At 41.3% G+C, this 57671-nt stretch carries 52 protein-coding genes, 1 tRNA gene, 2 pseudogenes and 1 other annotated feature; of the genes and pseudogenes, 6 read left to right on the top strand and 49 right to left on the bottom strand.

Going from position 1 to position 57671, the window contains the following annotated elements:
* Positions 1 to 137: 137 nt before the first annotated feature.
* The 3 genes from HMPREF2697_RS07815 to HMPREF2697_RS07805 form a co-directional block, all read right to left on the bottom strand.
* Positions 138 to 1121: an oxygen-dependent tRNA uridine(34) hydroxylase TrhO gene (locus tag HMPREF2697_RS07815; RefSeq protein WP_002889116.1), complete on the bottom strand. Its 984-nt coding sequence runs from the start codon at positions 1119 to 1121 to the stop codon at positions 138 to 140.
* Between the two features lie 189 nt (positions 1122 to 1310).
* On the bottom strand, positions 1311 to 2033 hold the full coding sequence (locus HMPREF2697_RS07810; protein ID WP_070850260.1) for an ABC transporter permease: 723 nt from the start codon (positions 2031 to 2033) through the stop codon (positions 1311 to 1313).
* A 1-nt stretch (position 2034) separates the two neighbouring features.
* Entirely contained in the window at positions 2035 to 2946 is a 912-nt protein-coding gene (locus HMPREF2697_RS07805) for an ABC transporter ATP-binding protein (protein ID WP_070850258.1), read from the bottom strand.
* A 154-nt stretch (positions 2947 to 3100) separates the two neighbouring features.
* On the opposite strand from HMPREF2697_RS07805, the gene HMPREF2697_RS07800 reads away from it, so the two are divergent.
* Together HMPREF2697_RS07800 and HMPREF2697_RS07795 are read left to right on the top strand one after the other, a co-directional pair.
* Complete coding sequence (locus HMPREF2697_RS07800; RefSeq protein ID WP_070850256.1) at positions 3101 to 3811, top strand: LytR/AlgR family response regulator transcription factor; 711 nt, start codon at positions 3101 to 3103, stop codon at positions 3809 to 3811.
* Complete coding sequence (locus tag HMPREF2697_RS07795) at positions 3811 to 5106, top strand: sensor histidine kinase (RefSeq protein WP_070850254.1); 1296 nt, start codon at positions 3811 to 3813, stop codon at positions 5104 to 5106. The genes HMPREF2697_RS07800 and HMPREF2697_RS07795 overlap by 1 nt, the downstream gene beginning before the upstream one ends.
* Positions 5107 to 5253: 147 nt before the next feature.
* Here the strand turns inward: HMPREF2697_RS07795 and HMPREF2697_RS07790 are convergent, their stop codons facing one another.
* Positions 5254 to 5955: a glucosamine-6-phosphate deaminase gene (locus tag HMPREF2697_RS07790; RefSeq protein WP_070847538.1), complete on the bottom strand. Its 702-nt coding sequence runs from the start codon at positions 5953 to 5955 to the stop codon at positions 5254 to 5256.
* A 150-nt stretch (positions 5956 to 6105) separates the two neighbouring features.
* Here HMPREF2697_RS07790 and queA point away from each other — a divergent pair, with 150 nt between their 5' ends.
* On the top strand, positions 6106 to 7149 hold the full coding sequence (gene queA / locus HMPREF2697_RS07785; protein ID WP_070847540.1) for a tRNA preQ1(34) S-adenosylmethionine ribosyltransferase-isomerase QueA: 1044 nt from the start codon (positions 6106 to 6108) through the stop codon (positions 7147 to 7149).
* Positions 7150 to 7245: 96 nt separating this feature from the next.
* On the opposite strand, the gene HMPREF2697_RS07780 is transcribed toward queA, so the two are convergent.
* From HMPREF2697_RS07780 to HMPREF2697_RS07670, 25 genes and pseudogenes are all read right to left on the bottom strand, one after another.
* A complete protein-coding gene (locus tag HMPREF2697_RS07780) occupies positions 7246 to 9033 on the bottom strand; it encodes an ABC transporter ATP-binding protein (RefSeq protein WP_070850252.1) in 1788 nt (595 codons plus the stop codon).
* Between the two features lie 12 nt (positions 9034 to 9045).
* Positions 9046 to 10782, bottom strand: a complete 1737-nt coding sequence (locus HMPREF2697_RS07775; protein WP_070850249.1) for an ABC transporter ATP-binding protein — start codon at positions 10780 to 10782, stop codon at positions 9046 to 9048.
* 197 nt (positions 10783 to 10979) lie between these two features.
* Positions 10980 to 11135, bottom strand: a pseudogene (locus HMPREF2697_RS10705) (LysR family transcriptional regulator); the annotation flags it as partial.
* Between the two features lie 9 nt (positions 11136 to 11144).
* Positions 11145 to 12698, bottom strand: coding sequence for a BCCT family transporter (locus HMPREF2697_RS07770; RefSeq protein ID WP_013990980.1), 1554 nt, complete (start codon positions 12696 to 12698; stop codon positions 11145 to 11147).
* Positions 12699 to 12925: 227 nt separating this feature from the next.
* Positions 12926 to 13519: a type IV toxin-antitoxin system AbiEi family antitoxin domain-containing protein gene (locus HMPREF2697_RS07765; protein WP_070850247.1), complete on the bottom strand. Its 594-nt coding sequence runs from the start codon at positions 13517 to 13519 to the stop codon at positions 12926 to 12928.
* 57 nt (positions 13520 to 13576) lie between these two features.
* A pseudogene (locus HMPREF2697_RS10700) lies at positions 13577 to 14653 on the bottom strand (CHAP domain-containing protein).
* Positions 14654 to 14709: 56 nt separating this feature from the next.
* A complete protein-coding gene (locus tag HMPREF2697_RS10695; RefSeq protein ID WP_002269975.1) occupies positions 14710 to 14832 on the bottom strand; it encodes a hypothetical protein in 123 nt (40 codons plus the stop codon).
* 198 nt (positions 14833 to 15030) lie between these two features.
* Entirely contained in the window at positions 15031 to 15399 is a 369-nt protein-coding gene (rplL, locus tag HMPREF2697_RS07750; RefSeq protein ID WP_070850243.1) for a 50S ribosomal protein L7/L12, read from the bottom strand.
* Between the two features lie 74 nt (positions 15400 to 15473).
* Positions 15474 to 15977 (bottom strand): 50S ribosomal protein L10, encoded by a 504-nt coding sequence (gene rplJ, locus HMPREF2697_RS07745; RefSeq protein WP_004183007.1) that lies wholly within the window; start codon positions 15975 to 15977, stop codon positions 15474 to 15476.
* Between the two features lie 31 nt (positions 15978 to 16008).
* Positions 16009 to 16144, bottom strand: a sequence feature (ribosomal protein L10 leader region).
* Between the two features lie 109 nt (positions 16145 to 16253).
* Complete coding sequence (locus HMPREF2697_RS07740) at positions 16254 to 17462, bottom strand: ABC transporter permease (protein ID WP_049545140.1); 1209 nt, start codon at positions 17460 to 17462, stop codon at positions 16254 to 16256.
* A gap of 9 nt (positions 17463 to 17471) precedes the next feature.
* On the bottom strand, positions 17472 to 18158 hold the full coding sequence (locus tag HMPREF2697_RS07735; protein WP_207185601.1) for an ABC transporter ATP-binding protein: 687 nt from the start codon (positions 18156 to 18158) through the stop codon (positions 17472 to 17474).
* Between the two features lie 10 nt (positions 18159 to 18168).
* Positions 18169 to 19422, bottom strand: a complete 1254-nt coding sequence (locus HMPREF2697_RS07730; RefSeq protein WP_070850238.1) for an efflux RND transporter periplasmic adaptor subunit — start codon at positions 19420 to 19422, stop codon at positions 18169 to 18171.
* A 62-nt stretch (positions 19423 to 19484) separates the two neighbouring features.
* Positions 19485 to 20240, bottom strand: coding sequence for a class I SAM-dependent methyltransferase (locus HMPREF2697_RS07725; protein ID WP_070850236.1), 756 nt, complete (start codon positions 20238 to 20240; stop codon positions 19485 to 19487).
* Positions 20241 to 20605: 365 nt separating this feature from the next.
* Positions 20606 to 23785 (bottom strand): carbamoyl-phosphate synthase large subunit, encoded by a 3180-nt coding sequence (gene carB / locus HMPREF2697_RS07720; RefSeq protein WP_070850234.1) that lies wholly within the window; start codon positions 23783 to 23785, stop codon positions 20606 to 20608.
* A 230-nt stretch (positions 23786 to 24015) separates the two neighbouring features.
* Entirely contained in the window at positions 24016 to 25104 is a 1089-nt protein-coding gene (locus tag HMPREF2697_RS07715; RefSeq protein WP_002885900.1) for a carbamoyl phosphate synthase small subunit, read from the bottom strand.
* Between the two features lie 163 nt (positions 25105 to 25267).
* Positions 25268 to 26194 carry an aspartate carbamoyltransferase catalytic subunit gene (locus HMPREF2697_RS07710; protein ID WP_002890256.1) on the bottom strand — a complete coding sequence of 309 codons (927 nt, stop codon included), beginning with the start codon at positions 26192 to 26194 and terminating at the stop codon, positions 25268 to 25270.
* Positions 26195 to 26218: 24 nt separating this feature from the next.
* Positions 26219 to 27496: a uracil-xanthine permease family protein gene (locus HMPREF2697_RS07705; RefSeq protein WP_045769018.1), complete on the bottom strand. Its 1278-nt coding sequence runs from the start codon at positions 27494 to 27496 to the stop codon at positions 26219 to 26221.
* Positions 27497 to 27685: 189 nt separating this feature from the next.
* Positions 27686 to 28207, bottom strand: a complete 522-nt coding sequence (pyrR, locus tag HMPREF2697_RS07700) for a bifunctional pyr operon transcriptional regulator/uracil phosphoribosyltransferase PyrR (RefSeq protein WP_002886175.1) — start codon at positions 28205 to 28207, stop codon at positions 27686 to 27688.
* A 220-nt stretch (positions 28208 to 28427) separates the two neighbouring features.
* Positions 28428 to 29318 carry an RluA family pseudouridine synthase gene (locus tag HMPREF2697_RS07695; RefSeq protein ID WP_049529403.1) on the bottom strand — a complete coding sequence of 297 codons (891 nt, stop codon included), beginning with the start codon at positions 29316 to 29318 and terminating at the stop codon, positions 28428 to 28430.
* Complete coding sequence (gene lspA, locus HMPREF2697_RS07690; protein ID WP_014634033.1) at positions 29302 to 29763, bottom strand: signal peptidase II; 462 nt, start codon at positions 29761 to 29763, stop codon at positions 29302 to 29304. Before lspA ends, HMPREF2697_RS07695 begins: the two co-directional genes overlap by 17 nt.
* An 8-nt stretch (positions 29764 to 29771) precedes the next feature.
* The gene (locus tag HMPREF2697_RS07685; RefSeq protein WP_004183016.1) at positions 29772 to 30677 is read right to left on the bottom strand and encodes a LysR family transcriptional regulator; all 906 of its coding nucleotides are present in this window, start codon (positions 30675 to 30677) and stop codon (positions 29772 to 29774) included.
* 115 nt (positions 30678 to 30792) lie between these two features.
* On the bottom strand, positions 30793 to 32028 hold the full coding sequence (locus HMPREF2697_RS07680; protein ID WP_070850232.1) for a CD20-like domain-containing protein: 1236 nt from the start codon (positions 32026 to 32028) through the stop codon (positions 30793 to 30795).
* A gap of 247 nt (positions 32029 to 32275) precedes the next feature.
* A complete protein-coding gene (locus HMPREF2697_RS07675; RefSeq protein WP_070850230.1) occupies positions 32276 to 32743 on the bottom strand; it encodes a helix-turn-helix transcriptional regulator in 468 nt (155 codons plus the stop codon).
* Positions 32744 to 33194: 451 nt separating this feature from the next.
* Complete coding sequence (locus HMPREF2697_RS10535) at positions 33195 to 33359, bottom strand: hypothetical protein (RefSeq protein WP_004183021.1); 165 nt, start codon at positions 33357 to 33359, stop codon at positions 33195 to 33197.
* Between the two features lie 55 nt (positions 33360 to 33414).
* Positions 33415 to 34746, bottom strand: a complete 1332-nt coding sequence (locus HMPREF2697_RS07670) for a hypothetical protein (RefSeq protein ID WP_070850228.1) — start codon at positions 34744 to 34746, stop codon at positions 33415 to 33417.
* Positions 34747 to 35027: 281 nt separating this feature from the next.
* Between HMPREF2697_RS07670 and HMPREF2697_RS07665 the strand changes: the two genes are divergently transcribed.
* Positions 35028 to 35786, top strand: coding sequence for a peptidylprolyl isomerase (locus HMPREF2697_RS07665; RefSeq protein ID WP_070438766.1), 759 nt, complete (start codon positions 35028 to 35030; stop codon positions 35784 to 35786).
* Between the two features lie 36 nt (positions 35787 to 35822).
* Here HMPREF2697_RS07665 and HMPREF2697_RS07660 read toward each other — a convergent pair whose 3' ends face one another.
* Positions 35823 to 37724 (bottom strand): beta-glucoside-specific PTS transporter subunit IIABC, encoded by a 1902-nt coding sequence (locus HMPREF2697_RS07660; RefSeq protein ID WP_070850226.1) that lies wholly within the window; start codon positions 37722 to 37724, stop codon positions 35823 to 35825.
* Positions 37725 to 38006: 282 nt separating this feature from the next.
* Between HMPREF2697_RS07660 and HMPREF2697_RS07655 the strand changes: the two genes are divergently transcribed.
* Positions 38007 to 38642 carry a nucleotidyltransferase gene (locus tag HMPREF2697_RS07655; protein ID WP_070850224.1) on the top strand — a complete coding sequence of 212 codons (636 nt, stop codon included), beginning with the start codon at positions 38007 to 38009 and terminating at the stop codon, positions 38640 to 38642.
* A gap of 71 nt (positions 38643 to 38713) precedes the next feature.
* On the opposite strand, the gene HMPREF2697_RS07650 is transcribed toward HMPREF2697_RS07655, so the two are convergent.
* From HMPREF2697_RS07650 to HMPREF2697_RS07610, 9 genes are all read right to left on the bottom strand, one after another.
* Positions 38714 to 40105, bottom strand: a complete 1392-nt coding sequence (locus tag HMPREF2697_RS07650; RefSeq protein WP_045771935.1) for an amino acid permease — start codon at positions 40103 to 40105, stop codon at positions 38714 to 38716.
* A gap of 168 nt (positions 40106 to 40273) precedes the next feature.
* Positions 40274 to 40531 carry a DUF896 family protein gene (locus HMPREF2697_RS07645; protein WP_045769030.1) on the bottom strand — a complete coding sequence of 86 codons (258 nt, stop codon included), beginning with the start codon at positions 40529 to 40531 and terminating at the stop codon, positions 40274 to 40276.
* Between the two features lie 12 nt (positions 40532 to 40543).
* Positions 40544 to 42583: a glycine--tRNA ligase subunit beta gene (gene glyS / locus HMPREF2697_RS07640; RefSeq protein WP_070850221.1), complete on the bottom strand. Its 2040-nt coding sequence runs from the start codon at positions 42581 to 42583 to the stop codon at positions 40544 to 40546.
* A 208-nt stretch (positions 42584 to 42791) separates the two neighbouring features.
* A complete protein-coding gene (gene glyQ, locus HMPREF2697_RS07635) occupies positions 42792 to 43709 on the bottom strand; it encodes a glycine--tRNA ligase subunit alpha (protein ID WP_002886077.1) in 918 nt (305 codons plus the stop codon).
* Positions 43710 to 43744: 35 nt separating this feature from the next.
* Positions 43745 to 44116: a GFA family protein gene (locus HMPREF2697_RS07630; protein WP_002890241.1), complete on the bottom strand. Its 372-nt coding sequence runs from the start codon at positions 44114 to 44116 to the stop codon at positions 43745 to 43747.
* 272 nt (positions 44117 to 44388) lie between these two features.
* The gene (locus HMPREF2697_RS07625) at positions 44389 to 45633 is read right to left on the bottom strand and encodes a YkvI family membrane protein (RefSeq protein ID WP_070850218.1); all 1245 of its coding nucleotides are present in this window, start codon (positions 45631 to 45633) and stop codon (positions 44389 to 44391) included.
* Positions 45634 to 45738: 105 nt separating this feature from the next.
* Positions 45739 to 46887 carry an N-acetylglucosamine-6-phosphate deacetylase gene (gene nagA / locus HMPREF2697_RS07620; RefSeq protein WP_070850271.1) on the bottom strand — a complete coding sequence of 383 codons (1149 nt, stop codon included), beginning with the start codon at positions 46885 to 46887 and terminating at the stop codon, positions 45739 to 45741.
* Between the two features lie 84 nt (positions 46888 to 46971).
* Positions 46972 to 48603: a Na/Pi cotransporter family protein gene (locus HMPREF2697_RS07615; protein ID WP_070850216.1), complete on the bottom strand. Its 1632-nt coding sequence runs from the start codon at positions 48601 to 48603 to the stop codon at positions 46972 to 46974.
* Between the two features lie 137 nt (positions 48604 to 48740).
* Entirely contained in the window at positions 48741 to 49790 is a 1050-nt protein-coding gene (locus tag HMPREF2697_RS07610; RefSeq protein ID WP_070850214.1) for an SH3 domain-containing protein, read from the bottom strand.
* Positions 49791 to 50014: 224 nt separating this feature from the next.
* Between HMPREF2697_RS07610 and HMPREF2697_RS07605 the strand changes: the two genes are divergently transcribed.
* Entirely contained in the window at positions 50015 to 50524 is a 510-nt protein-coding gene (locus HMPREF2697_RS07605; RefSeq protein WP_070850269.1) for a YgjV family protein, read from the top strand.
* Between the two features lie 17 nt (positions 50525 to 50541).
* On the opposite strand, the gene HMPREF2697_RS07600 is transcribed toward HMPREF2697_RS07605, so the two are convergent.
* From HMPREF2697_RS07600 to HMPREF2697_RS07555, 10 genes are all read right to left on the bottom strand, one after another.
* The gene (locus HMPREF2697_RS07600; RefSeq protein ID WP_070850213.1) at positions 50542 to 51363 is read right to left on the bottom strand and encodes a Cof-type HAD-IIB family hydrolase; all 822 of its coding nucleotides are present in this window, start codon (positions 51361 to 51363) and stop codon (positions 50542 to 50544) included.
* Positions 51364 to 51380: 17 nt separating this feature from the next.
* Positions 51381 to 52037 (bottom strand): glucosaminidase domain-containing protein, encoded by a 657-nt coding sequence (locus tag HMPREF2697_RS07595; RefSeq protein WP_070850211.1) that lies wholly within the window; start codon positions 52035 to 52037, stop codon positions 51381 to 51383.
* 90 nt (positions 52038 to 52127) lie between these two features.
* On the bottom strand, positions 52128 to 52469 hold the full coding sequence (locus tag HMPREF2697_RS07590) for a P-II family nitrogen regulator (RefSeq protein ID WP_002886165.1): 342 nt from the start codon (positions 52467 to 52469) through the stop codon (positions 52128 to 52130).
* A gap of 10 nt (positions 52470 to 52479) precedes the next feature.
* Positions 52480 to 53715 (bottom strand): ammonium transporter, encoded by a 1236-nt coding sequence (locus HMPREF2697_RS07585; protein WP_013991001.1) that lies wholly within the window; start codon positions 53713 to 53715, stop codon positions 52480 to 52482.
* Between the two features lie 136 nt (positions 53716 to 53851).
* Positions 53852 to 54718 carry a 16S rRNA (cytidine(1402)-2'-O)-methyltransferase gene (gene rsmI / locus HMPREF2697_RS07580; RefSeq protein WP_070850209.1) on the bottom strand — a complete coding sequence of 289 codons (867 nt, stop codon included), beginning with the start codon at positions 54716 to 54718 and terminating at the stop codon, positions 53852 to 53854.
* A 2-nt stretch (positions 54719 to 54720) separates the two neighbouring features.
* Complete coding sequence (gene yabA / locus HMPREF2697_RS07575; protein WP_002887582.1) at positions 54721 to 55041, bottom strand: DNA replication initiation control protein YabA; 321 nt, start codon at positions 55039 to 55041, stop codon at positions 54721 to 54723.
* Entirely contained in the window at positions 55028 to 55834 is an 807-nt protein-coding gene (ricT, locus tag HMPREF2697_RS07570; protein WP_045769038.1) for a regulatory iron-sulfur-containing complex subunit RicT, read from the bottom strand. Before ricT ends, yabA begins: the two co-directional genes overlap by 14 nt.
* Positions 55831 to 56706, bottom strand: a complete 876-nt coding sequence (locus HMPREF2697_RS07565) for a DNA polymerase III subunit delta' (RefSeq protein ID WP_070850207.1) — start codon at positions 56704 to 56706, stop codon at positions 55831 to 55833. Before HMPREF2697_RS07565 ends, ricT begins: the two co-directional genes overlap by 4 nt.
* 8 nt (positions 56707 to 56714) lie before the next feature.
* Positions 56715 to 57344, bottom strand: a complete 630-nt coding sequence (tmk, locus tag HMPREF2697_RS07560; RefSeq protein WP_070850205.1) for a dTMP kinase — start codon at positions 57342 to 57344, stop codon at positions 56715 to 56717.
* A gap of 123 nt (positions 57345 to 57467) precedes the next feature.
* A tRNA-Thr gene (locus HMPREF2697_RS07555) sits at positions 57468 to 57540 on the bottom strand.
* Positions 57541 to 57671 lie beyond the last annotated feature (131 nt).

Below are 57671 nucleotides of genomic sequence, written 5' to 3'. Positions count from 1 at the left end.
TTGATTAGGTTCACCATCTGTTTTCATCTTAATTATACACTATATATTTCCATTTGCAATATATATATGTCATTATTTTAGAAATAAATTGCAAAATAAAAAACTGAGATTTCTCTCAGCTTCTTCACTATTTAAACTTAAGCAGGTGTTACATCTAAGCTTTCACCAATTGCCGCAAGACGTTCGACAACTTCTTCTTGGCTCAAACCATTTTCAGAGACATAACGGTTGCGTGGGTGAACACGGCATTCATGTGAGCAGCCGCGGAGGTACTTGTCTTCATTTTCCTCTGAAGCAAGAATACGACGGTTACAGAATGGGTTACCGCAGTTGACATAGCGTTCGCAAGGCGTCCCATCGAACCAATCCTTACCGACAACGACAGGATCTACATGGTTGATGTCAACGGCAATACGCTCGTCAAAGACATACATCTTACCATCCCAAAGCTCCCCTTGAACCTCTGGATCTTTTCCGTAAGTGGCAATTCCACCGTGCAACTGACCAACATCTTTGTAGCCTTCACGGACCATCCAACCTGAGAATTTCTCACAGCGGACACCACCAGTACAGTACACAACCACGCGCTTGTCCATGAACTCTTCTTTATGGTCACGGACCCATTGTGGCAATTCACGGAAGTTACGAATGTCTGGACGAATGGCTCCACGGAAGTGACCAAGGTCATACTCATAGTCGTTACGTGTATCGAGGACAACAGTGTCCTCATCTAAAAGGGCGTCTTTAAACTCTTTTGGTGACAAGTAGGCACCCGTTGTTTCAAGTGGATTGATGTCACTGTCAAAATTATCATCCTCTAAGCCAAGGTGAACGATTTCCTTCTTGTAGCGAACAAACATCTTCTTGAAAGCTTGCTCCTCTTCCTCATCAATCTTGAACCAAAGGTCCTCCATCCCTGGAAGGCTGTGAACATAGTCCATGTATTTTTGAGTGGTTTCATAGTCACCAGAAACCGTTCCATTAATTCCCTCGTCGGCGACCAAGATGCGTCCTTTCAGACCGATTGACTTACAGAAAGCCAAGTGGTCAGCTGCAAATTGCTCAGCGTTTTCAATGGGAAGGTATTTATAATAAAGCAATACTCGAATAGGTTTTGCCATTGTATGTCCTCTTTCTTTATGAAATATCTATATCTGTTGTTTGATAATCAAAGTCAACTTAACTATTATAGCGCTATCAAAGTGGGCTAGGCAATTGATTTGCTTGTAAGTAACTTTTCACAAAAGAAAAAGGTTGAGTGCCAAATGCCTCAACCTGAGTTTCGTGGGATTGTTTTCCACAAGATAGTTTTACAATTCTTTATGTAGTGTTCCTAAGATAAGCAGTTGTGTCAGAAAAATCCAGAAAATAAGAACTCCTATATCTACAAGCGAAACAGTTCCATGTCTATAAAAGCTAGCTCTAAGAAGATTCGCAGAAGGGACAAATGGAAGTAGATAATAAAGTTGATCTAGCCAATCTGGAAGACGACTTGCCGGATACATGATAGGTGAAAACATAAGACCAATCATTAAAATAAGTTGAGACATTAGCGTTACAATATTTTGGGAAAATATATAAGCAATTGAAAATCCTAGACTAATCATTGTTAGGCAAATAAGCAACATCACAAAAACAGACAAAATTGACAAATTTAATTGTACAGAAAAGCGAAGACAGCCTAATATAAAAGAGATGAATACACCTGGTAAAATAGCAATTAACCATATACATAGGTCAGCTAAAGAAATTAGAATCCTAGGAATAGGTAAAGCTCGAATATAGTCCACATGACCTTCTGACTTGGCATTGGCTATGACAGGAGATGAAATCGTACAACCAATAGAAATAACTCCCATTAAAACTGATCCAGAGGCAAGATAGTAGGCAGTTGTTGTATCCATCTTACCAATTACCAACGGATACCCAAAAAGAAGTGAAACGGACAAAAGCACTTGAGCTAATGTGAATAGAATGAATAGATTTTTTTGTCGAAGAAAGTTCCAACGAAGTAAGTAAAAAAATTGAGTCATATCAGTTAACAAGCTCCTCTTTATAGAGATCGGAAATAGATAATGTTTTCATCTTAACCGAAAGGTTTGAAATAAGCCCTTTTTCTAGACCTTCCTTAACTTGAATGAGTATTCGGGTTAATTCACTTTCTTCAATTTCCATCTGACAAACACAACCATTGACTATCGTATAATTTTCGAATAGACTTACAAATTCTTTACTAACAAATTTGAAAGAAATTTGATAATGATTTTTATAAGACATTTGGTGGACTGGACCAGATTTTAATAATTTACCATGGTTAAAAAGAGCAAAATTATCCGCATATTTTTCGACCTCTAGTAGATTGTGGGTAACAATGATAATAGTGTGTCCTTTATAAGCCAGCTTTTGTAATAATTGCCACTGTTTTTCACGACGTACAGGATCAACATCGTTGGTTGGTTCGTCAAGAAGCATGATATCAGCAGAGCCTATTAATGCCATCGCAAAAGATGTAAGCCGTTTTAGACCTCCTGAAAGATTCTTCCCTTGTTTATCACGGTATTCTACTATTTCTAGATCTGCTAGAAGGTAATCAATTTCTTTTTGGAGTTCTGAGGTGCTTAACCCTCTCATTCTTCCAATCATCTCTAAATTTTGCTCAACAGTTAACTTGTCAAGTGGTGCATACTGTTGTGACATATAACTCATCATTGTTCGAGCTTGTTTACGGTTATGTATAAAAGAAATATCTCCATAGTGAACATCTCCCTGATCAGGCTTAATAAAGCCAATCATTTGCTTTAAAAGGGTTGATTTACCAGCACCATTATGTCCTAAAAAAGCTGTGATTTTTGCAGCTTCTATCTCTAAGAAGATATGGTTATTAGCAAAATGTTGTTTATCAAATGATTTTGTTAGATTTTCAATGGTGAGCGTCTTAAAGGTCATAATTTTATTTCTCCGTATTGAGAAAAGATTTCCCAGCATACTTCATTTTTGATAGGGTTATTGTATAATAACCTTAAGAGAGTCTTATGATTATGTCATAATTGACCATTTTAACGTTATAATTAACATACAGAAATGAGTGAGGAGGTTTTCAATGTTGAAAGTTGCTATTTGTGATGACTCTGATAGAGATGCTAGCCGATTAGAACATTATTTACTTTCTTATGATAAATTTCCTCTAGAAACAAAACTTTATACAAATCCACAAAAACTCTTAAATCAGCTGACGCCAGACATCCACTGTGTCTTTTTGGATATTAATATGCCAGGAATCAATGGAATTGACGTAGCACAGAAGATTAGAAAATTTAATCCTTTCATTCCTATTATTTTTGTGACAAGTTATCGTGATTATATGGAGCAAGTCTTCGAAGTTCAGACTTTTGACTATATCGTAAAACCGATAGAACCTCAAAAGTTAACGAAGGTATTGGATCGTATTTTGCGTTTTTTGGATATAGGCCAAGCACTTTTTACCTTCTCATTTGGTAAACACAATTATTCTGTCCCTTCGAGCGATATTGTATTTTTTGAAAAAGATAAACGTTCAGTATTTATATACACAAAGACAGGTACCTACAAGTCTCTACTAAAAACAAAAGAGATTTTGGAAAAACTCCCTAATTATTTTATTCAAATTCATGCTTCCTATATTTTAAACCCCAAATACATCAAAGACTTTGATTCAAAAACAGTTACTATTTTACTAAATGTGGCTGAAGAACACCTACTCCCAATTAGTAGAAAGTTTCAGTTTTCTTTTAAAGAAAAGTATTACAGCTATCTCAGTGAAAGGCATTTTTAATGTTAGTAGGATTACGAATAATCAGTATCTTGTACGATTTATTTCTAGCAAGTATTTTATTTTATAGACCATTCTCTAAAATCAATATGAAAAAGAAGCCTTTAATAGCCCTTTTTTTCATATTGATTTTTCATGGGGGACTCGTGTTCCTATTCTCTGAAAGTCGTATTTTTTTGGTCAGTAATCTCCTTCTAAACATTTTAGAATACTATCTAATCGGCCTCAATTTTGATTATCCTATTCGCCAGTCTTCCTTTTGGATTCTTTTACAAACTAGTCTAAGTTTGTTAGCAGGGGCCGTCCTAAACCAAGGAATCCAACTCATTTTACCTTTAGGGGAACTATCAAAAAATTTAGAAGCTATTAGTTTGTATCTCGGAATAAGTTTCTTCTTGTCTACAGGAATAACTCTTATTTTACGAAAGCTTCTTCTGTCCCATCAAAGGCTTCGTATTGCTACTTCTAAGGGGAACTGGCTTTATCAGTTTATCGTGCCTCTTTTATCTATTTTCTTTGCATTTACAATATCTGCTATTCAAGGAGGGGTATTTGGAGCAGATTACCTTTCAATCATTTCTCTCTCATCTCTCATTGTATTAACACTCTCCTCTCTTTATTTTAATCTGTACCTTGCTCGTCAACAGCAGCAATATTACCAAAACCAATTGGAAAAAGAACAGTTACAGTTCCAAGTTCGGGAAATACAACAATCTCAAGAAGAGTATCAACGTCTCCAAAGCCTTCGGCATGACTTAAAAAATAAACATTTGACTCTTTTATCGCTTTTAGAGAAAAATCCTGAAGAGGCAAAAGATTATCTTTATTCATTAATAGATAGTATAGTAGGTGAACAAACTTTCTACTCTAAAAATCAAACTATTAATTTTTTACTTAACCAAAAACTACATCATTTAAAAGATGAGATAAAAATGGAAATTGATTGCTTTGTACCACAAGAATTATCTATTCAACCAGATATTTTAGCTGTTATATTAGGAAACTGCCTAGACAATAGTATTGCAGCTTGTCTCAGACTACCAAATAAAGAAAGAAGCTTATCACTCAATATCCGATACTTTCAACAAAATCTTTTTATCAATATTAGAAATAATTTTGATGAAAAAGAAAAATCTACTCGTAAGTCTCGTCAAAAAGATGGCTGGGGGTTGCGAAATATCGATGCTCTTGTTAAAGAATATCAAGGTAATATCAAACGCTTTATAAAAGATGGACAATATCAAATTGAGATTTTATTACCAATAAAAATAGGGACTATTCCGACTAAAGAACTTTAAGTAATTGATGAAAAATGAGTCATAATTAGGTAACGTAAATATTTGAGGTCAAAATCTATATTATATTTATTCATTAATAAACAAGTTGAGTAGCATTAGCTCAACCTGTTTTTTCTATACTCGCATCTTTTTGACTTATGTATTATCTTACAATTTCGCAGCGGCTGCCTCATCTAGGATAAGAGTCACATCTGGATGATTTTGCAAGACACTAGCTGGGACTTCCTCTGTCACCGGACCCTTGGCCATCTTGAAAATGGCATCTGCCTTCTTGTCACCATAGGCAAACAAGATAATCTTCTTAGCAGCCATAATAGAAGCAATTCCCATCGAAATAGCCTTCGTAGGGACTTGATCACGACTGGCAAAGAAACGACTATTGGCTTCAATGGTGCTATCAGTCAAGTCAACCACATGAGTTTGACTATCAAAAGGCGTACCTGGCTCATTAAATCCAATGTGCCCATTACTTCCGATTCCTAGGATTTGCAAGTCAATGACATGGTGTGCCAAGACGTCATCGTAATCCTTAGCCGCCTGCTCCAAGTCCTCAGCCATGCCGTCAGGCAAGAAGCTCTCCTTAAATGGCTTGGCATCAAAGAGTTGAGCCTTCATAAAGGCATGGTAGCTCTGCTCATGGTCTGGTGCTAGTCCGACGTACTCATCCAAATTGACGCTGTAAAGCTCTGAAAAATCCACGTCACTCTCAACCATCTCTTGGTAAAGAGCGATAGGTGAACTACCTGTCGCCAAGCCCAAGGTTTGAGCACCCGCTGCAAGGCTCTCTTTAAGAAGATCAAAGGCAACTTGGCCTCCCTCAACTTGATTCTTAACTAAAATCTTTTTCATTCTATTCACCTCGATATTGGTATATACCATTTTCTTTATTATCTCTTTTTTTAACCTTTTTGTCAAGCGCTTTCACTCAACTCCTTTAATGACTGTCATCCTATATCGTGCTATAATAAAAAGGCTGAAAATTTTTAAACGAGGAAACAAATGAATACAAACGATTTTGATTTTGAACTACCAGAGAAACTAATTGCCCAAACCCCATTGGAACAACGTGATGCCTCTAAACTCTTGGTCATTGATCCTGTAACCAAGGAAATGACTGATACCCACTTCGACCACATCATTGACCAGCTTAACCCTGGCGATGCCTTGGTCATGAACAATACGCGCGTGCTTCCTGCCCGTCTCTACGGTGAAAAGCCTGATACCCACGGCCATGTGGAATTTCTCCTTTTGAAAAATACCCAAGGGGATCAATGGGAAGTTTTAGCCAAACCAGCCAAACGCCTTAAAGTAGGTGCTAAAGTCAGTTTTGGTGATGGACGCTTGACCGCCACTGTTACTGAGGAACTAGATCACGGTGGACGAATCGTAGAATTTAGCTACGATGGTATCTTCCTTGAGGTTTTGGAAAGTTTGGGTGAGATGCCATTGCCACCTTATATCCATGAAAAATTGGAAGACCGCGACCGTTACCAAACAGTCTATGCCAAGGAAAATGGCTCTGCCGCTGCTCCAACAGCTGGTCTCCATTTCACTCCTGAATTACTTCAAAAGATTGAAGCCAAAGGCGTAAAATTGGTCTACCTCACCCTTCACGTTGGACTAGGAACCTTCCGACCTGTTTCTGTTGAGAATGTTGACGAACATGAGATGCACTCTGAGTTTTACACTCTCAGCCAAGAAGCTGCCGATACCCTCAATAGTGTCAAAGCTGCTGGAGGTCGCATTGTTGCTGTTGGAACAACCTCTATCCGAACACTAGAAACAATCGGCAATAAATACGATGGCAAACTCCAAGCCGACTCAGGCTGGACCAATATCTTTATCAAACCAGGCTACCAATTCACAGTCGTAGATGCCTTCTCAACCAACTTCCACCTTCCAAAATCAACCTTGGTGATGTTGGTTTCAGCCTTTGCTGGCCGTGAATTCGTCCTTGATGCCTATAAACACGCCGTCCAAGAGCGCTACCGCTTCTTCAGTTTCGGAGATGCCATGTTCGTCACACGACGTGCTGAGAAATAATATTGATTTTGAGACTTTTCCCTATAGGAGAAGTCTCTTTTATTGATCTCCACATTCAGAAAAAATCCACCAGTTATGAACTGATGGATTTTTTGTTTATTTCTCCGCAAACTGGCTATTATACAAGTCGTAATAGAAACCTTTGTCTGCAAGGAGGGATTCATGGTTTCCTTGTTCGATGATTTGACCATCTTTAAGGACCAAAATCTTGTCTGCTTCTTGGATAGTTGATAAACGGTGAGCGATGACAAAGCTTGTTCGACCTTGCATAAGGGTCTTCATGGCCTTTTGAATCAAGAGTTCCAGACGGGTATCAACTGATGAAGTTGCCTCGTCCAAAATCAAGATTTTTGGATCAGCCAAAAGCGCACGGGCAATGGTCAAAAGCTGCTTTTGTCCCAGTGAAATGTTGCTAGATTCCTGGTTCATTTCCATGTTATAACCGCCAGGCAAGGTACGGATAAAATGGTCCACATTGGCAGCCTTAGCAGCTTCAACGATTTCTTCGTCAGTTGCCTCAAGATTACCAAAGCGAAGATTTTCTTTGATAGTTCCCTCATATAGCCAAGCATCCTGAAGCACCATACCAAACTGTTTACGATAATCTTGACGTGACAGGTGACGAATATCATGACCATCCACTGAAATAGAACCAGCCGTCACATCATAAAAACGCATGAGGAGGTTGATAATGGTTGATTTTCCAGCACCGGTAGGACCGACAATTGCCACCATTTCACCAGGATTGACTTCAAGATTAAAGTCACGAATCAGAGGTTTATCGGCAACATACTGGAAGTCTACATGCTTAAAGCTAACTTGACCAGTCAAGTCTCCTTCAAGTACTTCAGTGACATCATTCGCCTCGTCTGGTTCATCCATCAGTTGGAAAATACGGTCCAAAGAAGATTTAGCACTCTGCAATTGTCCAGCCAACTGAGTCAAGTTCTGAATGGGTTGGTTAATCTGCCAAACATACTGAACAAAGGCCTGCATGTTACCAATCGTCAAACGACCAGCCAAAACTTGCAAACCACCAAGAACAGCAACAATCAGATAGGTCAAGTCAGATAAACCATTAAGGACAGGCATCATGAGTCCTGAAATGAAATTGGCCTTAAAACCTACCTTCTGAAGGTCTTCCGTGATTTCTTTAAAGTCGTCCAAAGACCTATCCTCACGGCCAAATAGCTTAAGAACGTTGAAACCAGTCAGATTTTCCTGAACAAAACCGTTAAGGGCACCTAGGGCATCAGCCTGCTGCTTAAAATAGGGCTGAGACTTACTCATGATAAAGCGAGCACCAAAGAAAGTAATGGGAATAGTGATGACAACTATAGCTCCCAATTGAAGATTAAGATAAAGCACTGTCCCGATAACCAAGGCCAAAGTGAAGACCGCATTAACTACCTGCAAAAAGGACTGCTGCAAGGCATTCGAAACTGTCTCGACGTCACTGGTAAAGCGTCCCAAAAGGTCCCCAAATTGATGCTTGTCAAAGTATGACACTGAGGTACGATTGATTTTCTCAGTCATCTCATTACGCATATCCTGAACCGTTGCCTGCACGGCATTGGTCATAAAATAGTTGGAATAGTAAGAAGCCAACTCATAAATAAGACCACGCAAGAGATAAAAGATCAGAACTACACCAACATAGGAAACGTTGATATGAGCACCTTCCACACCCTTGAACATGTCCAGTGTATTTTTAGTCAGTTCCGTAATGGCTAATCCAATCACCACAGGTTCGAGAACACTCATGATGACACTAACAATTTTCAGGAAAATAGCTAGGTAAAGTGGCAAACGATAGGCCTGCAAGTATGACCAAAGACGGCCAAAACTTGAGGAATGAGTTGTTTTCTTTTTATTATTCTTCATTTTGACCTCCTTCTAATCTTCTGTAAGACTCTTTTGATTCAATTGAGAATTGGCAATTTCACGATAAATCTCATTGCTTTCCATGAGTTCTTCGTGACGGCCACGACCAACGATTTCACCCTTATCCAGAACGATAATCTGGTCAGCATCCATGATAGTTCCCACACGTTGAGCCACGATCAAGACTGTCGCATCCTGAGTCACTTCTTTCAGACGGCGGCGCAAGGTCGCATCTGTCTTGTAGTCCAAGGCAGAGAAGGAATCATCAAAGATGTAGAGGTCAGGACGTTTAACCACTGCACGTGCAATTGACAAACGCTGCTTCTGTCCCCCAGAAAGGTTGCTGCCACCCTCAGCCAAGTGAGAATCATAGCGTTCTTCCTTGCTTTCGATAAATTCCTTGGCTTGAGCCACATCCGTAGCTTGATTCAATTCTTCATGACTGGCATTTTCCTTACCATAACGAATATTTTCACCGATGGTTCCTGTAAAGAGCAGGGCTTTTTGTGGAATAAAGCCAATCTTACGACGAAGAGCCTTAAGATTATAGTCACGAATATCCACACCATCAACAAGAATGCGTCCAAGTGTTACATCATAAAAGCGTGGAATCAACTGCACAAGTGATGATTTCCCTGAACCCGTAGATCCAATAAAGGCAATGGTTTCACCGGGTTTAGCTTTGAAAGAAATATTGTGTAGGACAGGACTCTCAGTTTCACCAGGATAAGCAAAGGTCACATTGTCAAACTCCAAATATCCCTTAGTCTCAGTCTCTGTCACTCCATCTTCATTTGGATTGATAGAAATAGGCATGTCCATAATTTCCTGCAGACGCTCACTAGATACCGCCGTACGAGGATACATGGTAAAGAGGTTGGCTAGGAAAAGGAAAGACAATAGCGCATGGAAACTGTACTCAATAAAGGCAACCAAATCCCCGATTGCCAAAGTCCCAGAACCCAGTGGCTCGAGGGCAAACCAAACAATAGCCACAATCATGGCGATGATGATTTGCACAAAAAGTGGCTCAGTCAAACCAGTTAATTTAAAGAGTTTGTTTGAATTATCCGCATAGACAGCGTTTTCAGAAGCAAACTTCTTCTCTTGAAAATCTTCTCTAGCGAAAGCTCGAATGACACGAAGTCCAGTCAGATTTTCACGAGCGTACTGGTTAATCTTATCGAGAGTTGCCTGTTGTTTCTCAGAAAGCGGACGCGTTTTTACCGCCACATACCAGACTACTACGGCTAGGAAAGGCAAGGAGATTGCCACAATCCAAGCCAAAGATGGACTTGTCGTCAAAATCAAGAAGACACTGGAAACCATCATCAGAGGAGTAATGACACCCATCTTAAGAATCTGTTCTGCAAATTGCATGAGAACAAAAGCATCAGATGTAATACGAGTTACCAAAGAAGATACCCCAATCTGCTCGTACTCATGGTGGGAATACTCCTGAAGCTTAGCGTAAATGTCATTACGCATGACCTGCACCATGGTAGTAGTCAATTTACCAACCGCATAGGACAGAAGTATACGACCAACAATCCCAGTCAAAACTACACCAAACATGACCCAAGCATAAGCGTAAAGCTTATCAACATCACCACGGTTTATTCCCTCATCAATCATTCTGGCAAGAACCGTCGGCAGACCCAGGTTAGCAATAACAAATAAAATAGCCGCCGTAAAATTCATTGCTAGCCACTTAGGATAACGTCTGAGATAAGACCAAATATAAGCCATAAATTTCTCCTTTTCTTTTTAACATTTACCATGCCTTTAGGATTTTTATAGTTATTTACAACCACCAAAGCCGAAAAAGACACAGAAAAAGGGCGTGACAAGCACGCACATTACCTACATTCTAACAAATGAAAATATTAAAAGCAATAGAAAAAACCAGAGCTTATGCCCTGGTTTTCTTTATTAAGCGACTTGATATGTTCACGGATAAAAAGAGGTTCACCAAGTTCCTGCTCCAAATCTTTTAACTGACGACTGAGTGTCGGCTAAGTAATCATCAGCTTCTCAGCTGCCTTGGAGATACTCCCCTCCTCAGCAATAGTAATAAAATAACGAAGCACTCTTAACTCCATGCCATCCTCCTAATTTTCCTCATAAGATTTAAACGGTTGATTCTTCTCAGGATATCGGTCTGGTGTAATGGCGAGTCCCATTTGCTCTTTTTCGTGATATAACTCTTTCATAAGCGACCACATCATCAACACTAGTACTATAGAAAATGGAAAAGCGACAATAATGAGCGTATTTTGTAAAGCTGTCAATCCACCAGAAAACATGAGTGCAATAGCAATCAAGGCCAGCATGACACCCCAAATCACCTTTTTACGATTACTTGGATTTAGATTGCCATCTTCAGACAACATGGCCAAAACATAGGTGGCAGAATCCGCCGAGGTCACAAAGAAGGTTAAAACTAAAATAATTGCCAGGAGTGAAAGGACACTTCCCAGAGGATATTCATTAAAAGAGGCAAAAAGAATTTCTTCTGTGGCAAAACGTATCAAATTAACCCCCGAATCTTGTAGTGAAGTAGATAAGGTACCAAAAGCAGAAAACCAGATAAAACTAAGGACTGTTGGTGCCAAAAGCACTACTGTCAAAAATTCGCGAATAGTCCGACCTTTTGAGATACGGGCAATAAAGACGCCCACAAAAGGTGACCAGGAAATCCACCATGCCCAGTAAAAAATGGTCCATTGGTTAATCCAAGCCCGCTTGGTCTCATCAAAAGCCGCCGCCCGAAAACTCATACGGAAGAAGTTTTGAAAATAAAGGCCGATAGAGTCTGTCATGGTGTCAAATATCTTAACCGTTGGCCCCAAAACTATGACTCCAGCAAGCAAGACAATAGCTAAAATCAAGTTTGTATTAGATAGGATTTTAACACCCTTTCCTAAACCTGATAAGGCAGAAATAAGAAAAAGAATTGTCGCAATGATGATAATGATGACTTGCACAAGACTATTATTAGGAATACCAAAGACATAGGAGAGACCACCATTGATTTGTGAGGCACCAAAGCCGAGCGTTGTCGCTACCCCAATCACTGTCGCAATAATGGTGATGGTATCGATAATGGTTGCTATTGGTCCGTCCGCATATTTTCCAAAAAGAGGCTTAAAGACGACTGAGAGCTGATATTTCTCCCGTTTACGAAAGCCAAAATAAGCCAAAGACAATCCCACCAGGGCATAGACCGCCCAAGCATGAAATCCCCAGTGAAAAAAAGTAAAACGAAAAGCATCTGCGAGAGCATCCGCACTGCCTATTTCTGCATTGGGCGTCGAGATAGCAAAGTGACTCAAAGGCTCTGCTGCCCCATAAAAGACCAGACCAATCCCCATTCCAGCAGAAAACATCATGGCAATCCATGACGTCGTCGAATGCTCTGGCCGACTCGTGGGATTACCCAAGCGAATCTGCCCTATCGGACTTACAATTAAAAAGACACAAAAAATTAAAATCCCCGTAACCAATAACAAGTAAAACCAGCCAACACTAGTTGTTAAGAGATTTTTTAAGTAAGAACTAATATTTTGAAACTGCTGGGGAACAAAGAGCCCTAACAAGACTAAAATAAATATGATGACGAGTGAAAGCTGAAAAACTTTTGTTATTTTAGAATGCTTCACCATTTTACCTCCTTATGTGTTCTTAGTTATAAAAAGTTTTTGAGAAAACTTAAAATTCTATATGGTTTCATTGTAACACAATTGTTTAATTTATACATATAACAACCGAATACATCCAACATATTCGCACCGTATTCTTCAAATATTTGACTAATCTTTTGAGAAAGAGATCCCTTTTTCTTTTGCAATATTCTTGATTTTAGCTTTGAAACTATTAGCATTTGAAAATTTCACGACAAGACCTCCACATATGATTGTAGTTTTTCGGTTACTTTAAATAGTTGTGCATAGTGATACAACTTGGCATAATCAACAGCTCCTTTTTTAAAGTGAGCTTGAAAAGCTGGAGCAATAACTTGAATATCGACATGATAAGCTGTTCTCAAACACTCCACTAATGTTCGTTCCATATCATATCCTGAGATAAACTGTCCAGCCTGTCGCTCCAGTCTAATAATACCGATTTCATGATACTTTCTAGCGACAATTGGCTTGACACCAGCTTCTTTCATTGGCCTCGTATTTGTCCCGAAAGGAAAAGTCATCACAGGCTCAAATGGAATGGTAAGGGACAGACCATGTAACCAAAGTGCTGTTTCTAAGGAATAAATTCCTTTTGGAAAACGGTACTGTAAACTAAAATAGTCATCGATATAGGTATCTGGCAGATGATAGATACCTCTTTCAATTGATTCCACTTTCCCTTTTGAGACTAATTGATTCAGTTGTTGATAAGAAAAGTTAAGCTCTTCCATATCACGAAAAGTTATTACTCCATGATTATTTTTAATATAATTATAAACGGGTTTCTCTAACAAATCCATATCACCACCTCCAAAACAATATGCTAACAAATCAAGTCATTGTTAGCATATCCTTTTTTATTTCGTCGTATACGCAAAACTCAAGTTACTATCCACTCCAGATAATTTACGGAAGGTATAGTTTGGATTGCCATTGTAATTGGTTTCGGAGATAAGGAATGAGCCATTTGGGTAGAGTTTTTCGACGAAAGCCACATGTCCGTATTCTGCTGGTGTGCCATGTCCTCCTCCCGCAAAGGAAATAATAGCTCCTGCTTGTGGACTTGTCCCTGTCTCCCCACCGAGACTTGCGGCTGTTCGTACCCAATCTTGGCCATTGCCCATGGTACTGATAATTGGAATCTTCTCACCGTTTTTTCCTTTGAGTTTTAGACCCAGTTGGTTAATACGGGCTGCGACTCCCCAAGTACATTGGCCGTAAGCGTAACCCATACCATCACCACCTCCTGGAATAGAGTTTTCAAAAAGGTCTCCTCGTACAGCTTCAAGTGCTTTTAGATCACTTTGTGCTGTCCCGCCGTTGGGTTGACTAAAGCCTTTTTCAATTTGGTAATACCACTCACTGGCTCGTGTCTGACGTTCAAGTAGTTTATCACCACTATTTCCTTCCCAGTAAATGAGAAAGAGTTGGGCGATATTTTGCAAGATTGGTACTAGACTCATATTCCAAGAGCTAACTGTTGAGGTTTATTCGGCGAAGTCTGGGATTTCTCCGACATTAGCAAACTCATCCAAATAGCTTCTAACATGGATAGGCAGTTGCCCTTTAAAGTCCACATCAGCCTGTCTGGTCAAAGTGGAGAAAACCATAGAGAAAAATAAAGCAGATAGAAAACGAAAGGTAGTATCATTATCTGGAATAACAAGATAGACCATAGTCTTCTGAGTGCCCCACGTTTTCAAGTCCATAGAGTCTTTTTGCGTCAAATCAATCACCGATTGGATATTAAAAAGGGTAAACTTCGCTGTTGTGACCGCAATCACCAAATCCAACGTCTTATCCTTATAGTATTGAAAATCTGCCCAGTTTCTCATGGTAAAGTTCTCGTGACCGTATTTTTTAGCGTAATCTTCAAACAAGACTTTTGGGAGTTTATAATAACGCTCTGATGTCTGAAATTGATTAGCAGTAATACATTTCATGATTATCCCTCCGAGACTAAAATTCCAAAATTCCCGAATTCATCAAATCAGATTAAACCTGTTTGTTCCATTTCATTTACCAGTTGAGTTGCTTTTAGATTATCAACTCCCATGATGGTCATGATATGGCTTTTCACGATTTGACGTGATGACTGTTCTTCCTTTTGCATAATTACCTCCGAAACGCAAAAAAAAGGGTAGACACTAGATTGTCTACCCCCGAAAGTTTATTAAAACAAAAATCCTGCCAAAGAATTTTTGGCAGGAAACCAAATCAATTTATCAGTTTCTCATAATCGCTTATCGTAAAAAAAAACCAGAGCTTATGCCCTGGTTTTCTTTATTAAGCGACTTGAGTCGTTACCTTATTATTTAAGAGTAACTGAAGCTCCAGCTTCTTCAAGTTTAGCTTTAAGTTCTTCAGCTTCAGCTGCAGCAACACCTTCTTTAAGAACTGATGGTGCACCGTCAACGATAGCTTTAGCTTCTTTAAGACCTTCGCCTGTGATTTCACGTACAACTTTGATAACGCCAACTTTTTTGTCGCCTGCAGATGTCAATTCAACGTCGAATGAATCTTTAGCAGCACCAGCGTCAGCAGCACCAGCTGCAGCAGCAGCTACAGGAGCAGCAGCAGTTACGCCAAACTCTTCTTCGATAGCTTTTACAAGGTCGTTCAATTCAAGGATTGAAGCTTCTTTAATTTCAGCAATAATGTTTTCAATGTTCAATGCCATTGTGATTTCCTCCAAATGTGTTTTTTAATATAATTTTTTAAACGTAGCTTAGGCTACGAGTTGTGAAGATGGGCTTACGCAGCACCGTCTTCTTTGCTTTCTGCAACCGCTTTGACAGCGTATGCAACGTTGCGCACTGGCGCTTGAAGTACAGAAAGGAGCATAGAAAGCATACCTTCTTTGTTTGGAAGTGATGCAAGAGCGTTGATTTCTTCGACTGAAGTGAACGCGCCGTCAACAACACCACCTTTGATTTCAAGAGCTTCTGCGTCTTTAGCAAATTCGCTAATAACTTTCGCTGGTGCGATAACATCTTCGTTTGAGAATGCTACTGCAGATGGACCAACGAAGAGTCCTTTAAGGTCTTCAAGACCTGCTTCTTCAGCTGCACGAGTCAAGATTGAGTTTTTGATAACTTTAAATTCAACGCCTGATTCACGAAGATTACGACGAAGAACTGTATCTTGGTCAACTGTAAGTCCACGAGAGTCAACAACAACGATAGATGCTGCAGCTTTCATTTTCTCAGCGACAATCGCAACCTGTTCAGCTTTCTTAGCAATAATAGCTTCACTCATTAGTAGTTTTACCTCCGTTTTTATTTTTGGGCTAGGCACAAAAAAATCGTACCTAAACCTAGACACGAAAGTACAATACGTTCCAAAAAATAGTTACGTTTTGTGCCTCGGTTGGATGTTTATGAGTTTAACTCCCCAACTGTCTTAGGTCAGTTTTTCAAACCTCATTTATAATATCATGACCTAAATCAGACGTCAAGAAAAAAATGCAAATTTTTTTATTTTTTTTGAAAAGCATAAAACCTCTCAAAATCCAAAGATTTCAAGAGGTCATTTCTAATCGTATCTAAGGGCTTCGATAGGATCGAGTTTTGAAGCTTTATTAGCCGGTAGGAGACCAAAGATAATCCCTACAGCTGCTGAGAAGGCTATGCTTCCCATGGCTACACCAAGAGAAACCGTCGCTTTAAGATTCATAGCACTTCCAATCGGCCCAACAACTAGGGCAGCAAAACCTAGACCAATCAGACCACCCAAGATGGTCAGAACCATGGATTCAATCAAAAACTGAGTCAAGATTTTACGGCGTGTGGCTCCTAAAGCCTTACGAAGACCAATCTCTCGTGTCCGCTCAGTTACCGAAACTAGCATGATATTCATAACACCGATTCCACCAACTAAGAGTGAAATCCCAGCAATAGCTCCGACAACGGTAGTAATGGTTCCAAAGATTGTGTTCACCTGATCTAAGGTCGAGCTCATATCTGCTGCCTTGTACTCCCCGTTATCATCTTGGGCCAACTGGGTCAAGCGTTTGGCAGCATCCTTAGCAACACTGCTACTATTTTTCACATCAGTCACATGGAAAAAAATCTGACCAATAGCATCAGTGTTATTTTCAGCTGCTAACTGGGTATTGGCCACAAGAGCTGTTCCAATTTCACCATAGGCACCGATTGCTGTGTCTTTATTCTTATAAACACCAATCACACGATAATCATTTTTCCCAATAGTAACCACTTGGTTAAGGGCATCCTCATTCGTCTCAAAGAGTTTTTTAGCCACCATCTGATCAATGACAATGACTCGTGAAAAGTTTTTGTAGTCATTGTCTTGCAAGGAACGTCCTGTCAACATCTCTAACTTTTTAGCTTTAAAGTAGCCCTGGCTGGCACCTGTGATATTAACATTCTTCACAGTCTTTTTCTGGAGGGAGATAGAGGAAGTTAGGCTGTTGGTCACAAAATAACTATCGATACCAGGCGTCTGCCTAGCCACTTGCTCCAACCAAACTTCTTTAACCGGTTTGGTCGGATGTGACAGGTCCGCATAGGCAGGATCTAGCTCCTCACCCTTGGCTTCATAGTAGACTTGAACGGTATCCTTATCACCGGTCACACTATCGGTAACACTCTGACGCATCCCATTTCCTAGACCCATGATAAGTACTACCGCAGCAACACCAATGATAATCCCCAACATGGTCAGGAAGGACCGCATCTTGTGAGAACGAATAGAACTAAGAGCAAATTTCCAATTTTCCATTCTTACCTCCTAGTCTATCCGAACGCTGTCCGTTGTGTCTTGGGTGATTTCCCCATCACGGATGACAATCTTACGTCGGGCATAATCCGCAATCTCAGGTTCATGGGTAACCATGACAATGGTCTTTCCTTCACGGTTTAGCTGGGTTAAGAGATCCATAATCTGGGTTCCTGTCTTGGTATCAAGTGCACCTGTAGGTTCATCCGCCAAAATGATTGCCGGATCGTTAGACAGTGCACGCGCAATAGCCACCCTCTGCTTCTGACCACCAGATAGCTCTGATGGCAAATGATGGCTACGGTCTGACAAGCCAACTTTTTCCAAGAATTGTTGTGCCCTTTGCTTACGTTCACGTGGAGATTTCCCCGCATAAATCAAGGGAAGCTCTACGTTCTTTTGGGCACTTAACTTTGGCAAGAGAAAAAACTGCTGAAAGATAAAGCCAATCTGGTCATTTCTTACCTTGGCCAGGCGGTTTTCAGAGAGATTAGCCACATCCTCGCCCTCGAGTTGATAGGAACCTGTAGTCGGTTGATCAAGAAGTCCAATAATATTCATGAGGGTTGATTTCCCTGAACCAGAAGGACCCATGATTGCCACGAAGTCACCTTCTTCAACTGATAAGTCAATTCCCTTAAGGACCTGCAAGGACTCCTGACCATTTTTGAAAGACTTGGTGATGCCTTTTAAGACCATAAGAGCTGGCTTAGTCACTAGACTTCACCTCTTCTCCACTAGTCTCTTTTGATTTTTTGCTATCGGCATCCGTCACATCCTTTAGGGTCTCACCATCCTTGAAGAATTTTTCGGCCTTGGTGATAACCTTTTGGCCTTCTTTTAGTCCTGAGGCAATTTCTTGCTGCTTAGCATCTGCATTACCAAGTTTAACCTTGACCTGCTTGATTTTTTGACTCTCCTCATCGTAAACCCAGACGTAGTTGTCAGATCCTTTCTTGGTCACAGCAGTTACTGGAACTAACAGGGCATCATCATCTTTGGTCACTTCAAGAGATACATTGAAGCCTTGCTTGAGCTTACCAATTGGGCTGGTCAATTGAACCTTGTATTCATACTGAGAACCTGTCTGTCCTGAATTGCTAGATGTACCCGCTGACTGACTGGCATTTTGCTTAGGATAATTGGAAACATAGCTGACTTTCCCTGTCCAAGTTTGATCTGGGTATACTTTGGAAGTAATCTTAACCTTTTGACCTACTGAAATATTTGGAATGTCATATTCTGTTAAGGTCCCTTGAATCTCAAATTGGCCTTCACTGGTCACATGTACTAGGGTCTGGCTCTCTTTTGAAGCAGGGTCCACAGAGTCCGCAACCTCTACGACTGTTCCATTAACATCTGAAACAATGACCGTTTGGTTGAGGACGTCTTGTGCCTTTTCTAGCTCTGAGGCTGCGTTAGCAACGGCATCATTATAATCTTGCAAGGTTTGGTAATTACTTGCCTCGGTTTGCTGACGCTGTTGAGGGCTAACGGTAGTCGTCAAATCATCCTCATCCGAATCACTATTTGTTTGTGCTGAAGCCGCAGGAGCTGTTCCATACTGTTGGAAATAATTACGGTCACGAACTGCCTTATTATAGGCACGACTAGCCGTATCATAAGCCGCTTGGGCTGAGGTGCTGTCATATTGGACCAATTGCTGACCAATGCTAACTTCCTCACCAACAGAGACTGTCACAGTGGCATTGCGTCCAATAGTATTGTCAAAATAAACGTACTGTTCCGATTCAGCCTTCACCATGCCAGTCAGAAGGGTGGACGAGGCTAGTTGCCCCTTAGTTACCTTACTCGCTGTAGGGGACTCGGAAGCCTTATCATCTTTGCCACCACCTGCAAAAAGGTTAAAGCCTAGTACCAAAAGGACAAGGAAGCCAATTCCTCCAATGATCCAAACTCTTTTTTTATTTTTAAATAACTTTGGACTGATTTTCTTTCGCATAAGTCTCTCTTTTCTTTTGTATCATATAAATAAAACAATTGTAATACTTTTAACTTTCAGTGTCAATGGCCTTCGCTTAAATCCATGACACCATAGTGCAGCTTTTGATTGGGGCGAATCTGACGTTCAAACCCAAGTTCCTCAAAAACGGTATCTCGAAAATGCGCCTTGATGATAATTTTTTCTCGTGCGACACGCTTAGCCTCATTTAACCATTCTTCTGTCAGACGGCTGCCATTGGCCAAAGGTTTGATAGCTTGTAGATTTTCCGATTCCTTGATAGTCTCTGAAAACATAGGATCTACATAGACGATATCAAAAGAGTGGTCAGCCTGAGACTTCAAAAAGGATAAGCTATCGCTCTTAATGGTCTTAATAGACCGCATCGCTTTTTCAAGTTGCTTGTCATCTGTCTGATAAGTGGCCAGACCACGAGAAACCACCTGAAAAATCACTTCTTGACTCTCAAGGGCAGTCACCTTATTTCCCGCTGCCGCCATAACTAAACTATCGGAAGCCAGACCCATGGTCGTGTCGAGAATAGACTTGCTAGACGAACCCAAAAGATTGACTAGAGCATCGTGTGGCGCCTTGATCCGAAGAACTGCTGTATCTGGATGAAAGGACAGCTCACTGCCATCCGCATTGACAAAAGACAATCTGTCCTTATATAGAAGATAAAAAGCTCCAAATCGCTCTAAACATTTTGCCAAGGATAACTTGCGACGAGGCTGGTAGTCAGCTCCTAGCTCCAGAGCTAATTCTTGGGCACGCGCAATCAAGGTCTCATTTTCACGTAAAGATGTGGTAATAATCATGTTTCTAGTATAGCAGAATCTTAGGAAACAAAACCATAGTCTTAGCTTTCATTTTAATTTGATAGCTTACATTTGTGTAAGAAAAAAGCCCCAGCAAGGCTGAGACTCAGAACATAATTAAACTATTTTTAAATATGAAATAGATTTCGCGAACCTAGTAAGCTTATACCGAGACTTTTCGCAGTGATATAACGTCTGAAACGATTAGTTTCAGGCGTTCGGAAGTTTTGAGACTTTCGGCTCAAAACTTAGTCATGGAACTTCGCAGAAGGTCGCTGACGTCCGCCATCACTTAAGAAAAGTCTCAAAAAAAAACTTTGTCTTCAATAAAAAAGCCCCAGCAAGGCTGAGACTTTATTTTGTGATTAGATAGCTTCTGTTGTAAAGCTACGGCTTTCAAGCACACGCACCATAGCATCTGCTGTATCAAGCGCTGTGAAGAGTGGAATTCCTGCTTCAATAGCTGAGCTACGGATAGCTGCTCCGTCTTCGTCATAAGTACGTTTGTTACCAACCGTATTGATAATAGCTTGCGCTTTACCAGTACGAACAAGGGCTGGAATGTCGTTGTCGTTATTTTCACCCAATTTGTTAACAAGCGTTGCGTGAACCCCGTGTTCATTCAAGAACTTAGCTGTTCCCTCAGTTGCGTAGATACCATAACCGATAGCATCGAAGCGACGTGCCAAATCAAGGGCTTCTTCTTTAGTATCATCATGAATAGTAAAGATAACATTACCAAAGGTTGGCAAGTGAAGATAAGATGCTTCAAAAGCTTTGTAGAGCGCTTTTTCAAGAGTCGCATCTGTCCCCATAACTTCACCAGTTGATTTCATTTCAGGTCCAAGGAGGCTATCTACCTTAGCCAATTTTGTGAATGAGAAGACTGGTGCTTTGACATGGACATGGTTACTTTCTGGGTAAAGACCATCTTTGTAACCTTGCTCAGCCAATGATTTACCAAGAATCAAGTTTGTAGCAACTTGAGCCATTGGGATATCAGTCACCTTAGACAAGAATGGTACGGTACGGCTGGCACGTGGGTTAACCTCGATAACATAGACCGTTTCATCCTTAATAACGAACTGAATGTTCATCATACCGATACAGTTAAGACCAATAGCCAAGCGTTTAGTGTAGTCAGCGATAGTCTCTTGGATTTTCTTAGAAAGGGTTTGTGGTGGGTAAACTGCCATTGAGTCCCCTGAGTGAACCCCTGCACGCTCGATGTGTTCCATAATACCTGGAATCAAGACATCCTTACCATCAGAGATGGCATCCACTTCACACTCACGTCCGATGATATAGCTATCAACAAGGACTGGGTGGTCTGGACTTGCCTTAACGGCTGTACGCATGTAAGAACGAAGGTCATCTTCATTTTCAACGATTTCCATGGCACGTCCACCCAAAACGTATGACGGACGAACAAGAACTGGGAAGCCAATCTTACGAGCTGCTTCAACCGCTTCTTCTTCATTTGTCGCTGTTTGTCCTGGTGGTTGTGGAATGTCTAGGTCTTTAAGGGCTTGTTCAAAGAGGTCACGGTCTTCGGCACGGTCAAGGTCAGCAACCTGTGTACCCAAAATTTTCACACCAGCTTTAGACAATGGCTCTGCCAAGTTGATGGCTGTTTGTCCACCAAACTGAACCACGACACCCTTAGGTTGTTCCAATTCGATAACGTTCATCACGTCTTCGAAAGTCAATGGTTCGAAGTAAAGTTTATCTGAAACTGAGAAGTCTGTTGAAACTGTCTCAGGGTTAGAGTTCATGATGATAGCTTCGTAACCTGCAGCCTGGATAGCTTTTACAGAGTGAACTGTCGCATAGTCGAACTCAACCCCTTGTCCAATACGGATAGGACCTGAACCAAGAACGATGACAGATTCTTTATCAGATTTGATTGATTCATTTTCCCACTCGTAAGTTGAATAGAAATATGGTGTTGATGACTCAAATTCAGCCGCACAGGTATCGACCATCTTGTAAACAGGAACAATGTTATTTTCCAAACGTGTCGCACGAACTTGGTCGGCTGTTTGATTCCAAAGATCAGCAATCTTACGATCAGAGAAACCGTTACGTTTAGCTTCTTTCAAAACTTCAACATCGCCTACGTGAGTAGCCAATTCTTGTTCTAATTCAAAGATATGGAGCAATTTGTCAAGGAAGAAGATATCAATCTTAGTCAACTCTGACAATTCTTCAATAGTATATCCACGACGGATGGCTTCAGAAAGGTAGAAGAGACGGTCGTCTTGAGCTTTGACAATCTTTTCAACCAAGGCGTCGTCTGTGACGTCCGCAAGCTCAGACATTTCATTGTGGTAAACACCGATTTCAAGTGAACGGCAGGCTTTAAGAAGTGACTCTTCGATGTTACGACCGATAGCCATAACTTCACCTGTTGCTTTCATTTGAGTACCAAGGCGACGTTCACCGTGTTCAAATTTATCAAATGGGAAACGTGGAATCTTAGCAACCACATAGTCAAGAGCTGGTTCAAACATAGCATAAGTTGTACCAGTGACTGGGTTAATCATTTCATCAAGTGTCAAACCAACAGCGATCTTGGCTGCCAATTTGGCGATTGGGTAACCAGTTGCTTTTGAGGCAAGGGCTGATGAACGTGATACACGTGGGTTTACTTCGATAACATAGTACTTGAAGCTATTAGGGTCAAGAGCCAACTGTACGTTACAACCACCCTCAATTTTAAGGGCACGGATAATCTTCAAGCTGGCATCACGAAGCATTTGGTTTTCAATATCTGACAAGGTTTGTGTTGGGGCAAATACGATTGAGTCCCCTGTGTGGATACCAACTGGGTCAAAGTTTTCCATGTTACATACCACAAGAGCATTGTCTGCGGCATCACGCATAACTTCATATTCGATTTCCTTGAAACCAGCGATAGAACGCTCAATCAAACATTGTGTTACTGGTGACAATTTCAAGCCATTTTCAGCGATTTCACGAAGTTCTTCTTCGTTGGCACACATACCACCACCAGTACCACCAAGGGTAAAGGCTGGACGAACGATAACTGGGTAGCCAATCTCTGTCGCAAAGGCAACTGCTTCTTCAACTGTATTGACGATTTCAGATTCTGGAATAGGTTGTTCCAAATCTTCCATCAATTGTTTGAAGAGGTCACGGTCTTCGGCTTGGTCAATGGCAGACAATTTTGTTCCCAAAAGCTCTACTCCGAGTTCTTCAAGAATACCAGCTTTTGACAATTCCATTGCCATGTTCAAACCAGTTTGTCCCCCAAGTGTTGGCAAGAGGGCATCAGGACGCTCTTTACGAAGAATACGTGTGACAAATTCAAGCGTAATTGGTTCAATGTAAACCTTATCTGCGATTTCTTTATCAGTCATGATTGTCGCAGGGTTAGAGTTGACAAGGACAACACTGTAACCTTCTTCTTTCAAGGCCAAGCAGGCTTGCGTACCAGCGTAGTCGAACTCAGCAGCCTGACCAATGATGATAGGACCAGACCCGATAACCATAATTTTTTTAATATCAGAACGTTTAGGCATAATTTATGATACAAAGCCCGTTAAGGACCCAGTGAAAATAGGAAACGTGACGACGACGCCCAAGCGTCTAGTCACCGTTTATCTTTTTCACACAGTCCTTAGGGCGTGTTCACTTCCGTGAACCTGTATCTTCTCCTTTCTATTTGACAACTCTCTGGTTGTCATTAAATAAGGTAGTAGACTGGGGAGAACAAGAGTCACACCCCACTATAGTCACTAGACAGTTGCAATTAACGACGTGCTTTTTCAGCTTGGAAAGCATCAATCAATTCCAAGAACTCATCAAAGAGATAGCTAGCATCGTGTGGACCAGGTGCTGCATCTGGGTGGAATTGCACTGAGAATGCAGGGAAGTCACGGTGACGAACACCTTCAACTGACTTATCGTTAATTTCTTCGTGTGTTACCATGAGGCAATCTGGAAGTGACTCACGGTCAATGGCATAACCATGGTTTTGGCTGGTGAAATCAACACGACCAGTCGCAATTTCACGAACCGCATGGTTAAATCCACGGTGACCAAACTTCATCTTGTAGGCCTTGGCACCATTCGCCAAACTAAACAATTGGTGACCCATACAAATACCAAAAATTGGAATTTTACCTTGGATGCCACGAATCATATCAAGTGCATACGGTACATCTTCAGGGTTACCTGGACCATTTGACAACATCACACCATCTGGATTAAGGTGGAGAATTTCTTCAGCAGTGATATCATGTGGCACAACAGTCACGTTACAATCACGTTTTGAAAACTCACGCAAGATAGAGTGCTTGAGACCAAAGTCAACCAAAACGATATTTTTACCAACACCTGGTGCTGGGTAGGCTGTCTTAGTTGATACCTGCTCAATATTATTCGTTGGCAAAACAGTCGCACGCAATTGATCTTGCAAGTGCTCGATACTGTCACCAGGGCTGGCCAAAGTGGCTTTCATGGTACCGTGTTGACGGATAATCTTAGTCAAGGCACGTGTATCAATACCAGAGATACCAGGGATGTTTTTCGCCTTCAAAAACTCATCCAAGGTCATTTGGTTACGCCAGTTGCTGGCACGACGGCTAGCCTCTGACACAACGACACCCTTAGTCGTTGGCTTAATTGACTCATAGTCGTCACGGTTAACACCGTAGTTACCAACAAGTGGATAAGTAAAAGTCAAAATTTGACCATTGTAAGACTGGTCTGTGATAGATTCTTGATAACCTGTCATACCAGTATTAAAGACGATTTCACCCGTCACATCCACATCAGCACCGAAGGCCTGACCTTCAAAAATAGTGCCGTCTTCCAAAATAAGTAAACGTTTTGCCATTATAGTAAATTGTTCCTTTCACTAAGATACAAAGGGCGTTAAACATCTGAATGAAAAGCAAATCCAACAGAGAAGCTCCAGCCTCTAGGAAGATTTGTCTCTTTTCAAAGATTTAGCCCATGTTCTTTTTCGTCTGATTCTCTCAGGAATCGGTTAACGTTGTTTACGCTTTGCCATTTAAAATAGCTTCAATAATTGCCATACGGACAAAGACCCCGTTTTGCATCTGAGCAACGATACGAGCCTTAGGTGCTTCAACCAGACTATCAGCAATCTCCACATCACGATTAACCGGAGCAGGGTGCATGATAATCGCCTGATCAGCTAACTTGGCATAACGTTCTTCAGTCAAACCATAGAGAGCATGGTAGTCTTCTTTTGAAAATCCTTTGTCATCCCCATGACGCTCGTGCTGAACACGAAGCAACATGAGAACATCCAAGTCCTCAATGACGTCGTCAATGGCCACATGCTGACCATAAACATCAAACTCATTCGAGTACCACTCTGCAGGACCAGCAAAATAAAGCTGAGCTCCCAAACGCTTGAGAATCTGCATATTTGACTTAGCGACACGCGAATGCGTAATATCACCTGCAATACAAATCTTAAGATTTTCAAAGGTTCCAAACTCTTCGTAAATGGTCATCAAGTCAAGCAAACACTGACTTGGGTGTTGCCCTGAACCATCACCACCATTGACAATAGAGGTCTGAATAGTTCTACTATCAATCAACTGCTTGTAGTAATCGACTTCCGAGTGGCGGACCACACAGATGTCCACGCCCAAAGCAGACATGGTTAAGATCGTATCATAGAGGGTCTCACCCTTGTTCACCGAGCTAGTTCCAGCATCGAACTCAATCACATCCAGGCCAAGTTTTTTCTCAGCTACCTCGAAGGACTTGTGTGTTCGTGTTGAATTTTCAAAAAAGAGATTGGCAGCGAAATACTGTCGATCCAGCTGGAAATCAGCTCTGCCATTTTTAAAATCTCCACCTCGACGAATCAGGCCCAAGACCTCTTCATTCGTGAGGGTTTCCATTGTCACCAAATGTTTCAGTGACACTTTTCCATCTGCAATCGCCATAGTTTTTCCTTTTAAATTGATTGACTAATCTTTGCTACCTTTTTTAGGATCTGGCAAAATTTGGTAAAGCAAGATACCAAGAATGGTTGAACTTGCCACACCCGTAATTTGAAGACCACCAAGGTCAATCATCAAACCACCGATACCAGATACCAAGATAACACTAGCAATCAAGAGATTCTTTTTATTATCAAAATCAATCTTATGTTCAACTAAAATTTTCAAACCGCTAGCAGCGATAACCCCAAAGAGGGCAATAGATAATCCGCCCAATACAGGAGTTGGAATAGAATGCAAGAGTGCTGATAGCTTACCAATAAAGCTCATCAAGACCGCAATCACTGCTGCGCCCGCAATAACGTAAACTGAGTAGACCTTACTGAGGGCCATAACCCCAATATTTTCACCATAAGAAGTTACCGGAGGAGCTCCAAAGAACCCAGCGATAATCTGTGCCAAACCATCACCAGTAAGGGTGTGGTCAAGTCCTGGATCTTTGAAGTAGTCACGCTCAGTCAAACTGTTTAGAACCATGACGTGACCAAAGTGTTCGGTCATCGTCACAAAGGCAATCGGAGCCATGGTCAAAATCGCACTTGGATAGAGCTTAAAGCTATAATCCACAAATGGAATATCAAAGTTTGGAACTTGAATCCAATGTGCCGCCGCTACCTCTGAGAAATTGATAAAACTATGTCCTGTCAGCAAACCAAGAACCGCTGAGAAAATATAGCCCACAATTAAACCAAGCAAAATTGGGATGACACCGACAATCTTCTTGCCATACATGTTAAAGAGGATAACCGCAAAGAGAGTGACCATCGAAATCAATAGAGCATAGATACTATAGCTTTTATTTAAAGTTGTCGCATCATTGACTGCATTGGCTGCAAGGTTCAAACCAATCACCATGATAATGGGACCAACCACGATTGGTGGAAGGACCTTATCAATCCAGTCTTTACCCGCATACTTAACAATCAGAGCCACAAGCAAGTAAACCAAACCACCAGCCATGGCACCTTGAGCGACCGCTGCAATTCCATCAGTCTTCATAAGTGTCTGCATAGCCGCAATATAGGCAAAGCTAGACCCCATGTAAGCTGGAATTTTGTACTTGGTCACCGTCAAGTGAGCCAAAGTTCCCAAACCAGATGAGAAAAGAGCAATAGCGGGATCAATCCCAACCAAAATCGGCACAAGCACCGTCGCACCAAACATGGCAAACAAGTGCTGGAATGACAAACCAACCAATAAACCAGGTTTTGGCATATCATTCACATCATATTTTACGTTATTCACGATATCAAAGGACTCCTTAAATTAAGATACAAAGGGACGCTTTGGCTTAGCCAAACATTTCTGTAGAAAAATAGGAAGTCGACACCGCACTCCCAAGAGTGCTAGGAGACTTATCTTTTTTCCTAAGAAATGAGTCCCGTGTTCAATTAACAAGATACAAAGGGCGTTTCACCCTATCTGTCAGCCAACTTAGCTTGGGTCAATAATGTTGACGCTATCTTTGCCATCAACTTCTGCGACCAAAACTTCAATTTCTTCTGACTCACTAGTTGGGATATTTTTACCAACATAGTCCGCACGGATTGGCAATTCACGGTGACCACGGTCAACCAAAACAGCCAAACCAACACGCGCTGGACGCCCATGGCTAACGATATTATCAATAGCTGCACGAATCGTACGACCTGTGTAAAGCACATCATCCACAAGGATAACATCTGTACCATCAATTTCAATAGGGAAAACAGATGTGTCTTGCTCAGCCTTAACATCATCACGGAAAGCCTTAGTGTCAAGCTCAATCAATGGCACATCAAGGTTTTCCAACTGTTTCAAGCGCTCTTGAATACGCTGTGCAATATAAACACCACGTGTCTTAATACCAGCCAAGACAATCTTGTCGAGATTTTTGTTACGTTCAATAATCTCATAAGTGATACGTGTAATGGCACGTTTCATGGTTACGTCATCGACGATCTCTTTTTTCTTCATAAAAAGAACCTTTCTAAATACAAAAAAATCCCCTCGAAAACAAGGAGATACACAAAAATATGAGTACAGTTCACCCGTACACTTCTCATGGCTCCTTGCCTGCCTCTCTGGACAGTGATTAAAGGACTTATTTAATTAGGTAAATTATAGCAAATTTCAGACTCTTTTACAAGAAAAAAACGGACACCTCTACCAAGAAAGACTATCCGTTTAATAACTGTTAAGCTTCTCTCAACTTCTCCAAGGTTTCCTTGAAAATAGCAGGGTCTTCCGCTGTAAATTCGACCAATTCTCCAGTCGTAGGATGCGTGAACCCAAGGGTCTTAGCATGTAGAAATTGTCCATGGCCCTTGAGGGTCTTGCGTGGCCCATAAAGAGGATCGCCCGCCACCGGGTGACCGATATAAGCCATGTGCACACGAATCTGGTGTGTGCGACCTGTTTCCAGCTGCAACTCTACCAAAGTATAGTTGCCAAAACGTTCAAGAACGGTAAATCGTGTTACTGCAGGTTTTCCTTTAGCTGTGACTGCCTGCTTCTTGCGGTCCTTGTCCGAACGCCCAATCGGAGCCTCAATCACGCCTCGATCGTTAGGCAAATTGCCATGCACGATAGCCACATACTTACGAAGGGACTTCTTATCCTTAAGCTCAGCCGCCAAAGCATTGTGGGCCTTATCATTCTTAGCAATCATAAGGAGACCAGACGTGTCCTTGTCAATACGGTGGACAATCCCTGGACGAACCACACCATTAATAGACGAGAGGTCCTTGACATGATACATCAAGGCATTGACCAAGGTACCAGACGTGTGACCAGCTGATGGATGGACAACCATGCCTTGAGGCTTGTTGACCACTGCCACATCCGCATCTTCGTAGATAATATCCAAAGGAATATCTTCAGCCTTGTATTCCAAGACCTCTTCTTCTGGCAATTCATAGGTGATGACATCACCCTCTTTAACCGCATACTTGGCCTTTGCCGACTTACCATTAACCAAGACCGTTCCAGCCTTAATCGCTTCATTAGCCTGACTACGTGACAATTCTGTCAAATCTGCCAAAGCCTTGTCCAGACGGTTTCCCGCCTCTTTAATGATGACTTCCATTTTCCTCTTTCCATAAGATTAAAATCAAGAGCAGTACGCCCACCGTTAGGTAGGAGTCTGCCACGTTAAATATTGCAAAATCAATAAAATCAAGCTGAACCATATCAACCACGTAACCCAAGTGCACACGGTCAATAAAGTTACCAATACCACCTGAGATAATCAAAACCAAAGATAGCACCAACCAAAGACTCTTCTGGTAATTTTTAACCAGATAAACCAGAGCCGCACCAATCACTAGAACCGTCAAAATCACAAAGAAATATTTCTGATCCTGTAAAATCGAAAAGGCAGCACCACGGTTCTGTAGATAGGTCAAGCTGAAAAGTCCAGGGATCGCCTTGATAACTTGGTTAAGGGCAATATTTGCCACAACCCAATGCTTGACCCACTGATCCAAACCAATCAGAGCTAGAATAGCCAAAGGAATCGCAACCTTACGCATAAATCCTCCTATGGTTTATATGTATCAAAGTAGTCAAACATAACATTGACAAACTTGAGAGCACAAGACGACAAGTTAATACCCTTACGACGGACATAAACCATCTTGTTATCCAAATTATCCTCAAGCGGAATCACCGTAATCCCATTCACACTTTGTGCATCCAAGAAGCCAGACCCCGTCGCATAAGCATCCGTACGTTCCAAGATACCGTTCAAAGTCGCACGGTCTGTCACGTTAAACATAAGAGACGAATCTGACGTATCCACAAAGTTCTCAGAATAGTAAAGGTACTCGTCCTTCTCCTGAGTGAAACGCACCGTAGGCAAGGCCGCCAAGTCCTCCATGACCAGACTTTCTTTTTTAGCCAGAGGATGCCCCTTACGGAGATAAATGTGCGTCTTAAACGGAATCAAATCAATAGCCTCAAGCCCAAGCTTGTCCATATTTTGCTGGATTCCCTTGCTATTTTGACGATTCAAATAGATAATCCCAATCTCACTGTGTCCCTTGGCTACCTCATCCAAAATCTGAATGGTCGTAGACTCAAAGATACGGAAATCCTTGTAATCAGGGTAACGCTCTGAAAAAGTCGTAATCAAAGGTGGCAAAAAGTCATAGTGCTGGCTGGCAATCGAATACTGGTTACCCTTTTCAGAAGCATTGAGATAGCGATTTTCAAAACTATCAAAACTGCGTACCACCTCAAGCGCACGCTCATAAAAGGTCATACCCTGACTGGTCAAGACAGCCCCCGTCGTTGTACGGGTGAAAATTTGAAAATTCAGCTCCTGCTCCAAATCCTTGATAGCCACTGATAGGCTAGGCTGGCTCACAAAGAGCTTGCTGGCTGCCTCACGGAAGGTTCCGCTGTTGGCAATGGCTACGACATAACGTAGTTGTTGTATGTTCATGTGTGACACTTCTTTCTTGAAAAATCAATCAATGCTATTATACCAGATTTTATCCTCTTTTGTTGATACTAAAAAGCTCAGGCACCCCTGAGCTTGAATTCATTAAAAAGTAGTCTTATTCGTCTGATTTGTCTGTCAAGAAGTACTCGTTTTCACGTTTGTCATAGTCGAAGGTCAAACGAACAGCATCTACCTTACCACTTTCTGGATTATAATCACGGTAGCTAAGACTCACTGACTGAGTGAGATCGCCTTGTTCAGTTTGTGTCATTTCATGATAAGTGAAGCTAGCCTCTGGGTGTTTTTCAACCACCTCAGAAAGTCGTGTCCCCTTAAGCAAATCAGCTTGTGTACCTACAGACAACTTTTCATAGTCATCTTTTGTCCAGTTGCTATGATAGTCATCGACTTCTTTGACCTTATCATAGTCGAAGGTTGCTGAGGCAGATTTCAAAACATAGACATCGTCTTTTTTCTCAAAAGTCAAACGAACATAGTTGTTTCCATCTGTGTTTTCTTTTCTATAGGTAAGGTCTAGCAAATCTGGTTTATCTTCCTCGTAAGCATCACTATACTCGGCATCAGTCGCCTTACCGTGAGTATCCAAAACCTCGTCCAATGTCAAAGTACCAACCTTCAACTCCTTAAACTGATCCTCGGTCCAGTCAAACTTATAATTCTCATCTATGTACAGATAAGCTCTATCGTGACCGTCACTTTGGAACTGCTCAGCATGGTTCATGACATATTTCACCGCTTGATAACCTGCTCCAGCAAGCGAAGTCATGAAGAAGATGATTGACATGACTAGGGCAATAATAGATAGCGCCTTACGTGTTGACTTCAGACTCAAAACCAAAGTCACAATAGCTAGAATGATAAGGAAGAAAGCAAGGAAAGTAAAGACAAAACCGAAAGGAAGCGTCCAAGACAAAATGACGAATAGAATCCCCAAAACTAGGATAATAATCGGCAAAGCAATATTAACAAAAGCATTGTTCTTGGTTACCTTTGGTTTGTAATAAGGGTTTTCCAAAGGTATCTGACTTGCCTTTGGTGCTTCTTCTTGCTCTTTCTCCATATTCAACTCAGGCATTGGCTTAGGAGCTTCCTCCTCTAATGCCACCTGAGCCTCGTCTGGTTGCGTATCTGCTACTGAGTCAGCTGTCACCTCTTCAGTAGCTTCAGAACTATCCACCTGCTGAGCCTCAACCTGCTCAGACACTGGGGCACTTGGTTCCTCCGAAGCAATGACAAACCCCTCTTTCTTAGCTTCCATAAACTCCTCAGGACTTGGTTTACGTCCATTGACGTCCTCAAAGTGACGCACCCATTCTTCTCTAGTTGCCATAGCTGACTCCTTTATCTCTTTTTCTTTATTTTATCATACTTTAATCTGGTCTTATGAAAATAAGGTCGGATATAAGAGAGAATTTTTTGAGACTACCTTAGGCGCTTAAGCGACAAGCCATCTCATGAAAATAGACGAAAGAAGAAAAGAAACTGCACCTAAAAGTAAGATTTTTTCGATCACACTTTTTGGGGCAGTTCAATATTAGTAAGAGTAGTTTTTTATATTTAAATGTATAGTTATGTATCTAGTCTTTTTTAATCTCCAAACTAAGCTTATAAAAACTATAAAGGCTATAAGCAATTGCAATGACCCCCAAGAAACCAAAGTATACATTATCCTTTAAACTCTTCATATAAATTCCAATGATTATAAAGAGAAAGGTATTGATCAAAATGACTAATTTTTTATTTTCTATCTTGCCTATTTTAAGTACTAATAGTCTAATAATAAGTATCGATGGAGAGAATAAAACGGCAATGATTGTAAGTAAAATATTTTTTCTGCTAATTAAATTAGCTTTAATGTCTTTTTGAGATTCTTTTTCAATATTCATCTCTTTGAATAATAAATCCAGTGAAACATTATCAGGTTCACTTTTTCCTAATTCCCATTTAGAAATCGTCTGACGAGTAACAAATACTTTATCTGCAAGTTCTTGCTGAGTCATACCTGTTTTAATTCTATATTCTTTAATCAACGTAGCAATGTCCATTTTAATACCCCTAGCTTATTTCTATTCTTTGATAAAAGGCTCTGCTAACAAAATTGCTATTACTATTATATAGAGAGGATGTTTATAAATAAAGTAAGTAGCAACGAGTAATAGAAACAATAACATTCTCGTAACCCACGGATATCTGTTTGATAAACTGACCAATAAATTAACTAAAGGTTTCAGTATCAACCCCATTAATCCAAAAGTAAGCACCTATATAAAATTAGTTTTGTTTTTCTTAATAAATTGTAACATTAAGAATACCTCCTCAGATTTGTTACTTTAAATTTATCAAGACCCATGACTAAAAGCACGCAACGAATAGTAAAATATGCGCAACGTCCTTAGAAACTAGGATGCAACGCTCCAAGTCATTACGCAACGAGGAGAATAGTACCTCTTAAAAGTACGAAATGGTAGTACATTAGAACCTAAAGGCAGTAAAATTTTACAATACTACAAAAGACATGGCAATAGAGAAGAAATAAATAACAATTGAAGTGATAAACAAGCCAATAAATCGTTTCCAGCTCCCTTTTTGATTGAGCTTGTCTACAGTTTCCTTAGTGACAAGAGACTGGCTTTGCTCGAATGTATAATTTAAGAATTTCAATAGCTTTCTCCTTCTATCAAGAAAAAACAGGAAGGTTTCCCCTCCTGTCCCTTAATTAATCCTCATCTGGACCTGATTTATAAGTAAGGTAGAATGTATCTTCACCTTCTTTGGTATCAAATGACAAGTAAACACTCTTGAGTTTGCCATCTTCAGCCTTATAATCACTATAAGAAATAGTCATTTCTTTTGTGAATTCACCTTGACGAGATGTTGAAATCGTGTATTCTGCACTTGAAGCTTTAGGGTGATCCTTAACGACATCTTCAAGTTTCGTACCATTTGATGGATCAGTGTAATCACCCTTATTGAGAGCATCAAACTGTTCTTTTGTCCAATCAGATTTATAAGATTTATCAACTTCTACCTTATCTTGAGGGAATCTACCTGAAGCATATGACAAGATAAATGTACCGTCATATTGTTTCTTAAAGTTTAGGTAGACACTCTCGCCATAGTCTTTACCAGAGTATGTCAACTTCAACTCATCACCTGACACCTCAGCATCTGACGCCTTGCCGTATGTTTTAACGATTGATTTAACAGTGTCTTTACCTGCTTTCAACTTCTTGAACTTAGATTCATTCCAATCAAATTTAGCATTTTTGTCAATGTAGTCGTTGACATCAGTACTATCACCTTTTGAGTCTGATTTTGAATCGCTGTCGTCATCTTTCTTGTCAGCGTCATCGTCGTCTTTATCAGCAACCTTTGATGTCTTGCTTGAGCTTGTGTTGTTGTTGCTAGCATTTTGAGAGATTTGGAAAATCAAACCACCAATAGACACAAAGAGCATGAGACCAGCAACGCCTGTTGCAATGATTGAAAGCAATTTCTTGCTTGATTTAAGGCTAAAAACAAGCGAAACAACTGCTACTGCAACTGCGAGGACTGTCAAGATGATGAAGACCCAAGCAGGACTTACAAACCACGCCAAAATTGCAAAGATTACTGAAAGTGCAATCGCAACGATTGGCAAGATAAGATTGAAAAGAGGGTTATCTGCTGAGCCAGCTGCTGCTGGATTAGGAACTGTTCCAAATCCTTGAGCTGAAGAGATAGGTGCCTTTTCAAACATGCTTGAATCAAATTGTGGTGTTGGTTGTTGCACAGGTGCTTCTGAGAAAGATTCTGCACCAAATGGTGATTCACTACTTGCTTGTTCTGCGACAGCATCTTCAGCTGTTTCAGCCACATCTGCGATATCATCTTGTTCTGTGACTTCTTCAGCGACAGGTTCATTAGCTGGTGCTTCTACAGATGCTGCTTGAGCAGCCAAAGCACTTGTATCAAAGTCAGCTGCTTTAGCATCCAAAAATTCTTGGGGGCTAGGCTTACGCCCGTGTACCGACTCAAAGAGTTCAGCCCATTCTGCTTTAGTTGACATAAAAATCTCCTTTTTTCAAGAAATCCAAACAAGAGGTCACTTCAGCTTAGCGAAGTTTTCTATAGTTAGGATTTAGACACCTATCTCTGATAAGAGCAAGTAGCATGCGTCCCTTCAAAAGCCAGGCATAGCCTAAGGCAACCTTTTCCCTCTATCTAGTCCCATTGTTCATTTTCTTGTTGATAATCCCATTCTACCATATTTAAAGACCCCTGTTAACCGTTTCCCAAAAGGTTTTTTTCTGCTACAATAGTAGGTATAATGCACCAAAGGAGTTATATATGAAAAACATTAAAAAGTACATTCCATTAATTATTGTACTTGTTATCGCAGGCCTAGGTTTTGCCTTTCGTGAGAACATCGCACGCGCCGTTCGTGGAGATGCTTATGTTGATAATAAGATATTCACTAAACAATTAGAAAAAGCCCAAAAATCTGGAAAAGATGCCTTTCCACAGTTGTCAGACAAGGTTGGTAAGGACGAAGCTGAAGTTATCCTCCACACTTCAAAGGGTGATATCACAGTCAAACTCTTCCCTACACTTGCTCCAAAGGCTTCTGAAAACTTCTTGAAACATGCCAAGGACAAATACTATGATGGTCTTACCTTCCATCGTGTCATCAAGGACTTCATGATTCAAAGTGGTGATCCTAAGGGTGACGGTACTGGCGGAGAATCTATCTGGAAGAAAGGTTTCGCTGTTGAGCCTACACCATTCCTCTACAACATCCGTGGCGCACTTGCTATGGCCAATACTGGTGCTAAGAATTCAAACGGCAGCCAATTCTACATTGTTCAAAACAAGGACGATCAAAGCAAGCAACTAGGAAATGCTGGCTATCCAAAACCTATCGTTGACGCCTACAAAAAAGGTGGTTACCCAGCTGGTGATACCAAATACACTGTCTTTGGACAAGTCATCAAAGGCATGGATGTTGTTGATACCATCGCTAACCTTGAAGTCGATGACAACAGCAAACCAAAAGAGAATGTAACGGTTAATTCCGTTGAAGTCGTTAAAGACTACAAATTCAAATAAACAAAAATCCGAGAAGTTGATTCTCGGATTTCTTTTTTATTTAACAGCAGTGAGGAGATAGTCACCAGTGTTAACACGAGCTTCTTTAGTCGTTAAGACATCATCAAAGTCAGCTGTATTGGTCACAATGACTGGCGTGATGACTGGTAATTTAGCCTCTCGAATAGTTGCTAGGTCAAATTCGATAAGTTTTTGTCCTGCTTCTACAACTTCACCTGCCTCCACATAGGTCTTGAAGCCTTTACCAGCAAGAGAAACAGTGTCCATACCAATATGAATGAGAAGCTCTGCACCATTTTCAGTTGTCAAACCAATCGCATGACCAGTAGGGAAGACTAAATTAACAGTTGCCTTAGCTGGTGCGACAACTACCCCATCAGTAGGGTCAATAGCGATTCCTTTACCCATAGCTCCTGAGGCAAAGACTTGGTCAGGAACTTGGTCAAGTGGGACAACATTCCCGATAAGTGGGCTCGCAATAATTTCTTGTTGAATTTCCTTAGGAGCAGGTGCAGCTTCTTCAGCTTTTTCCTCAACCTTAGCTGCTCCACCACCGTAAAGAGTTGGTACTGGTGCAAAGAGTTGGATAAGGAAGGATACAAGAGCACCCACAATGGCAATAATAATTGCAAGAGTGACTTTGCTAAGACTACCATCAGGACCAATCAAAGTTGGGAAGACGAAGATACCCATAGCACCTGCTGAATACATTGGAATATTGAATCCCATCATCGCAGCTCCAAGGAACCCTGAAACTACACATGAGATATAGAATGGTACTTTCATTGGAAGGGTCACCCCATAGATAGCAGGTTCTGTAACCCCAAAGATTGATGAAATGAAGGCCGGCATAGAGATGGTACGCACTTTGTCTTCTTTTGTCTTAAGCATGATAGCTCCTAGAACCCCTGTTTGAGTGAAACATGGAAGAAGAGCGGCAAGCAAAATCGTAGAATGACCTTTAGTCGTAACTTCAAGGATACCAAGTGGAACAAGTGCCCAGTGCATACCAAACATAACAAGAATTTGCCAGAGAACACCAAGGACAAAACCGTAAACGACTGGACTGAATCCCATAATTGCTTGGAACACATTAGTCAATAGGTCTGAGAAGCTATTAGCAAGCGGACCTACAACCAAGAAAGTCAATGGCACTGTAATCAGTAATGTAAAGAAGGGTACCACAAAGACTTTAATGACATCAGGAGTAATCTTGGTAAAGAATTTTTGAATGTAGGAAGCCACCCAAATTGCCAAGATAGAAGGCATTACAGTTGAGAGGTAACCCCCTGCAGGAAGCGTAAACGGAATAACCCCTAGAACATGACCTTGACCTGCCTTTTGAAGAGTTGTCACTAGCGTAGCAATATCAGGATAAACAAGTGCTCCTGCAATCGCAATAGCTGTAAACTCATTAACCTTGAAACGACGAGCTGAAGTCAAGGCAATCAAGATTGGCAAGAACTGGAAGAAACCATCCCCCGCCGCATTAAGGATGACATACATAGGACTTGTCGCAGCTGACAGGCCACATGCTGCCATGATAGCGACTACCCCTTTGATAATCCCGGCTGCAGCCAATGGACCAAGGAAAGGTTGGAAAATACTTGATACCAAAGATACAAAGCGGTCAAAGAGATTTCCCTTTGGTGCATCCCCCTCATCAAGATCAAGACTTCCACCTGCTGGAAGACCTCCAACTTGGAGAACCTCCGCATAAACATCAGGCACATGGTTACCGATAACTACCTGATATTGTCCACCTGCCTTAACAACAGTAACAACTCCGTCACGGTTCTTAAGGTAGTCATCATCTGCTTTAGATTCATCTTTCAAATCAAAGCGCAAACGTGTCACACAGTGTTTCAAGCTATTGACATTTTCCTTGCCACCAACGTGTTTGAGAATGTCCTCAGCTAATTCAGTATATTTAGCCATAAGGGCTCCTTTCTATTTCTAGGATTCTAGTCTTTTTAAGGCTATTTCAACGAAAAAAACCTAAATAAATACCAAGAACCAATTGAGATGAGCATACACTACTCCCATTAGTTTTTCGTATTTATCTAGGTTTTGCCTGCTGACCAGTAACAATCCTTTTGCTATGGTTCTATCTTATCAGAGTTCAAATATTTTTTGTTTTTGAAGGTAAAATCTTGACCAAGATTATAAGTCATGATAAACTGTTGTTAGTTTATAAACTAACAAAAAGAGAGTTACACGATGAAAACAAGAGCAATTATTGAATTTAAAGACACATACGCTAGCATGGAATGCCACGAGCTTGGTTACCAAACCAAGGAAACTGCCTTGGCTATTATTTCTCCTACTGGACATATTCTATCAAGTACACCGCTTTTCAGAAAGGCATATGGTTCGAACACTGCTCACATCGACCAGCTTCCTTTCAATATAGATAATCTCAGTATCACAGCAAAAGGTCTCAGTAAGAAAGCCAAAGCCAACTTGGAAGATTGGATTGCCCATACTATCATTCTTCCAATGGACTATGATAAGTACTTTACTAAGCATCAAGAACTTTTGCACCTCCTAGCAGAATCACCTATCGTTGAGTCTGTCCAAGCTTTAACTTATAAGACAGTTAAGATTCATTTTTCCCAAGCCCTCAATGATGAGCATATTCGCCAACTGCAAGGGTTTATTCTTGCTCAAGCAGGTATCTATAGCTATATCGGGACATCTACAGTTTCAGAGCGAAATGCCTACCAGGCTCTTGAATGGGCTAAACTTGATGTTAATGGTCGTTCACACAACGATCATAAGCCTGCTATTTTCCATCGTAGCAAGGGCCTCTTAGGTGGTTTCTTTCACCACGGAAACCAAGAAAGTATTGCATAACTAATAACTGGGACACCTTGTGTCCTTTTTTTGACAATAAAAAACTCACCATAAAGGTGAGCTAAAATGATTTATTTACTGTGTTTCCAGTTACTATAGATACTAAATACGACAATCCAGATGGCTGCCCCAATAGCTCCGACAACTGTTGACTTTTGCAAGAAGAGACAAACAAAGACGAAGATGAAGAAAAGGATAGTCAATGGATTAAGAATCTTGTAGGCTGGCATAAGGAATCCATCTGCCATAAACTCTTGAGATTTGCGGTACTTGAGATGAGCAAGCATGGTCAAGATATAGATGGCAATGTAGACCCCTGATGATGATGCAGTAATCAAAGCGAAGGCATCAGATACACCAGGCAAGACATTGATGAAGGCTGAAACACATACTACAATAGCTGAAACAATGATAGCACATGAAGGAATACCATTACGTGACAAAGTATCTAGCTTCAAAGCTTTCATGACTTTACTATTTGGTGTTTCCTTAGCAATTTGGAAGAGGTGACGACCTGTAGAGTAAAGTGTTGAGTTCAATGATGAAGCCGCTGCTGTCAAGACAACAAAGTTAATGAAGGCTGCTGCCCACTTGATACCAGCCATTTGGAAGACCGTTACGAACGGTGATTCATTAACTGGAAGTTTTTGCCATGGGAAGATAGCCATGATGGCAATGAGGGCACCCACATAGAAGATGACAATACGAATCGGAATCTCCTTGATTGCCTTTGGTAAAACCTTACGTGGATTTGCTGTCTCAGAAGTTGTAATCCCTACAAATTCGATGGCCTGGTAAGCAAAGAAGACCATTTGGAAGGTCATAACAAAGCTTACCCAACCTTTAGGGAACATCTGGAAGCCGTGTGTAATATTGGCAAGGCTAGCATGTCCAGCAGGCGTTTCAAAGTTGGTTGCTACCATGAAGATACCTGTTGCGATAAGAGCTAGAATAGTGACAATCTTGATCATCCCAAACCAAAACTCAACTTCCCCGAAAATCTTAACCGCAATCAGGTTAACCGAACTCAGGATAATCAAGAAGACAATCTGAATCTGCCAGGCAGGCCAACTTGGGAACCAATATTGGACATAAGTTGATACGGCCGTAATTTCTGCCATTCCAAGGAATATCAGTGATACCCAGTAAGACCAACCCGAAAAGAATCCCCAGCCCTTACCAAGGTATTTGGTAATAAAGTTGATAAAAGTGTGCTGGTCAGGATCCATATAGAGCATCTCACCGATCGCTCGCATCATAAGATACATGAAGATACCAGTTAGTATATATACTAAGATAATTGAAGGTCCTGTTAGGGAGAGAGAACGCCCTGCCCCTAGGAAGAGACCTGTACCGATGGTACCAGCGATGGCAATCAGCTGGACGTGACGGTTTTGAAGACCACGTACCATCCCATTCTCAGTCTGGTTGTCGTCGTCTTTATGATGTTGCTTTTGCGACATTTTTTTCACTCCAATTCTATTGAGCACGACTCATTGAATCATGCCATTTTTTAACATAACTTATATTTTACCATTTTTGAAATAATTGGTCAATTTTATACAGAATATTCAGAATTTTATACTTCAAAACAAGGGCTTGGAAAAATTCCAAACCCTTGTTCATCGTTATTATGATTCAGGATCATCAAGGCTACGGCCATGCAAACCTTTTTCACGTTGTATTTGACGTAGTTTTTCAGGTGTCACATCGTTACCCTCTTCGTCAACGACTTTAATTCCTTCGATATGATGTCGAACCGAACGACGATAACCTTCAATGTATTCTTCACGAAGTTTTGCTTGTTCCACTGCTTCTTCTGGAGTCAAACCTTCTGTTTTCTTCTTTTTAGCAAGCTCATTGATACGAGCAATTTTTTTAGGATCCATTCCCTTTCACCTCTATTTTGTGTTCAATTGGTTGAAGGCTGCAACAGCATTAGCTTTAGACACAAGACCTGCAAGAAGGGCCAAACGGTTGTTTTTAACAGCCTCATCTTCTGCCATAACCATAGTATTGTCAAAGAAGGCATCGATGACTGGGCTAAGAGCGAAGAGCTGTGCCAATTTGTCACTTGCTGAACCTGTCAATTCAAGCTCTTCAATCGCTTTAGCAAGGGCTTTTTCTTGGTCGTTTTCAAAGAGACTAGCATCGACTGTCACTGAAGCATCCGCTTTTTCTGCCAAGTTGAAGGCACGAGAAAGTGACTCAACAGCTGACTTATAGCCATCAGCCTTAGCAGCTTCTGAGAGGGCGTCAGCTGCTTCAAGCATATCAGCCACGACAAAGTTTGAACCAGCAAGAACGGCTTCTTTGATATCTTTTGAAGTGCGTCCCATCATCTTGTCCACACGCGCTTTGATGAAGTTGATGACTTCTGCTTGATTGTCATATGAAAGACTATCAAATGAAAGTCCGTAAAGGCTGTCAATCAACTCATCCATAGGGATATGCCAACCAAAAGCATCCAAGATACGAACAATCCCTTGTGTTGCACGACGAAGCGCATAAGGGTCATTTGAACCTGATGGAATCAAGCCAACTGAGAAGAATGAAAGTAGGGTATCCAATTTATCTGCAAGCGCAAGGATAGCACCAACCTTAGTCTCTGGAAGAGCTCCGTCTGCTGAATCAGGAAGGTAGTGCTCACGGATAGCTGTCGCTACCGCAGCATCTTCACCAGCGAGAAGGGCGTATTTTTCACCCATGATTCCTTGCAATTCATCGAACTCTCCGACCATACCAGTCAAGAGGTCAAATTTGTAGATTTCAGCTGCACGAGCTACGGCTGCTGTTTCTTCAGCAGTCAAACCAGCTTGCTCAGCTAGTGACGCTGCAATAACACCCGCACGAGCCATGTGTTCTGAAAGAGAACCGATTTTTTCATGGAAGGTTACGTTAGCCAATTTAGCAACGAGGTCTTCAATCTTAAGTTTTTGGTCTTCACGCCAGAAGAATTCACCATCTTCAAGACGTGCCACCAATACTTTTTCATTTCCTCGGATAACATTTTCCAAGTGCTCAGCGTTACCATTACGGACTGAGATGAAGTTTGGTTTAAGTTTACCATCAAGGTCACGTACAACAAAGTAACGTTGATGTGTTTCCATTGAGGTAACCAAAACTTCTTCTGGAACGTCCAAATATTTAGTGTCAAAACTTCCCATGAAGGCAGTTGGGTATTCGACCAAGTTCAAGACTTCATTCAAAAGGCCTTCTTCGATTTGAACTTGAACACCTTGTTCTGCTTCGATAGCCTTGATTTGCTCACGAATCATATTTTCACGTTCTTTGCTATCCGCAATCACGTAAACGGTACGAAGGTCTTCTTCATAGGAATCCGCATTGGTGATTTCCACTTCGTGTCCAAGGAAACGATGTCCACGACTCACACGACCTGACTTGATGATATCCAAGAAGTCAAGGTCAAGCGCTTCGTCGCCCAAAAGAACTGTCAAGGTGTGAACTGGGCGAATGTATTCAAATGTGTTGTTAGCCCAGTGCATACTGACAGGGAAAGTCAATGAAGCAAGCACTTCTGGAACGCCAACCAAAACTTCTTTAGCAGGTTTTCCAGCTTCGTGTTTAGTAACATAAACGTACTCTTCACCCTTGACTTCACGGAATTCGATATCGTCAACAGTCAAGCCTTTCCCACGGACAAATCCTTGCGCCGCTTTTGAGAAGTTACCTTCTGCATCCAAAGCGATTTTCTTAGAAGGGCCTTTAAAATCTTCGGTCAAATCGGATTGTTGATCAGCCAAACCAATCACACGGACGGCCAAACGACGTGGTGTTGAGAAGGTTTGAATGCTTTCGTATGAGAGACGGTTGTCATCCAAGAAGGCTGCCATTTTCTCCCCGAGTTGTTTTTCACTTGGTGTGACAACGTAGGCTGGCAACTCTTCAAGTCCAAGTTCTACTAATAAGTTTTTTGTCATGTTTTTTCTCCGAAAAATATCTTTTTTTCCAGTTTGCCTTATGTGATTGGCACGCAAGCAACCGACTTCGTCGTTTCATTGCTAAAATTGGAGCCTAAGGTCTCCAATTTTGCCTGGTATCGTTAGTTTCTCTAACGATACCTTTATCACTGCGGCAACTGGTTCTTTAGGATTGCTCGATCAGCCAATCCCATCTAATACGCTCTCGTTATTCTTCCTCTTCTGCTAGGAGTTTGGCGCGTGTGGCTTCGTCAAGAAGTGGGTAACCAAGTTTCTTACGTTCTGCGACGAAGGTTTTGGCTACGACACGGGCCAAGTTACGGATGCGGGCAATGTAACCGGCACGTTCTGTAACAGAAACAGCGCCACGAGCATCTAGCAAGTTAAAAGTATGTGAACATTTCAAAACGTAGTCATAGGCAGGGTGAACAAGACCCAATTCCAAAGCACGTCCTGCTTCTTTTTCAAATTTTTCGAAGTTTTCAAGAAGCATGTCTTGGTCAGAAACTTCAAAGCTGTATTTTGAGTGTTCGTATTCTGGTTGAAGGAAGATTTCCCCGTATTTAACGCCTGGAGCCCACTCAATATCGTAAACAGAATCTACTTCTTGGATGTAAGAAGCCAAACGTTCCAAACCGTAAGTGACCTCAGAAGTTACCGGACCAGTTGCCAATCCACCAACTTGTTGGAAGTAGGTGAACTGAGTGATTTCCATACCGTCAAGCCAAACTTCCCAACCAAGACCAGCTGAACCAGTTGATGGGTTTTCCCAGTTATCTTCAACGAAACGAATATCGTGTTCCAAAGGATTGATGCCCAATTTTTCCAATGACTCAAGGTAGAGCTCTTGGATGTTTGATGGAGAAGGTTTCATAACCACTTGGAATTGGTGGTGTTGGTAAAGGCGGTTTGGGTTTTCCCCGTAACGACCATCTGCTGGACGACGAGATGGCTCTACATAAGCCGCATTCCATGGCTCAGGACCAATGGCACGAAGGAAAGTGTAAGGACTCATAGTTCCCGCACCCTTTTCATTGTCATAAGCCTGCATAAGCATACAACCCTGGTCATTCCAGTATTGTTGCAAAGTAAGGATAATTTCCTGGAAGGTTAGTTTTTTAGACATTATTTACTCCTTTAATTTATATTATCTTTTTAGGTTTATTTATCAAGCAACCAAGAAAAAGCTGGATCCTGAAAAATATGACGTTTGGGAATAGTTTGTAAATTCTGATCGCATTCATCTATTGTACCTAATTTCAAAGCACAGACTTCTGGTATATTTTCTTGAACAGTGAAAATTTGACTATGACAGTTCTGGCAGTAATAACGCTGTTTTCCTGGAGAAGAACTATACGTAACAAGCTTTTCTTTTCCATGCAATACTAGATTTTTACTGCTAACTTTAGCATTAACTGTATAGGCAGACGCAGTTGCTTTCCGACAGAATGAACAGTGGCAGAAAACTAATTCAGATAATTCCTCATCTAGAGTGTAAGTCACTGCTTTACATAAACAAGATCCTTTAAGCATTGTACTCCTTTCTACTTAGGCATTAGATGAATTCAAAAAGAACCGAATTTCAACACCCAAGCCTTGCGACTAGGGGCGTCAGAAACGCGGTTCCACCCTAATTTATTACTTCATTATATTTTACTTTACTCAACTCTTTGCTGAGAGAAAGCGCCATTTGCCTACTTTGCTCTACTTGGCTTCCACTGTCCCAAGCTCGCTAGAAAAACGCTATAAGCCCTTCTTTCTTGTCAGTATTATAGCAGAAATAGAGAAACTTGTAAAATAAAATTCTAATCCTTCTTACTAATCCCCATTTCCTGACGAACATGTGCATGGGAGTCTTCATGGAGAATATCATTATCAAGAATTGAGGCTTCTCGAAGTTGTTCGGCCTTTTTCTTGTCCCGATGGGTCAAGTCTTGATTGGGATCATAAGCTTTCTCAACGATAGACAAGAGATGATTTCGAATTTCCTTTTCCTTACGAATCTTAGCTTTTTTGCGGTAGCTAGCAACAACTAGCACTACCAACATCAGCATTCCCAGATAACCGATAATAGGATACATAACCGCTACCAGTTGACGGAAACCCATGAAGGAAATAGCAAAACCAGCAAGGGCAAATGCAGCCACAAAGAACTTGAAGCGTTTATCACTACCTGCTGAGAAGCGTTTTCCAAGAGCATAGTAGAGACTAAAGACGGTATTAAAAATCAAACCAAAAATCACCAAGGCGTAAAGTGTCGCAAAGATAGGATTCACTTCCTTAGCAATAGCCAACATAGGAACATCCGAGCTAGCAATTTTATCACTGTTAGCAAAGAGGATCAAGGTTGTGACAAAGAAAATCACACCAACCATAAATCCTCCCCAGGCTCCACTCTTTTCGGCTTCATTGATTTTGAGAATAGAGCCACCCATGACAAAGGCCATCGCGATAGCTGACATGACACAAACGGCAAAATAATTAACCACAGACAGCCAAATACTTGGGAAGGGAGATTGGATGGTTTGCGACACCTTATCCATCTCAGCAAAATCCCAGTGACGCCCTAAAACATTGGTCACGAATATCATGACAATCATAACCAAAATCATAGGGGTAAAAACTCCAATAACACCAATGATTTTTTTGAAATCTAGGAAACTCACAAAGATAGTCAGAACTGTACACAGGAAGGCACCTACCCAAATCGGAAAGCCGAACTGTTGGTTTAGGTTAGCCCCTGCCCCCGCTGTCATCACAAAGCCAAACAGGAAACAAGTGATAATCAAAGCGATATCCAAAATACGGTAAATCACAGGATGACTGATTTCTGCCAGGACTACCGAATGATCATCTGAGCGGTAATAACTTCCCAGAGCAATCATGAGTCGCCCAAAGCCAACATGCAAGATTCCTAGAACTATGACACCTATCAGTCCCCAAGCTCCAAAACTAACAAAATACTGTAAGAGGTCCTGTCCTGAAGATACCCCCGCACCAATCATTACACCGACATAGGCCAGGGCAATGCTCCAAATACGTTTTGACATATTACCTCCTGTAAAATACAAAGTATTTCTATTTTACACTACTCTGACACCTTTGTAAAAATCCATAAAAAACAGCACCTTCATAAGAAAGTGCTACTCATACTCTTATTTTTCCCAACCTTTTCGTCCATCAATATAGGTTGCTTGTAAGTCCAAGGAGTCATCTAAGACGATAAAATCAGCTGGTAGACCTGCTTTTAGGCTTCCGCAAATATTTTCAAGCCCAACCGATTTAGCTGGAACACTAGTTGCCATCTGCAGAGCTTGAGCAACCGTCACAAGTCCCCAATCAACCACATGTTTAACACCGTCTTTAAGTTGTAGGATAGATCCAGCTAGGTTACCACCTTCTTTGAGACGGGCGGTACCATTTTCGACGATGACAGGAAGTTCACCCAGCATATAGTCGCCATCAGGACGTCCTCCCGCTGACATACAGTCCGTAATAAGGGCAACTCCTTGAGGTGTCTTTTGCTTGATAAGAACCTTACAAGCTGCAGGGACCACATGATGCCCATCTGCAATCAGCTCACCAATCGTTTCTGGACTATTGAAGGCTGCACCAACCATACCAGGCTCACGGTGTGTAAAGCCACGCATTCCGTTATAGACGTGAACCCAAACGGACGCCCCAGCTTCCACTGCTGCCATGGCTTCTTCATATGTGGCATTGGAATGACCTAGAGCAATCGTTACGCCTTGCTTGGTTGCTTCTTGGATAAATTCAGCTACTCCCTCACGTTCAGGAGCAAGAGCCAATTTAATCAGTTTTCCTTGAGCTGCCTCCTGCCATTCCTTCAGTTGTTCCACACTTGGATTGCCCATGTATTTAGGATTTTGAGCTCCCTTGTAGGTTTCAGTGAAATAAGGTCCTTCAAAGAAGAGCCCTTGAATTTTAGCACCTGTCTCCTTACCAACCGTACTAGCTGTTGTTTGGCAAATAGCCTTCAACTCTTCAAATGGCGCTGTTAGGGCTGTCGGTAAGAAAGAGGTCACACCTGCTGAAAGCAAGGCCTGACTCATGCCTAGAAGACTTTCCTCAGAATTATCCATGACATCATAATCCGCAAATCCATGAATATGAGTATCTACAAGACCCGGAGCAATCTGATAATTACTGTAATCCAGTACTTCTGCACCTTCTGGTGCCTTTTCTGTCCAGTCACCGAAACGACCATCCACAACTGCTAGGTAGCCACCTTCCTTGATTTTATTTTCAAAGTAAAAACGTTTGGCTGAAATATAATAGGTCATAGGACCACCTCTCATCATTTTTCTATATTCTTAATACGCTTTCATTATATCAAAAAAGCCGAGAAATTTTCTCGACTTTCTCTATTAAATCACACCTTCTGTAACCTTTTCAACAAGGTTAATCGCATGATCTGCGATACGTGTGTAATGTGAGAGGTAATCAACATAGTTGATACCTGCTTGCGCAGTACATTCACCATTGTTAAGACGTTTGGTATGTATTTTACGCAATTGTTTTTCAAGTTTTTCCAACTCTTCATGACGAAGTATGACTTGACCTGCAAGTACCTTATCGTCATCTACAACAACACGAATACTATCAAGGGCGATACGGTGAGTACGGTTGTAAACATCCGCAAGCTCAGCCTTGGCAGTATCAGAGAATTCAATTCCCTTATTATGAATGTGTTGTGAAAGGTTTGCACTTGCAACTGCAAGGTCACCAATACGCTCCAAGTCACGAACAGAGTCAAGCACACTTGCCAACACTTCATTCTCGGAAACGCTTAGAGATTCGTTAGAGATGTCAATCAAGTAAGTTGTCAACTCTTCGTCAATACTATTAACTGCTGTTTCATACTTCTCAACCTTATCGAAGTATTTCTCATCTCCCTTAGCAAAGAAAGCATAGGAAGCTTCCAAAGACTGGATGGCGTATGATGCCAAGTGCACCAATTCTTTCTTAGCATTACCAAGGGCGATAGCTGGTGCTTGTGTGATAAGCAAACGGTCCAAGTAAAGCGCTTCGTACTTGTTAATTTCGTCCTCACCAGGAATAATCTTAGTCACAAGGTAAGCTAGAACTCCAATGAATGGGAATTGAACGATAGTATTTGCAATGTTAAAAGTACCGTGAGCAAAGGCGATAGTCATCTCAGGTGTCAAACCAAGCACAGACTTAAACCATTGAATCAAGGCTGTGAATGGTACTAAGAGAATCAAACACAAGACCGTCCCAATAACATTGAACAGGACGTGAGCCCCTGCCACACGTTTAGCCGCAATGTTCGAACCAAGAGCAGCTAGAACCGCTGTAATTGTTGTCCCAATATTATCCCCAAAGAGGATTGGAAGGGCACCTTGCAGGTCAAGCAAACCACCTGAGTAGAGACTCTGAAGAATACCGATGGTCGCTGCTGATGACTGAATCAACATAGTCAAACCAGCACCAATGATAACCCCCATGACTGGGCGATCACCCAAGGTTGCCAAGTAGTCCTTAAAGGCTGTAACTGACTTCAAAGGTTCTACCGCATCTCCCATAAGGTTAAGGGCAAAGAAAATCCCCCCAACACCAAACAAGATACGACCTAGGTTATTGAGCTTCTTATTGCTTGTGAAGAAGAGAAGCGCAGCCCCCAGGAAAATCACTGGAAGGGCATAATCTCCTAGCTTGAAACCAATCATGAAGGAAGTAACGGTTGTTCCGATGTTTGCCCCCATGACAATCCCAATAGCCTGACGAAGACTCAAAAGCCCTGCCGAAACCAGACCGACGACAATAACGGTAACCCCTGAACTCGACTGAATCAAGGCCGTCATGACAATACCAATCAAAACCCCTAAAAACGGGTTGCTGGTATACTTATCGATGTAAAAGCGCAACTTATCTCCGGCTGCTTGTTGAAGACCATCTCCCATGTACTTAATACTAAAGAGGAAAAGCCCCAAACCACCGAGGAAAGAAAACGCAATATCTTGCCAATTTACTGACACATTTTTGTCCTCATTATTTAAAAATTTTCGGTAAAACCGACCTTTCTATTGTATCTATTTATTAGGGAATAGACAAGACTTTTTCCACAAAATAATAGAAAGATCAGAAGAAAATCTGACCTTTCTAGATGTCTCATTTAATCCACTTGAACATAACGGCGAACACCACTATAGCTGATGTAAGAAATCCAACTATGACCGTCTTGAGTAACCTTCATATCAAAGTTAATCTTATCGCCTGCTTCTAAGTAAAATTCAACTGGAGCTGTATCACTAGGAGTATTTTTAACAGCTGTACGTTTGGTAAGCGTGTAGCTGCCAGATTCTGCAATACCACCATCAATTGGAAGTTGATTGTCAGTTACCGTCACGTCTTTAGGTAGCGTCACATTATCTGATTCTTTAAGGTAGACTTTTGTTCCACCAGTACTGGTTACTTGAATGGTATCTTGTTCATAGCTAGGACCAGAAATAGCTGCCTTTTTAGAGACAAAACTAATATCGCCAACAATACCAGAAGTGTCCCCTCTATCTCTTGAGAGGGTGGCATCATACTTACCTGAGCCTTCTTGATAATTATCTTTCGGGTGCACATAATTGTGAACTGTCGCTTGACCTTGGGCAGTGATATCTCCTACTAGACTAGTATTATTGAAGACCAGACGACTGCCATCACTGGACTTCCAAGTACCAGCAATACTATCAAACTGACCACGCGCTACAGCACTCACATCCATATCCACGGTGGTTACTTTCGTATCCGTTTTAGCTTGAGCTTGACTATCACTTGAGCTCTTTGGCGCTTGAGATTGACTGGCTGAAGATTGGCTCTCGTTTGATGATTTAGGTGCTTGGGACTGGCTACTTGAGGGAACTGATGAACTCTTTGAAGATGATGACTGAGCCTGACTACTACTCGAACTTGGGGCAGAAGCCTTTTGACTACTTTGCGTGCTTGAAGACTCCGTCTTTGCACCCGAAGATTCCTTGGCCTTAGCACTAGACTTGCTAGTCTTACCGCTATCTTTACTGGATGTTTTAGCCTTACTTGATGAGGTCACCTGGCTGCTCTTAGGCGTCTTATCTGCTGAACTCGATTCCTTATGGCTGGAACAGGCCGTCAGCAAAACCATTGAGGAAAGGGTAACCATGGAAAGCACGATTGCTTGGGAAAATTTGTTTTTCATAATTATTTCCTCATTTCTAGTCTATCGTAAAAAGTAAAGAAAGGACCTATGTCACAAGGCAACATCGGGTTATCTCTACTTTTAAGGGAACAATCTTTTCTACACTTTTATTATACCATTTTCTAATGTAAACGCTAACATATTAGGGTTGTAAATTCTAAAAAAGAGATGAAAATCTCTTGAATCCTTGTGATATAATGGAGACAAAAATTGAAAGTTATATCATGACAATCTATCTTCTAGCACAAGTATTCTCAGCCATCGGAGCTCTCTGTGTCGCTATTTCCTCTTTTGCAAAATCAAAACATAAAATGCTCGTCTGGCAAATTACCGACTACATTTTTACTGCTATTGCCAACCTCTTATTGGGTGGCTATACCGGTGCTTTAACCATTAGTATTTCCATCATACGTAATAGCTTGATGGTCAAAAAGACGATGACCAAGACTATCTTGACCACCCTTATCATTATTCAAATCATTGTAGGAACCTATCTCAATCAACTTGGACTTATTGGCTATCTGCCAATCATCTCTTCAGTCTCCTATAGCCTAGCGATTGCTACCACACCAAACCTTCAGTGGCTTCGCTGGGTCATTATTGAAAATATGTTACTCTGGCTCATTTACGATTTGACCATTAAGGCCTACCCCGCTGCCATCACTGATATTACCATCACACTAACCACTCTCATTGCCATCATCCGAAATCGAAAAACCTTTAGCAAACAATGATGCTAAAGGTCTTTTTCTTATAAAGCCCAAGTACGAATAGCGTGGGCTACGCCTGCCTCGTCATTAGTCAAGGTCACATACTTACACAAGTCTTTAATGTCGTCACTAGCATTACCCATGGCAACACTTTGACCGACGAATTGAAGCATTTCAAGGTCATTAGCAGCATCACCCAGAGCCATGATTTGATCTGGAGCAATTCCAAGTTTTTCCGCTAAATGCTTAAGTCCGCTGGCCTTAGTTGCCCCCTGTGGCATGATTTCAAAGATATATTCTTGGCTACGAACTGTGCTATAGCTTTGACTAAGTCTATCTTGCACTGCATTTTGGAAGGCGTCCAAAGGTTCAGAATCAGCCATATACATGGCTTGGAAAATCACTTGCCCTTCCGCAAAGATTTCTTCCAAACTTCTAGCCTTCGCTTCTGTGAAAACAGTGCTAGCATCATAAGCTACTAGCTCAGGCACCTCATCGCCCACAACATAGTAAGTCTTTTCACCAGTCAAGGTTAGAGCCACCTCTGGAAAGTCTTCGCAAGCTTGCAAGAGTTCTTCCATCTCGGAGCGAGATAAACTTTCATATTGAAGCAACTTCCAATTTTTTGTCTCATAAGTTGAACAGCCATTATTCATGATAATGTACTCTTCTTCACTCAGTCCTAATTTCTCAAAATGCGGAAGAATGCCTGAACGTGGGCGTCCTGTACAAAGGACAATTTTAATACCTGCCGCAGCTGCTTCTTGAATAGCCTTAATATTCTCTGCAGGAATCTCTTTTTGGCTATCCAAGAGTGTTCCGTCCATATCTATTGCAATGAGTTTCACTTGGTTCTGATTCATTTTACTCTCCTTCTAGCCTAATAAGTGTCATAAATGGTTAACTGGTATTGTTCAATGATGCTGTTTAATTTGTCTCCATAGGTTGTATCTGTTGCGTAGACCCCTGTTAGGGCAGCCGTCGCATCCTTATAATTCTTAGTATTGGAACGGTGCACCCCTACATAGTAGCTTCCCTCAAGGAAATCCACATAGTCCTGTAAAGAATTTTCCACAGAGCCATAAGAACGAAAAGCCGCATCAATATAGTAAGGATTACCCTTACCATCATCCTCCCAGGTCGGTAGGGTCACACTTTGACCATTGTAGTCCCCCTTAATCCCAAAGAAATTATAGGACGGCTTCTGACTCAAACTGGATTGTCCAGAGTCAGATTCCAAGATGGCCTGAGCAATCATAACAGATGCATAAAGATCGTTTCTAGCCGCCAAATAACGGGACGTCTCGCCAATCTCGGCAATAAAAGCAACTGTCCTCTCATCTGTAGATGTCATGTTCTTTTCCATAGTCAACTTTGGAAAATTTAAACTAGCCAGGAGTCCCAATAAGGCAAATAGGCCAATAAAAATCAGACTCCACTTTTGGAAAAATTTAGGAAAGAGCAAGAAAGACTTCTGTTTCTTTTTAGTTTTCTTAGGTCTAGCTTTAGACTTACCTTTCTTTTTTCCTTTTGCCAATCGGTCACCCCCTCAATCATACTAACTCCTCTAAGTATATCAAAATTCACTAAAAAAGACCCAAACCAACCGGTTTAAGCCTTCATTATATTAAATGGCGTCTCCACCACGTTCGCCTGTACGAATACGGATAACATCATCAATAGGAACAATAAAAATCTTCCCATCACCAACTTCTCCTGTCGCCACGGCGCTCCGAATGGCATCAACAACTTCGTCAACCGCCATATCCTTAACTACAATTTCAACCTTAACCTTAGCTAATAAGGTAGGAACAATGCGCTGTCCACGAACAAACTCTGCAAAGCCACGTTGATTACCATAACCTAGAACTTGACTTACAGTCATCCCCTTAGCCAAGCCACTACCAGTCAAGGCATTTTTCAAATCTTCCAATTTATCCGAACGAATAATCGCTTCTACTTTTTTCATCTGTATTCTCCTACGAATCTAAGCCCATAAAGGTTGGATAGGCTGTCTCTTTGTGTTCACAGTCATCAAGACCAATAGCTTCATCACGGTCACTAACACGCAAAGGCATATAATGAGCAATTACTTTAATAATACCATAGGTCACAAGAGCAGACCAAATAGCTGTAAAGATAATAGCTAAAATGGTCACAATAAAGAGATGGGCCTTTCCATAAATCAAGCCAATATTGGCCTTATCTAGGGCTAAATCCGGTGTCGTAAAAATCGCGGTAGCCAAACCACCAAAGATTCCTCCAACGCCGTGGCAACCAAAAGCATCCAAAGCATCATCATAGGCAAAACGTTTCTTCAAGACTGAAATAGCATAGAAACAAATCGGACTAACCATAAGACCAATTAGAATAGCACTCCAAATTGAAACAAAACCTGCTCCAGGTGTGATTGCAACCAGTCCTGCCACCAAACCGGTTGAACCACCAACCAAGGATGGATGTCCTGTGACATGTTTTTCAATTGCCAACCATGAAAACATGGCTGCAGCAGCTGAAACATGGGTGGTTACTAGCGCGTGCACTGCCAAGCCATTAGCAGCCAAGGCTGATCCTGCATTAAATCCAAACCAACCAAACCATAAGAGACCCGCTCCCAATAGAACAAAAGGAACATTATGAGGACGGTGTTCTAAAATGCCAAAATCACGGCGTTTACCAACAACGATTGCCAAAACCAAGGCTGATACCCCAGAGGTAATATGAACCACATCACCACCTGCGAAGTCAATTGTCCCCCATTTAGCAAGGAGCCCTTCGTCCCAAACCATATGTGCAAATGGATAGTAGACAAGAAGTAACCAAAAGACAACAAAGATGGCTAAAGGTGTAAAGCGCATCCTTCCTACCACTGAACCCGTCAAAATCGCCACACAGATAATCGAAAACATCATCTGAAAAGCAGCAAACAGCATATCAGGAATGGTTAGACCACGACTTGAGGCAGTTTCAGACACGCCATTTAAAAAAAGGTGACTGAAATTACCGAAGATATTCCCATGACCGCCAAAAGAAAGCGAGTAACCAGCAACAATCCACAAGAGAGAAGCTATAGCTAAGGGAAGAACAGACATCATCATGGTATTGATAACATTCTTACGACGTCCGAGCCCACCATAGAAGAAGGCCAAGGCCGGTGTCATCAAACAAACCATGGCTGAACAAATCAATATAAAGGCACTGCTACCTGTATCCATGAAACCACTCCAATTCACAAATTATTTTATGTCAGATAATATAACACAAAAACATGAGATAAACAAGCGTATTTATAGAATTTTTTGATAATTCTTTCTTTTCTGACATCTTGTGTCGCCACAAAAAAAGAGCCTCTTAAACCCCATGGAAAAGGTTATAAAGCTCTTGTCTGTTAATTTTTCGCTCTTTAGCAATGGTTTTTATAGCCTGATTAGGTTTCATGCCAGAAGCAATTAAAGCTTCAACAGCCTCTACTGGCGTAACATCTGATGTTAGATTTTCTTCCCTATCATTTTCAGAAGCTCCAGCCACAATCAGTAAACATTCTCCCTTGAGAGGATTACTAGCAATATAATCTAAAATTTCTGAAATCGACCCTCGCTGGTACTCTTCATAAAGCTTGGTTAATTCTCGAACTAGCGTTACTTGACGATTGTCATAGACCTCATGCATATTTTCAAGGGTATCCGCCACACGGTAAGGTGACTCGTAAAAAATCTGTGTCTCAGGATAAGATACTTTTTCCTTGAAGAAATCAATCTGCTGTCCCTTTTTACGAGGCAGGAAGCCATAAAAAATATGAGGTTGGGGTGCTAAACCACTAGCAATCAAGGCTGTAATACCAGCTGATGCTCCCGGTAAGGCCACCACAGGAATATCCTCAGCAATGGCGGCTTTGACCAAATCATGCCCAGGATCCGAAATGGAAGGCATACCCGCATCAGAAACCTGAGCCAAAGAAAGACCTGACTTCAAGCGCTCCAGTAAATCTGGAATTTTCTCATAGGCATTGTGCTCATGAAAAGAATACTGCTTGGTTTCAATCTCAAAATGCTTGAGCAAGAGACCCGTATTGCGCGTGTCCTCCGCACAAATAAGATCCACCTCTTTCAGAATTTGCACACTGCGAAAAGTCATATCCTGCAAATTCCCAATAGGAGTGGGAACCAGATAGAGGGTACCGTAGCTAGATTGCCCCTTAAAACTCTTTTGAACCTGCATATTTAGTCTCCGTACAACAATTCTGCACAGAAGCCACAAGCTTCATTATTATCACGACGTTGGCCATAAAAATCTGGACAAATATGGAATCCATCATCGTAAATAGCCTCGAGGTTCACCTTACCATGAGACATTTTAGTCCCTGTCTCCTCCTGAACCACTTGACTCAAGTGCTCACGCAACTTGTCATTTTCCAACTTGAGGGCCGTATTTTCATCCAGAATCCCTGAGAAGTTCGCCTTAATTGCTTCCACTTCTGCCAACATCGACATCAAATTTTGTGATAATTCCTCGAATTTATCATACAATTCACGCTTTTCCATTTAGCTGAACTTCCTCCACTCCATAAGTTAGGGGCGCACGCCCTTTTTCAAATACAACCTTAATGGTCCCTGCAATCACATCAATGGCAACAACCTGACCCATGCCATCCTTGGTTTCAATTTCATCACCCAAGTCAGGATAACTCGCCTTGCTATCTCGGTAAAAGTCATCTTCATAACTGAGACAACACATAAGTCGACCACAGACCCCATTCATCTTACCAGAATTCAAAGATAAACTCTGATTTTTAGCCATCTTAATCGATACTGGTGGGAATTCACCCAAAAAACTAGAACAACAAAGTGCCCGGCCACAAGGTCCTAAGCCACCATAGATTTTTGATTCCTCACGACTTGAAATCTGACGTAACTCAATGCGTGTCTTAAAGTAAGAAGCCAGATCTTTGAGCAACTGACGAAAATCTACCCGTTTTTCAGCTACAAAACTGATTAACACATAAGAGTTATTTAGCGGAAAGACAATATCAACCACCTTCATATCTAGCTGATTTTGAGCAATTAATTCAGCCACTACTCCCATACTCTTTTCAGCCTTCAAAAGATTTTCATCATATCTAGCAAAATCTTTCTCTCCTGCCAATCCTTCAACCCGATTCAAATCCGCAGGCAAACTAACCTCAGGAAAATCTGTGTTTTCCATGACAACCTGGGCTAGGCGCTTATCTTTTTTCTCCAAAACGACTACAAAGTCATCTTTGGCGTAATTTTTATCAGGAACAACGTATTCTACTGCTCCAGTTTCTTCAAATTTTATTCCAATGACTTCTGTCATGATAATACCATATACTCCATCGCATTTTGAAAGCTGACATTAGCTAGCCACATTTTTCGTGCCTCATAAACTAAGTCTAGCCATCGCCTTGCTTGTGGATTTTGTATATCCTTCCCCAATTGATAAGTTAAAAAAGCCCAGACCATCTCTTGTTCCGACTTTTCACTACACTGGACAGCCAGTTTTGCAACGTCCAAATACAGCAGGTCCTGATCAGATAGCAGGGACTGTGTGAAACGCTCTACTGTATTAATCAGATCAAGAATCTTATTATCTTTAGCTAAGTCTAAAGCCTGAACATCATCTTTAGCAAAGTCAGCCAACACTTTGGCTTGTGTCAGCAACAAGCCTTCCTTCTGTAACAACTCTTCCAGATAAGCCCGATTCTTTGGAAAATAAAAGAGTTGAGCTCGACTTTTAATCGTCGGTAACATACGACTATCATCAGCTGTCAAAAGAAAAATATAAATCTGACTTTGAGGCTCTTCAATAAACTTTAATAGACTATTAGCAGCATTGACGTGCATCTTATCTGCATCCCAGATGATAAAAACCTGAGCCTGCCCCTCAAAACTCGATTGACTAAACTCTCTAGTCAACTGACGAATCGTGTCCGTCTTAATAATCTGTCCTTGTGGCTCTACTAATTTAACATCAGAAAAGTCCCCCTGTGCAATCAAACGACAAGGACGACAGTGACCACAAGGCAGACCATTCTCAGGAGTCACACAAAAACGACTCTGTGCTAGCCAAATAGCCATGTCGAGACTTCCAAAATCACCCGAAAACAAATAAGCATGACTCAAACGATTTTCTCTGATAATTTGTGAAAACTCTTCAAATAGTTTGCTTTGACTTTCAGCTAACTTCATCTTGCTCCTTATAAATAGCCTTTAATTACATTCCAAGCTTGCTCTACAACATCCTCAAAATCCTGTGAGGCATCGATTAGCTTGATACGTTCTGGTTCAGCCTGTGCCAAATCCAAATACCCTTGACGTACACGCTGATGTAGGTCAAGCTTCTCTAAATCCAAGCGATTGACTTCACGTTCGCCGCTAGCTGCAATGCGGGCCAAACCGGTTTCAGAATCCACATCAAACAATAGGGTCACATCAGGTTTATACCCATCAGTCGCATAGGCATTTAACCAGGCAATCTCCTCCTGATCCAAGCCACGACCAGTCCCTTGATAGGCAACTGATGAATCAATAAAACGATCCATGATGACCATATTGCCTTCTTCAAGCTCTGGCAAGACCTTCTCAACCAGATGTTGACGGCGAGCCGCAATATAGAGTAAGAGCTCTGTCTTAGCATCCATAGCCGTATTATTTACATCCAAAATAACCTCACGGATTTGCTCTGCAATAGCTACTCCGCCTGGTTCACGTGTAGTCACGACTTGAGCTGGATAAGCTTCTCTAAGACGAGGTAAAAGTGCCTCCAAAACTGTTGTCTTTCCAGCACCATCTGGCCCTTCGATTGAGATTAATAACCCTTTTGACATGATACTTCCTTTTGATTTTTTTCATCTTCTATTTTATCAAATTTTAGCTTAAAAGAACAATCAAGGACAAAAGAAAACAGAGGTTTCTAAAAACCCCTGTTTCTATCTGAATACTTCTGACCATGCCGATTGCAGGTTTCGAACCTGTGACCTACGCGTTACGAGTGCGTTGCTCTACCAACTGAGCTAAATCGGCTGACACAGTCATTCTAGCACTATGCCCTAAAAAGTCAAGTTCTGTATAACATTTACACAAAAAGAACGGCTCTACAATTTCTGTAGTGGGTAAAACTACTGTAGAGATTATAGAGCTTTTTGAATGCAGAC

This window comes from Streptococcus sp. HMSC064D12 (assembly GCF_001837205.1).
GTDB lineage: Bacteria > Bacillota > Bacilli > Lactobacillales > Streptococcaceae > Streptococcus > Streptococcus salivarius_D.
Note: the sequence above shows the minus strand (reverse complement) of the source record. Positions and strands in the feature narration are given on the sequence as shown.

Excerpts from the sequence above, each read along its gene's own strand:
- HMPREF2697_RS07815 (WP_002889116.1), bottom strand. The coding sequence starts at position 1,121 with ATGGCAAAACCTATTCGAGTATTGCTTTATTATAAATACCTTCCCATT.
- HMPREF2697_RS07810 (WP_070850260.1), bottom strand. The coding sequence starts at position 2,033 with ATGACTCAATTTTTTTACTTACTTCGTTGGAACTTTCTTCGACAAAAA.
- HMPREF2697_RS07805 (WP_070850258.1), bottom strand. The coding sequence starts at position 2,946 with ATGACCTTTAAGACGCTCACCATTGAAAATCTAACAAAATCATTTGAT.
- HMPREF2697_RS07800 (WP_070850256.1), top strand. The coding sequence starts at position 3,101 with ATGTTGAAAGTTGCTATTTGTGATGACTCTGATAGAGATGCTAGCCGA.
- HMPREF2697_RS07795 (WP_070850254.1), top strand. The coding sequence starts at position 3,811 with ATGTTAGTAGGATTACGAATAATCAGTATCTTGTACGATTTATTTCTA.
- HMPREF2697_RS07790 (WP_070847538.1), bottom strand. The coding sequence starts at position 5,955 with ATGAAAAAGATTTTAGTTAAGAATCAAGTTGAGGGAGGCCAAGTTGCC.
- queA (WP_070847540.1), top strand. The coding sequence starts at position 6,106 with ATGAATACAAACGATTTTGATTTTGAACTACCAGAGAAACTAATTGCC.
- HMPREF2697_RS07780 (WP_070850252.1), bottom strand. The coding sequence starts at position 9,033 with ATGAAGAATAATAAAAAGAAAACAACTCATTCCTCAAGTTTTGGCCGT.
- HMPREF2697_RS07775 (WP_070850249.1), bottom strand. The coding sequence starts at position 10,782 with ATGGCTTATATTTGGTCTTATCTCAGACGTTATCCTAAGTGGCTAGCA.
- HMPREF2697_RS07770 (WP_013990980.1), bottom strand. The coding sequence starts at position 12,698 with ATGGTGAAGCATTCTAAAATAACAAAAGTTTTTCAGCTTTCACTCGTC.
- HMPREF2697_RS07765 (WP_070850247.1), bottom strand. The coding sequence starts at position 13,519 with ATGGATTTGTTAGAGAAACCCGTTTATAATTATATTAAAAATAATCAT.
- HMPREF2697_RS10695 (WP_002269975.1), bottom strand. The coding sequence starts at position 14,832 with ATGCAAAAGGAAGAACAGTCATCACGTCAAATCGTGAAAAGCCATATC.
- rplL (WP_070850243.1), bottom strand. The coding sequence starts at position 15,399 with ATGGCATTGAACATTGAAAACATTATTGCTGAAATTAAAGAAGCTTCA.
- rplJ (WP_004183007.1), bottom strand. The coding sequence starts at position 15,977 with ATGAGTGAAGCTATTATTGCTAAGAAAGCTGAACAGGTTGCGATTGTC.
- HMPREF2697_RS07740 (WP_049545140.1), bottom strand. The coding sequence starts at position 17,462 with ATGGAAAATTGGAAATTTGCTCTTAGTTCTATTCGTTCTCACAAGATG.
- HMPREF2697_RS07735 (WP_207185601.1), bottom strand. The coding sequence starts at position 18,158 with ATGGTCTTAAAAGGCATCACCAAGTCTTTCAAAAATGGTCAGGAGTCC.
- HMPREF2697_RS07730 (WP_070850238.1), bottom strand. The coding sequence starts at position 19,422 with ATGCGAAAGAAAATCAGTCCAAAGTTATTTAAAAATAAAAAAAGAGTT.
- HMPREF2697_RS07725 (WP_070850236.1), bottom strand. The coding sequence starts at position 20,240 with ATGATTATTACCACATCTTTACGTGAAAATGAGACCTTGATTGCGCGT.
- carB (WP_070850234.1), bottom strand. The coding sequence starts at position 23,785 with ATGCCTAAACGTTCTGATATTAAAAAAATTATGGTTATCGGGTCTGGT.
- HMPREF2697_RS07715 (WP_002885900.1), bottom strand. The coding sequence starts at position 25,104 with ATGGCAAAACGTTTACTTATTTTGGAAGACGGCACTATTTTTGAAGGT.
- HMPREF2697_RS07710 (WP_002890256.1), bottom strand. The coding sequence starts at position 26,194 with ATGGCGATTGCAGATGGAAAAGTGTCACTGAAACATTTGGTGACAATG.
- pyrR (WP_002886175.1), bottom strand. The coding sequence starts at position 28,207 with ATGAAGAAAAAAGAGATCGTCGATGACGTAACCATGAAACGTGCCATT.
- HMPREF2697_RS07695 (WP_049529403.1), bottom strand. The coding sequence starts at position 29,318 with ATGGAAGTCATCATTAAAGAGGCGGGAAACCGTCTGGACAAGGCTTTG.
- lspA (WP_014634033.1), bottom strand. The coding sequence starts at position 29,763 with ATGCGTAAGGTTGCGATTCCTTTGGCTATTCTAGCTCTGATTGGTTTG.
- HMPREF2697_RS07685 (WP_004183016.1), bottom strand. The coding sequence starts at position 30,677 with ATGAACATACAACAACTACGTTATGTCGTAGCCATTGCCAACAGCGGA.
- HMPREF2697_RS07680 (WP_070850232.1), bottom strand. The coding sequence starts at position 32,028 with ATGGCAACTAGAGAAGAATGGGTGCGTCACTTTGAGGACGTCAATGGA.
- HMPREF2697_RS07675 (WP_070850230.1), bottom strand. The coding sequence starts at position 32,743 with ATGGACATTGCTACGTTGATTAAAGAATATAGAATTAAAACAGGTATG.
- HMPREF2697_RS07670 (WP_070850228.1), bottom strand. The coding sequence starts at position 34,746 with ATGTCAACTAAAGCAGAATGGGCTGAACTCTTTGAGTCGGTACACGGG.
- HMPREF2697_RS07665 (WP_070438766.1), top strand. The coding sequence starts at position 35,028 with ATGAAAAACATTAAAAAGTACATTCCATTAATTATTGTACTTGTTATC.
- HMPREF2697_RS07660 (WP_070850226.1), bottom strand. The coding sequence starts at position 37,724 with ATGGCTAAATATACTGAATTAGCTGAGGACATTCTCAAACACGTTGGT.
- HMPREF2697_RS07655 (WP_070850224.1), top strand. The coding sequence starts at position 38,007 with ATGAAAACAAGAGCAATTATTGAATTTAAAGACACATACGCTAGCATG.
- HMPREF2697_RS07650 (WP_045771935.1), bottom strand. The coding sequence starts at position 40,105 with ATGTCGCAAAAGCAACATCATAAAGACGACGACAACCAGACTGAGAAT.
- HMPREF2697_RS07645 (WP_045769030.1), bottom strand. The coding sequence starts at position 40,531 with ATGGATCCTAAAAAAATTGCTCGTATCAATGAGCTTGCTAAAAAGAAG.
- glyS (WP_070850221.1), bottom strand. The coding sequence starts at position 42,583 with ATGACAAAAAACTTATTAGTAGAACTTGGACTTGAAGAGTTGCCAGCC.
- glyQ (WP_002886077.1), bottom strand. The coding sequence starts at position 43,709 with ATGTCTAAAAAACTAACCTTCCAGGAAATTATCCTTACTTTGCAACAA.
- HMPREF2697_RS07630 (WP_002890241.1), bottom strand. The coding sequence starts at position 44,116 with ATGCTTAAAGGATCTTGTTTATGTAAAGCAGTGACTTACACTCTAGAT.
- HMPREF2697_RS07625 (WP_070850218.1), bottom strand. The coding sequence starts at position 45,633 with ATGTCAAAACGTATTTGGAGCATTGCCCTGGCCTATGTCGGTGTAATG.
- nagA (WP_070850271.1), bottom strand. The coding sequence starts at position 46,887 with ATGACCTATTATATTTCAGCCAAACGTTTTTACTTTGAAAATAAAATC.
- HMPREF2697_RS07610 (WP_070850214.1), bottom strand. The coding sequence starts at position 49,790 with ATGAAAAACAAATTTTCCCAAGCAATCGTGCTTTCCATGGTTACCCTT.
- HMPREF2697_RS07605 (WP_070850269.1), top strand. The coding sequence starts at position 50,015 with ATGACAATCTATCTTCTAGCACAAGTATTCTCAGCCATCGGAGCTCTC.
- HMPREF2697_RS07600 (WP_070850213.1), bottom strand. The coding sequence starts at position 51,363 with ATGAATCAGAACCAAGTGAAACTCATTGCAATAGATATGGACGGAACA.
- HMPREF2697_RS07590 (WP_002886165.1), bottom strand. The coding sequence starts at position 52,469 with ATGAAAAAAGTAGAAGCGATTATTCGTTCGGATAAATTGGAAGATTTG.
- HMPREF2697_RS07585 (WP_013991001.1), bottom strand. The coding sequence starts at position 53,715 with ATGGATACAGGTAGCAGTGCCTTTATATTGATTTGTTCAGCCATGGTT.
- rsmI (WP_070850209.1), bottom strand. The coding sequence starts at position 54,718 with ATGCAGGTTCAAAAGAGTTTTAAGGGGCAATCTAGCTACGGTACCCTC.
- yabA (WP_002887582.1), bottom strand. The coding sequence starts at position 55,041 with ATGGAAAAGCGTGAATTGTATGATAAATTCGAGGAATTATCACAAAAT.
- ricT (WP_045769038.1), bottom strand. The coding sequence starts at position 55,834 with ATGACAGAAGTCATTGGAATAAAATTTGAAGAAACTGGAGCAGTAGAA.
- HMPREF2697_RS07565 (WP_070850207.1), bottom strand. The coding sequence starts at position 56,706 with ATGAAGTTAGCTGAAAGTCAAAGCAAACTATTTGAAGAGTTTTCACAA.
- tmk (WP_070850205.1), bottom strand. The coding sequence starts at position 57,344 with ATGTCAAAAGGGTTATTAATCTCAATCGAAGGGCCAGATGGTGCTGGA.